70 protein-coding genes and 1 pseudogene (1 of these 71 running past the window's edge) are annotated in these 57,671 nt (G+C 32.9%); 8 read left to right on the top strand and 63 right to left on the bottom strand.

What is annotated here, in order from left to right:
- The 21 genes and pseudogenes from BHU33_RS06315 to BHU33_RS06420 all read right to left on the bottom strand — a co-directional run.
- Nucleotides 1-1,570 (bottom strand): terminase TerL endonuclease subunit (locus BHU33_RS06315; protein WP_103433999.1); only part of this gene is annotated, 1,570 nt, incomplete at its 3' end.
- Complete coding sequence (locus BHU33_RS06320) at nt 1,567-2,016, bottom strand: phage terminase small subunit P27 family (RefSeq protein WP_056997742.1); 450 nt, start codon at nt 2,014-2,016, stop codon at nt 1,567-1,569. The genes BHU33_RS06315 and BHU33_RS06320, both read right to left, overlap by 4 nt.
- A 192-nt stretch (nt 2,017-2,208) precedes the next feature.
- Entirely contained in the window at nt 2,209-2,712 is a 504-nt protein-coding gene (locus BHU33_RS06325; protein ID WP_054646908.1) for an HNH endonuclease, read from the bottom strand.
- Nucleotides 2,713-2,969: 257 nt separating this feature from the next.
- A complete protein-coding gene (locus BHU33_RS06330; RefSeq protein ID WP_318529189.1) occupies nt 2,970-3,734 on the bottom strand; it encodes a DNA-methyltransferase in 765 nt (254 codons plus the stop codon).
- A gap of 231 nt (nt 3,735-3,965) precedes the next feature.
- The gene (locus BHU33_RS06335) at nt 3,966-4,418 is read right to left on the bottom strand and encodes an ArpU family phage packaging/lysis transcriptional regulator (RefSeq protein WP_054646907.1); all 453 of its coding nucleotides are present in this window, start codon (nt 4,416-4,418) and stop codon (nt 3,966-3,968) included.
- A gap of 119 nt (nt 4,419-4,537) precedes the next feature.
- Nucleotides 4,538-4,723, bottom strand: a complete 186-nt coding sequence (locus tag BHU33_RS06340) for a hypothetical protein (RefSeq protein ID WP_054646906.1) — start codon at nt 4,721-4,723, stop codon at nt 4,538-4,540.
- A 209-nt stretch (nt 4,724-4,932) separates the two neighbouring features.
- Nucleotides 4,933-5,142: a hypothetical protein gene (locus tag BHU33_RS06345; protein WP_054646905.1), complete on the bottom strand. Its 210-nt coding sequence runs from the start codon at nt 5,140-5,142 to the stop codon at nt 4,933-4,935.
- Entirely contained in the window at nt 5,135-5,470 is a 336-nt protein-coding gene (locus BHU33_RS07780) for an HNH endonuclease (protein ID WP_078775217.1), read from the bottom strand. Before BHU33_RS07780 ends, BHU33_RS06345 begins: the two co-directional genes overlap by 8 nt.
- Before the next feature lie 29 nt (nt 5,471-5,499).
- A pseudogene (locus BHU33_RS06355) lies at nt 5,500-5,673 on the bottom strand (helix-turn-helix domain-containing protein); the annotation flags it as partial.
- Between the two features lie 353 nt (nt 5,674-6,026).
- Entirely contained in the window at nt 6,027-7,316 is a 1,290-nt protein-coding gene (locus BHU33_RS06360; RefSeq protein WP_054646903.1) for a type II restriction enzyme, read from the bottom strand.
- Nucleotides 7,317-7,330: 14 nt separating this feature from the next.
- On the bottom strand, nt 7,331-8,194 hold the full coding sequence (locus tag BHU33_RS06365) for a DNA adenine methylase (protein ID WP_180993591.1): 864 nt from the start codon (nt 8,192-8,194) through the stop codon (nt 7,331-7,333).
- Nucleotides 8,195-8,328: 134 nt separating this feature from the next.
- Nucleotides 8,329-8,700, bottom strand: coding sequence for a DUF1064 domain-containing protein (locus BHU33_RS06370; RefSeq protein ID WP_159442468.1), 372 nt, complete (start codon nt 8,698-8,700; stop codon nt 8,329-8,331).
- Nucleotides 8,663-9,295: a hypothetical protein gene (locus BHU33_RS06375; RefSeq protein WP_054646901.1), complete on the bottom strand. Its 633-nt coding sequence runs from the start codon at nt 9,293-9,295 to the stop codon at nt 8,663-8,665. Before BHU33_RS06375 ends, BHU33_RS06370 begins: the two co-directional genes overlap by 38 nt.
- Nucleotides 9,296-9,472: 177 nt before the next feature.
- On the bottom strand, nt 9,473-10,276 hold the full coding sequence (locus BHU33_RS06385) for an ATP-binding protein (protein WP_054646899.1): 804 nt from the start codon (nt 10,274-10,276) through the stop codon (nt 9,473-9,475).
- Nucleotides 10,257-10,979 (bottom strand): DnaD domain protein, encoded by a 723-nt coding sequence (locus BHU33_RS06390; RefSeq protein WP_054646898.1) that lies wholly within the window; start codon nt 10,977-10,979, stop codon nt 10,257-10,259. Before BHU33_RS06390 ends, BHU33_RS06385 begins: the two co-directional genes overlap by 20 nt.
- Before the next feature lie 11 nt (nt 10,980-10,990).
- Nucleotides 10,991-11,881, bottom strand: coding sequence for a PD-(D/E)XK nuclease-like domain-containing protein (locus BHU33_RS06395; RefSeq protein WP_054646897.1), 891 nt, complete (start codon nt 11,879-11,881; stop codon nt 10,991-10,993).
- Entirely contained in the window at nt 11,781-12,596 is an 816-nt protein-coding gene (gene bet / locus BHU33_RS06400; protein ID WP_078775219.1) for a phage recombination protein Bet, read from the bottom strand. The genes BHU33_RS06395 and bet overlap by 101 nt, the downstream gene beginning before the upstream one ends.
- Nucleotides 12,593-12,850 (bottom strand): hypothetical protein, encoded by a 258-nt coding sequence (locus BHU33_RS06405; RefSeq protein WP_054646896.1) that lies wholly within the window; start codon nt 12,848-12,850, stop codon nt 12,593-12,595. The genes bet and BHU33_RS06405 overlap by 4 nt, the downstream gene beginning before the upstream one ends.
- Nucleotides 12,831-13,016: a hypothetical protein gene (locus BHU33_RS06410; RefSeq protein ID WP_054646895.1), complete on the bottom strand. Its 186-nt coding sequence runs from the start codon at nt 13,014-13,016 to the stop codon at nt 12,831-12,833. Before BHU33_RS06410 ends, BHU33_RS06405 begins: the two co-directional genes overlap by 20 nt.
- 131 nt (nt 13,017-13,147) lie before the next feature.
- Nucleotides 13,148-13,330, bottom strand: coding sequence for a hypothetical protein (locus BHU33_RS06415; protein ID WP_054646894.1), 183 nt, complete (start codon nt 13,328-13,330; stop codon nt 13,148-13,150).
- A gap of 1 nt (nt 13,331) precedes the next feature.
- Nucleotides 13,332-13,631: a hypothetical protein gene (locus BHU33_RS06420; protein ID WP_054646893.1), complete on the bottom strand. Its 300-nt coding sequence runs from the start codon at nt 13,629-13,631 to the stop codon at nt 13,332-13,334.
- 51 nt (nt 13,632-13,682) lie between these two features.
- On the opposite strand from BHU33_RS06420, the gene BHU33_RS07545 reads away from it, so the two are divergent.
- Nucleotides 13,683-13,844 (top strand): hypothetical protein, encoded by a 162-nt coding sequence (locus BHU33_RS07545; protein WP_156405631.1) that lies wholly within the window; start codon nt 13,683-13,685, stop codon nt 13,842-13,844.
- Here the strand turns inward: BHU33_RS07545 and BHU33_RS07725 are convergent.
- Nucleotides 13,841-13,972 carry a hypothetical protein gene (locus BHU33_RS07725; RefSeq protein ID WP_263850567.1) on the bottom strand — a complete coding sequence of 44 codons (132 nt, stop codon included), beginning with the start codon at nt 13,970-13,972 and terminating at the stop codon, nt 13,841-13,843. The two genes, BHU33_RS07545 and BHU33_RS07725, sit on opposite strands and share 4 nt — an antisense overlap.
- A 161-nt stretch (nt 13,973-14,133) precedes the next feature.
- On the opposite strand from BHU33_RS07725, the gene BHU33_RS06425 reads away from it, so the two are divergent.
- Entirely contained in the window at nt 14,134-14,541 is a 408-nt protein-coding gene (locus tag BHU33_RS06425) for a hypothetical protein (protein ID WP_054646892.1), read from the top strand.
- Nucleotides 14,542-14,680: 139 nt separating this feature from the next.
- On the opposite strand, the gene BHU33_RS06430 is transcribed toward BHU33_RS06425, so the two are convergent.
- Nucleotides 14,681-14,932: a Rha family transcriptional regulator gene (locus tag BHU33_RS06430; RefSeq protein ID WP_054646891.1), complete on the bottom strand. Its 252-nt coding sequence runs from the start codon at nt 14,930-14,932 to the stop codon at nt 14,681-14,683.
- A gap of 1 nt (nt 14,933) precedes the next feature.
- On the bottom strand, nt 14,934-15,191 hold the full coding sequence (locus tag BHU33_RS06435; RefSeq protein ID WP_054646890.1) for a helix-turn-helix transcriptional regulator: 258 nt from the start codon (nt 15,189-15,191) through the stop codon (nt 14,934-14,936).
- A gap of 133 nt (nt 15,192-15,324) precedes the next feature.
- Here BHU33_RS06435 and BHU33_RS06440 point away from each other — a divergent pair, with 133 nt between their 5' ends.
- The 3 genes from BHU33_RS06440 (at nt 15,325) to BHU33_RS06450 (ending at nt 17,998) form a co-directional block, all read left to right on the top strand.
- A complete protein-coding gene (locus tag BHU33_RS06440; RefSeq protein WP_054646889.1) occupies nt 15,325-15,975 on the top strand; it encodes a LexA family protein in 651 nt (216 codons plus the stop codon).
- A gap of 124 nt (nt 15,976-16,099) precedes the next feature.
- Nucleotides 16,100-16,777 carry a hypothetical protein gene (locus tag BHU33_RS06445; protein ID WP_054646888.1) on the top strand — a complete coding sequence of 226 codons (678 nt, stop codon included), beginning with the start codon at nt 16,100-16,102 and terminating at the stop codon, nt 16,775-16,777.
- A 69-nt stretch (nt 16,778-16,846) separates the two neighbouring features.
- Nucleotides 16,847-17,998: a tyrosine-type recombinase/integrase gene (locus tag BHU33_RS06450; protein ID WP_054646887.1), complete on the top strand. Its 1,152-nt coding sequence runs from the start codon at nt 16,847-16,849 to the stop codon at nt 17,996-17,998.
- A gap of 54 nt (nt 17,999-18,052) precedes the next feature.
- Here BHU33_RS06450 and BHU33_RS06455 read toward each other — a convergent pair whose 3' ends face one another.
- From BHU33_RS06455 to BHU33_RS06505, 11 genes are all read right to left on the bottom strand, one after another.
- Nucleotides 18,053-19,615: a ComEC/Rec2 family competence protein gene (locus tag BHU33_RS06455; protein WP_082620758.1), complete on the bottom strand. Its 1,563-nt coding sequence runs from the start codon at nt 19,613-19,615 to the stop codon at nt 18,053-18,055.
- A gap of 134 nt (nt 19,616-19,749) precedes the next feature.
- On the bottom strand, nt 19,750-20,235 hold the full coding sequence (locus BHU33_RS06460; RefSeq protein WP_103422790.1) for a ComE operon protein 2: 486 nt from the start codon (nt 20,233-20,235) through the stop codon (nt 19,750-19,752).
- 57 nt (nt 20,236-20,292) lie between these two features.
- On the bottom strand, nt 20,293-20,970 hold the full coding sequence (locus tag BHU33_RS06465) for a helix-hairpin-helix domain-containing protein (RefSeq protein WP_056997744.1): 678 nt from the start codon (nt 20,968-20,970) through the stop codon (nt 20,293-20,295).
- Between the two features lie 67 nt (nt 20,971-21,037).
- Nucleotides 21,038-22,087, bottom strand: a complete 1,050-nt coding sequence (locus tag BHU33_RS06470) for a SepM family pheromone-processing serine protease (protein ID WP_056997745.1) — start codon at nt 22,085-22,087, stop codon at nt 21,038-21,040.
- The gene (gene coaD / locus BHU33_RS06475) at nt 22,080-22,562 is read right to left on the bottom strand and encodes a pantetheine-phosphate adenylyltransferase (RefSeq protein WP_054646667.1); all 483 of its coding nucleotides are present in this window, start codon (nt 22,560-22,562) and stop codon (nt 22,080-22,082) included. The genes BHU33_RS06470 and coaD overlap by 8 nt, the downstream gene beginning before the upstream one ends.
- A gap of 14 nt (nt 22,563-22,576) precedes the next feature.
- Nucleotides 22,577-23,128, bottom strand: coding sequence for a 16S rRNA (guanine(966)-N(2))-methyltransferase RsmD (gene rsmD / locus BHU33_RS06480; protein WP_054646668.1), 552 nt, complete (start codon nt 23,126-23,128; stop codon nt 22,577-22,579).
- Between the two features lie 7 nt (nt 23,129-23,135).
- A complete protein-coding gene (locus BHU33_RS06485) occupies nt 23,136-23,372 on the bottom strand; it encodes a YlbG family protein (RefSeq protein ID WP_225355265.1) in 237 nt (78 codons plus the stop codon).
- 30 nt (nt 23,373-23,402) lie between these two features.
- A complete protein-coding gene (locus BHU33_RS06490) occupies nt 23,403-24,584 on the bottom strand; it encodes an FtsW/RodA/SpoVE family cell cycle protein (RefSeq protein WP_054646669.1) in 1,182 nt (393 codons plus the stop codon).
- A 103-nt stretch (nt 24,585-24,687) separates the two neighbouring features.
- The gene (typA, locus tag BHU33_RS06495; RefSeq protein WP_054646670.1) at nt 24,688-26,526 is read right to left on the bottom strand and encodes a translational GTPase TypA; all 1,839 of its coding nucleotides are present in this window, start codon (nt 26,524-26,526) and stop codon (nt 24,688-24,690) included.
- 209 nt (nt 26,527-26,735) lie between these two features.
- Nucleotides 26,736-27,035, bottom strand: a complete 300-nt coding sequence (locus tag BHU33_RS06500; RefSeq protein WP_054646671.1) for a UPF0223 family protein — start codon at nt 27,033-27,035, stop codon at nt 26,736-26,738.
- A complete protein-coding gene (locus BHU33_RS06505; protein WP_225355264.1) occupies nt 27,019-27,906 on the bottom strand; it encodes a Rossmann-fold NAD(P)-binding domain-containing protein in 888 nt (295 codons plus the stop codon). The genes BHU33_RS06500 and BHU33_RS06505 overlap by 17 nt, the downstream gene beginning before the upstream one ends.
- Nucleotides 27,907-28,111: 205 nt before the next feature.
- Here BHU33_RS06505 and def point away from each other — a divergent pair, with 205 nt between their 5' ends.
- Nucleotides 28,112-28,672: a peptide deformylase gene (gene def / locus BHU33_RS06510; protein ID WP_054646672.1), complete on the top strand. Its 561-nt coding sequence runs from the start codon at nt 28,112-28,114 to the stop codon at nt 28,670-28,672.
- Nucleotides 28,673-28,706: 34 nt separating this feature from the next.
- Here the strand turns inward: def and BHU33_RS06515 are convergent, their stop codons facing one another.
- Complete coding sequence (locus BHU33_RS06515; protein WP_056997746.1) at nt 28,707-29,186, bottom strand: hypothetical protein; 480 nt, start codon at nt 29,184-29,186, stop codon at nt 28,707-28,709.
- A 172-nt stretch (nt 29,187-29,358) separates the two neighbouring features.
- Here BHU33_RS06515 and BHU33_RS06520 point away from each other — a divergent pair, with 172 nt between their 5' ends.
- Together BHU33_RS06520 and rnjA are read left to right on the top strand one after the other, a co-directional pair.
- Nucleotides 29,359-29,577, top strand: coding sequence for a DNA-directed RNA polymerase subunit epsilon (locus BHU33_RS06520; protein ID WP_054646674.1), 219 nt, complete (start codon nt 29,359-29,361; stop codon nt 29,575-29,577).
- Complete coding sequence (gene rnjA / locus BHU33_RS06525; protein WP_056997747.1) at nt 29,577-31,265, top strand: ribonuclease J1; 1,689 nt, start codon at nt 29,577-29,579, stop codon at nt 31,263-31,265. Before BHU33_RS06520 ends, rnjA begins: the two co-directional genes overlap by 1 nt.
- A gap of 94 nt (nt 31,266-31,359) precedes the next feature.
- Here the strand turns inward: rnjA and BHU33_RS06530 are convergent, their stop codons facing one another.
- The 27 genes from BHU33_RS06530 to mraZ all read right to left on the bottom strand — a co-directional run.
- Nucleotides 31,360-32,355 carry an aldo/keto reductase gene (locus BHU33_RS06530; protein ID WP_054646675.1) on the bottom strand — a complete coding sequence of 332 codons (996 nt, stop codon included), beginning with the start codon at nt 32,353-32,355 and terminating at the stop codon, nt 31,360-31,362.
- 14 nt (nt 32,356-32,369) lie between these two features.
- The gene (locus BHU33_RS06535) at nt 32,370-33,320 is read right to left on the bottom strand and encodes a ribose-phosphate diphosphokinase (protein ID WP_054646676.1); all 951 of its coding nucleotides are present in this window, start codon (nt 33,318-33,320) and stop codon (nt 32,370-32,372) included.
- A 48-nt stretch (nt 33,321-33,368) separates the two neighbouring features.
- Nucleotides 33,369-35,801, bottom strand: a complete 2,433-nt coding sequence (gene recD2, locus BHU33_RS06540; protein WP_054646677.1) for an SF1B family DNA helicase RecD2 — start codon at nt 35,799-35,801, stop codon at nt 33,369-33,371.
- Nucleotides 35,802-35,810: 9 nt separating this feature from the next.
- Nucleotides 35,811-36,497, bottom strand: coding sequence for a tetratricopeptide repeat protein (locus BHU33_RS06545; RefSeq protein WP_056997748.1), 687 nt, complete (start codon nt 36,495-36,497; stop codon nt 35,811-35,813).
- 8 nt (nt 36,498-36,505) lie between these two features.
- A complete protein-coding gene (locus tag BHU33_RS06550) occupies nt 36,506-37,162 on the bottom strand; it encodes a histidine phosphatase family protein (protein ID WP_056997749.1) in 657 nt (218 codons plus the stop codon).
- An 87-nt stretch (nt 37,163-37,249) separates the two neighbouring features.
- Nucleotides 37,250-38,374: a tRNA 2-thiouridine(34) synthase MnmA gene (mnmA, locus tag BHU33_RS06555; protein ID WP_054646679.1), complete on the bottom strand. Its 1,125-nt coding sequence runs from the start codon at nt 38,372-38,374 to the stop codon at nt 37,250-37,252.
- A gap of 118 nt (nt 38,375-38,492) precedes the next feature.
- Entirely contained in the window at nt 38,493-38,837 is a 345-nt protein-coding gene (locus tag BHU33_RS06560; RefSeq protein WP_054646680.1) for a hypothetical protein, read from the bottom strand.
- Nucleotides 38,837-39,997 carry a cysteine desulfurase family protein gene (locus BHU33_RS06565; RefSeq protein WP_054646681.1) on the bottom strand — a complete coding sequence of 387 codons (1,161 nt, stop codon included), beginning with the start codon at nt 39,995-39,997 and terminating at the stop codon, nt 38,837-38,839. The genes BHU33_RS06560 and BHU33_RS06565 overlap by 1 nt, the downstream gene beginning before the upstream one ends.
- A gap of 23 nt (nt 39,998-40,020) precedes the next feature.
- Nucleotides 40,021-40,710 (bottom strand): 5'-methylthioadenosine/adenosylhomocysteine nucleosidase, encoded by a 690-nt coding sequence (locus BHU33_RS06570; RefSeq protein WP_056997750.1) that lies wholly within the window; start codon nt 40,708-40,710, stop codon nt 40,021-40,023.
- Nucleotides 40,711-40,726: 16 nt separating this feature from the next.
- The gene (locus BHU33_RS06575) at nt 40,727-41,017 is read right to left on the bottom strand and encodes a hypothetical protein (protein WP_054646682.1); all 291 of its coding nucleotides are present in this window, start codon (nt 41,015-41,017) and stop codon (nt 40,727-40,729) included.
- Between the two features lie 9 nt (nt 41,018-41,026).
- Nucleotides 41,027-41,572 carry an NUDIX hydrolase gene (locus BHU33_RS06580; RefSeq protein WP_054646683.1) on the bottom strand — a complete coding sequence of 182 codons (546 nt, stop codon included), beginning with the start codon at nt 41,570-41,572 and terminating at the stop codon, nt 41,027-41,029.
- Nucleotides 41,573-41,610: 38 nt separating this feature from the next.
- Entirely contained in the window at nt 41,611-41,811 is a 201-nt protein-coding gene (locus tag BHU33_RS06585; protein ID WP_054646684.1) for a cold-shock protein, read from the bottom strand.
- 47 nt (nt 41,812-41,858) lie between these two features.
- Nucleotides 41,859-44,663: an isoleucine--tRNA ligase gene (gene ileS, locus BHU33_RS06590; RefSeq protein WP_054646685.1), complete on the bottom strand. Its 2,805-nt coding sequence runs from the start codon at nt 44,661-44,663 to the stop codon at nt 41,859-41,861.
- A 204-nt stretch (nt 44,664-44,867) separates the two neighbouring features.
- Nucleotides 44,868-45,533 carry a DivIVA domain-containing protein gene (locus tag BHU33_RS06595; protein WP_054646686.1) on the bottom strand — a complete coding sequence of 222 codons (666 nt, stop codon included), beginning with the start codon at nt 45,531-45,533 and terminating at the stop codon, nt 44,868-44,870.
- Nucleotides 45,534-45,545: 12 nt separating this feature from the next.
- Nucleotides 45,546-46,337, bottom strand: coding sequence for a YlmH family RNA-binding protein (locus BHU33_RS06600; RefSeq protein WP_054646687.1), 792 nt, complete (start codon nt 46,335-46,337; stop codon nt 45,546-45,548).
- On the bottom strand, nt 46,337-46,618 hold the full coding sequence (locus BHU33_RS06605; RefSeq protein ID WP_054646688.1) for a YggT family protein: 282 nt from the start codon (nt 46,616-46,618) through the stop codon (nt 46,337-46,339). The genes BHU33_RS06600 and BHU33_RS06605 overlap by 1 nt, the downstream gene beginning before the upstream one ends.
- A complete protein-coding gene (locus BHU33_RS06610) occupies nt 46,618-47,025 on the bottom strand; it encodes a cell division protein SepF (protein WP_078775199.1) in 408 nt (135 codons plus the stop codon). Before BHU33_RS06610 ends, BHU33_RS06605 begins: the two co-directional genes overlap by 1 nt.
- Before the next feature lie 14 nt (nt 47,026-47,039).
- Nucleotides 47,040-48,287 (bottom strand): cell division protein FtsZ, encoded by a 1,248-nt coding sequence (gene ftsZ / locus BHU33_RS06615; protein ID WP_054646689.1) that lies wholly within the window; start codon nt 48,285-48,287, stop codon nt 47,040-47,042.
- Nucleotides 48,288-48,305: 18 nt separating this feature from the next.
- The gene (gene ftsA, locus BHU33_RS06620; RefSeq protein ID WP_054646690.1) at nt 48,306-49,658 is read right to left on the bottom strand and encodes a cell division protein FtsA; all 1,353 of its coding nucleotides are present in this window, start codon (nt 49,656-49,658) and stop codon (nt 48,306-48,308) included.
- 100 nt (nt 49,659-49,758) lie between these two features.
- Nucleotides 49,759-50,562, bottom strand: coding sequence for a cell division protein FtsQ/DivIB (locus BHU33_RS06625; RefSeq protein WP_054646691.1), 804 nt, complete (start codon nt 50,560-50,562; stop codon nt 49,759-49,761).
- Between the two features lie 16 nt (nt 50,563-50,578).
- A complete protein-coding gene (gene murG, locus BHU33_RS06630) occupies nt 50,579-51,685 on the bottom strand; it encodes an undecaprenyldiphospho-muramoylpentapeptide beta-N-acetylglucosaminyltransferase (protein ID WP_054646692.1) in 1,107 nt (368 codons plus the stop codon).
- Between the two features lies 1 nt (nt 51,686).
- On the bottom strand, nt 51,687-53,063 hold the full coding sequence (murD, locus tag BHU33_RS06635) for a UDP-N-acetylmuramoyl-L-alanine--D-glutamate ligase (protein WP_056997751.1): 1,377 nt from the start codon (nt 53,061-53,063) through the stop codon (nt 51,687-51,689).
- 19 nt (nt 53,064-53,082) lie between these two features.
- Nucleotides 53,083-54,039, bottom strand: coding sequence for a phospho-N-acetylmuramoyl-pentapeptide-transferase (gene mraY / locus BHU33_RS06640; protein WP_054646693.1), 957 nt, complete (start codon nt 54,037-54,039; stop codon nt 53,083-53,085).
- Between the two features lie 26 nt (nt 54,040-54,065).
- The gene (locus BHU33_RS06645) at nt 54,066-56,216 is read right to left on the bottom strand and encodes a penicillin-binding transpeptidase domain-containing protein (protein WP_056997752.1); all 2,151 of its coding nucleotides are present in this window, start codon (nt 56,214-56,216) and stop codon (nt 54,066-54,068) included.
- Complete coding sequence (locus BHU33_RS06650) at nt 56,213-56,590, bottom strand: hypothetical protein (RefSeq protein WP_054646694.1); 378 nt, start codon at nt 56,588-56,590, stop codon at nt 56,213-56,215. Before BHU33_RS06650 ends, BHU33_RS06645 begins: the two co-directional genes overlap by 4 nt.
- A 12-nt stretch (nt 56,591-56,602) precedes the next feature.
- On the bottom strand, nt 56,603-57,547 hold the full coding sequence (rsmH, locus tag BHU33_RS06655) for a 16S rRNA (cytosine(1402)-N(4))-methyltransferase RsmH (RefSeq protein ID WP_054646695.1): 945 nt from the start codon (nt 57,545-57,547) through the stop codon (nt 56,603-56,605).
- Between the two features lie 19 nt (nt 57,548-57,566).
- A protein-coding gene (gene mraZ / locus BHU33_RS06660; RefSeq protein WP_054646696.1) for a division/cell wall cluster transcriptional repressor MraZ crosses the window boundary here: on the bottom strand, nt 57,567-57,671 show its 3' portion. Its footprint extends 321 nt past the window's final position; 105 of the gene's 426 nt are visible here — the last part of the coding sequence; its start codon lies off the right edge, out of view; its stop codon occupies nt 57,567-57,569.

Here is a 57,671-nt window from a genome sequence, read left to right on the forward strand (position 1 = left end):
TACTATTTACCAAAGCCGTACTAATGTAATTACCTTTAGCAGCATTATCAATCCCGAAAAACAGAACGTTTAATTGATGGTCGTCAATATAGGCGTTAATCCATTTGAAAATAGATTCATAATCAATAACTCCTGGTTCCGGTTCAACCTCACAAAATCCTTTTTTGGCCAACTCGCGATATGGCAAACCATCTGCACGCTCTTTGGCTTCAATTGATCCATTATCATGCCAGGGGATCCATGAGTATTGTTCGATATGAAATTTGTATTCTCCATTTTCTTGATAAGGATAAACAAAAGCAATTGCTGAATTATCTCCACCAATCGAGCCATCAAAACCTACATAAACTTCTCTACCAACAATATCAAAATCGTTAATAACCGCAGATTCAATATCATCAAGAGTGACATAGGAATTATCATTAGTCTGTAACCACTGATTCATAGATTTATTTTTAAAACTATTAATTGAAGCAGACACTAAACTAGAACTTCGCTCATTTTCAATGCTTTTTAAGAACTTTTCTCTTTGACCAGGTAAATTAACAAGTGGATTAGATTTAGCCCATGTATTTTCTTTATAAGTTTCGTCATCATTATCTTGAGACCAATTTAAAACTAAGTAATTAAAATAATCTGGGTCACGTTTATAGTCACGTTCAACTGATTCAAGAACAGCTAATTCGGTTTGATGAAATTCAACGTTGGGGTCTTCATAAGCTGTACTAATTCTAATGAACTGTGGGCTTTTAACCCCCATAGTCTGACCAGAAGTAATTGAGTTTAATTTCTTGTGGTCATTTGCCTTAGGACTCCCAAATTCATCTCCAATTGCAGTCGTAAAATGAAAACCATCATAAGTACCAGAATTAAAAGTAATTCTAACAATACGATTTCTTGTATTCTTGGCAATAATCATATCTGAACTAGTATTTAGACCTTTCAAATCAACACCAATGTCTTCATTGTATTGATAAAAAGGATTAGGTCTATTACGTAATTCTTCTGCTGTGAATAGTGTTGATAGTGTTTCTTTAACGTAACTCATTAATTGAGCACTTTGTTTGGCATCAATTGATGACACAAGAAATTGCAAGTTATTTCGTCCGATACTTTCTATTAGAAATGCATAACACAAAACAATAGACATTAAGTAAGTCTTACCGTTATGACGTGCAACTGAAATGATAGATTTTGAAAATCGCTTTTGACCATCATCAGCATTGCGCCAACCTATTAACATACTTAAGATAAACTTTTGCCAATCCATTAAATCAACTGGTTGTTTACTTTCAGCTTCAGGACACATCTCTGCAAATTTCAAAAGTTCAGCAACAGAGCTCACATTATATTCAAACGGAAGTTCTTTGGTTTTTTGCATTTGCAAATCACGTAAATGCCGGAAACAAGCAAGCTGAATATCATATCCAGTCAATATTTTTTGATCAAGTACATCAAACGCATAAACAGTTGCTGGATCAGAATATTTTTTCTTTATTTCACTGAAATCAATTGATTTGTAAGCACTAAAAACATCTTTGGTTTTTGATAAATCAATTTTTTCTATCATGATTTACCACCAAAAAAATCTTTTAAAGCTTCCATCCTATCTTTGTCTTCTTTTGCGTTTCCTTTTAATTTCATAAGTTCATCACGCGATTGAGGGGTTAACCCCAACTCGCTTCCAAGTTGTTTTAATTTAGCCGTAGATGAATCAATAATTTGCGTACTAGGATTTCGTTTGTAACCAACAAAGTCTTCTGAAATAACTTCTCCAGTAACAGGATTAACAACCGTTTTATAGGCAGCAGTGACTGCTCCTCGTTCTTGAACATGTTTATAAGCATTTCTCATCATTTCGTAATTAACACAAAATGCTTCTACCATTGTTCTGTCCATATTATTTACGTTGGGATCTTTTTTTATAAGTGGAACAATTCTTCGCCACATATAGCGAGCTGTGCTTTTTAAATAATCAGGTGGTGAATCAGGCAACGTCATCTTATTTTTTGGCAAATTCTCACTTCCTTTCGTTATGGGGTGGTTTTAAGGGGTAGTTTTCAGCAATTTTCAAAGAGATGGTTGCCTTCCCCTTGGGAATTACCATCTCAGAGACCCCCCTATAAAAAAATTTTAATTTTTGTGCTGGCCTACAAATCAGACTGTGTGCGTGCTCCCCTTGATTGAAAAAGAGGGGCGGGGGTGTTTTTATTTTGCGTTCATCAGTTTTACAATCTGTTCCACGTCTTTTATTTCCGGTTTTTCTTTTAATTGGTTCTTTTGACCTGTTCCATAAAATTTCTTTTCCCAGTCAGTTTTTTTCTTGTGACACTTTCTACATGTGACTGCTAAATTGTTTATATCGTCCTTTAGAGTATCATCGTATTCAATCGGTACAATGTGATCTACTGTTCTACTATTCGGTGTTGTGTGACCAATTGCTTGGCAGTATTGGCAAAGGTAATAGTCACGCTCTAACACTGCAGCTCTTAGCGATGCCCATTGTCTGCTTCGATAGAACTGATAACGTTGTTTAGAATCATTGTCTCGATTGCGTTTGACTTTGTTGTATCGTTGCAAGTATCGCTGTCGTGCTTTGCTTCGTTTAGATTGATACTCTGCTTCATACTGCTTATGTTCATTACAATAATGATTAGGATAAGGAACTAATCTATTACATAATTCATAGCGACATCTTCTAACCTTTGGCAATCAATTTACCTTCTTACTAGCTATGTTGTTAATAGCATTGTCTACGTTCTTAGTATCTCTGGTTAACTGTAAGCTAACTGTATCAGTTTCATCTGGTGTTAATACCATATACTGGTTTACTGTCTTCGTTAGCTTGTCTATCCAATTTGCTGCGACGATTGGCACGTTGCTCGCCTTTCTTCTTACGCTTATTTTCATTATCAATGAGATTAATTAAGTCATACTCTTGACGGCTAGAGTATGGTATTCCATCACGTTTATAAGTCACGTTTACTTTTAATCCTTTCTATACGTTCCTTTGCAATCTTGAAATAGTTCTCGTCCAGTTCCATACCAATGAAGTTGCGGTTAGTATTAACGCAGGCTACTCCTGTTGAGCCAGAACCCATAGTATTATCTAATACTGTTTCATTTTCACGAGTATACGTTCTAATTAAATATTCAAGCAATTCCAGAGGCTTTTGTGTTGGGTGCTCAGGCTTTGAAACACAATCAAACTTTAAAATGTCACTAGGATAGTTTGTGTATTTTTGAACCGTCACTTTCTTATGACTGGGTCGTTTGCCAGCCATTGTGCCAAATTGTGTATCACTATGTTTCTTAATTTTATTAATTTCAATTAATCCTTGAGGATAATAATTCATTTTCAAATCAGTATTTTTTGTATTGGCAGTAATACCTTTACTGAAAACACAGATTTCTTCATACGAAGTCATAGGTCGATTCTTTGCATTAACGAAGTTGCCTCTTCGATTCTTTTCCCATACCCATTTGTAACGGTAAATATCATTTTGCGAATTAATTAACTTATTTGTAAATTGCCCACTAGTAAACAAGACAATAGCACCTTTAGGCTTAATAATTCTTAAATATTGTCCCCATAATATTTCGGCTGGTAATATCTTGTCCCACTTATTGGCAGTGGTTCCGTATGGTAAATCGCATAGAATCATATCAATACTTTTATCTGGAATGCCTTTCATTAATTCAAGGCAATCACCTTGCAATAACTTTACGCTCACGTTCAAGGTCCTTTCTAGTACGTTCAGCAATGTATATCACCACTTAAATATATGTATAAAAAAAGCGCAGTAAGGAATTGAACCTTACCACGCTGTGTAGAAAAAGACTAAATCGATTGCTAGTTGGAGTTTTTTTGTTGTTTATTTAATATTATTTAATCTTTTCTACAATACCTATTATAGTTAAGCTAGCTCCATATTAATATCAAATCACTACCAAATCACTATCATCTAGTTTTTATAAACCAATGGATCTATCCATTTCCCATCTAAATCATGAAATGGTGGCAAAGTCTGGGCAAACACAAGCAATGCGTCATTTTTCATTCTATAGAATTGTGCTGGTGCTAAATTTAGTTCCATCATAATTGAAACGGCAGTTTGGCAATCCACAAGGTACGTATCACGGATAATAATTTGATAGTCTTTATTTTCCATCGCTTCAACTACATTTCTAATCAACTTACAATAGAACGCTGAATAGTTTCTGATTTCTAACTTCTCAACAACTTTGTCTTCTTGTCTATTACCAACTGGAGCTGATTTAGGCACATCAGAAATAATTGGACTTTTAATTGTTAGCTTTAGGCTTTGTTCTAAATTATGATAATCTTCATAATCTTTTAAGATTTCTTTTGCATTTTTAATCGTTGCATTTTGATCTAAAAATGGAAAATGTGACATGTAGAACCTCCAGTAATTGATAGCTACAAATGTTATAATATAGGCACTTGACTGCTTTATCAGACTACCAACTACTGGTGGTCTTTTTTTATGCACTGAATTAATGTATTTATTAGTTACTATCCATATTCAATCGTTGCTGGTGATTTAAAAATATCATTTAGCAAAACATCTAATCCTTCACGAGTTACTTCAATGTAATTTTCGTCACGGTTTTCTTTACAATTAATGAAATGACCTTCGTTGCCTTCTTTAGTATGAACGTAACTATCTTTTGGTAGTTTTAATCTAATCTTACCTGTCATATTAATATATTCCTTTCGCTTTTTACTTAAAATACGCACCGATCAAACCAATAATAATGATTAATAAGATTAACCACCAATGATTAATTAACAACGATAGCAAAAACAAAATCATCATAATTCCTACTACCCACGTTAGGCAGCTAGAGCCACAGCCACTCATAAAGAACCATATAACGCACAATAACAATATGAATAATATGAACATACTAATTCCCCAATCTCATACATGTTTTAGCAGCTAATTCTCTTTCAACAAGTTGCAGTCCGTCATCTGATTTGTGACACCAATCTTTGCCGATAAGGACTAACTTATCGTCTATTTCTAAAATTTTGTCTATTCCATACTTATGCTGTAAAGCAACCATGATTTCTTTACTTGCAATTTGTAAGCATGGAGTTTCTGTATAATTAATCATTCTGTTTCTCCAATTCTCCAACGTTAGTTAGTTTTAACTTCTTCAAACCATTAAAATCAAATTTCAGAAATCTCCATTTCATTTTACGAGAACTTCTAGATATTCCTTTGATGTTATTTCTTATTGCATTATCTGCATGTTTTAAAATGGCAACTTTAGTTTTACCAAATCCAATAACTGGTTTTGACTTGCTCCAGCTAACTCTTTTCTTATAAGTTCCATAATTAACATTGTATTTTGCAGTACACCATTCCAAATTATCAATAGTATTATTCGATTTGTTTTCATCTTTATGGTTAACCGAAGGTAAGTCATTGAGATTTGGTATAAATAGGTTTCAACAATTAGTCATACCTATTATCTGTTAACATTAAATTTCTTTCGATACCTTATAAAGGTCGTCCGTTTAATGCCTGTATTACGGGCAACATCGACATCACTCATGCCTGCCTGGTAAAGCTTAAAAGCATGTTGCAAGCGGGGATCGTCTTGGGTGTATTGGGGTTTGCGACCATGATATTTACCTTGCTGAAGTAGTTTATGTTCTAATTGTATTTGTGTAAGTTTTTGGTTGGCCCTTACTTAAATAAAAATATAAACTCTGTCATAGCTTTTGTCTTCTCGTGTACGGGGGAAGAACGGGTCGCTTTCAAATTGAGCAAAGGCACAATATAAATATCAATTGCCTAACGGCTGTATGATCAATCAAGAGTAACTTTTATTTTTAGTGTGAATTGTTCTAGTAACAGTAATTAAAAAACAAAAAAGTGTGACATAACCTTAAGTTACATCACACTTGGCGATTAGATATGCAGGGACCTTTCCAGTTCAGTTAACTCTTTAGAATTTTGCGAGTTAGGAAAGCAATGTATACAGCTCCTTATCTATTCTGCAGTAGCAGTGCTTAAAACCCAGTTAAGCCAGTTTTTCACAGTGCTACGTCGTCTTTTTGCAGTTGTACTACTGCGCACAGACATAGCATTGTCTAATAAGACATGATCGATATAATCATTATCAAATTCACCACCATTATGAAGAGTATTTACGAATATTAAATTAAAGCATTTGGTTGATAGGATTTGTTTAATAATAATTTTATTTCTATTGTCAGAGTTAGGTAAATCGGCAACGTATTTTCCTAGTTTTGTCAACTCAAATTTTCTTTCAACTTTGCTAGCAAATCCAAGATAACGAAGAGCGTTTCCATAATAATCACCTTGTCGTTCATTAAACTGGTAGTCACTACCTAATTCAAATTTATCTTTAGGAGTCCGTAAATGCTGCAGCATGTCCAAAATACGTGTAAGACTATCTGCTTGTGGAAATGTGATGGTATCTTTCAGATTAGGACTATCCTTACTGATTTGTTTAACATTTTCAAGAGTAATAGCCAAGCTTTGATCCACAATGAAATTTACTTGTTTAACACGTCGAATACTTGAATAGTTGTTCGGATCTGTGAATTCAAATACATGAAAAGCGTAGACATTGTCTGCATGTGTAAGATATACCGGTAGTACTTTTTTGTCTATATTAAGATTGGTATAGCCGCGAAAGGGATAATAAAGCTGTCTGATCATGAAATCTTGTGGAATTCTGTTTTTGGCTTCTATTACAAGTAAATTATTTAAATTTTCAAAGCCCGCATCGATTTCTACCTGGCTATTATGAACGCTAAACGAATAAGGACTTTTAGAATCTTTTAAATCTATTCGGTACTTTAATTCTCCCGATTTGAGACGACCTGTTATAGTGCTTATAGCAGACGGCTCACCGTCATTAGTCCCCATGATCATGTCTATCATACCAGTCATTTGGGCGATGTTTAAAGCAACAGCTTCTGATGTTACTGGGAAATGATCAAATGAATGTATCCATTCAGGCATTTTAACACTAATAGGTTTGACTTCTTCATATTCAAGCTTTTTGTATGCTTTAAATTTTCCGATTACATAGGTTCCACGACTATCAGGCAGTACAGACAAGCCATTCTCTCGAAAAACTTTAGGACGAGCATCTGACCAGTCAAATTTAGTCATCAGTCTTGGTTCACGGAATTCTTTAATTTGCTCTGCCTTTAGCTTACATACACCATTTTGGTCTATTTCATTCAAGATATCATATTTTGCAAATAAGTGATTCCAGGCAATGTCTAGTTTATTACTTTTATCCATTGACGTTCCCCTACCTAATTACCTGTTTTGTAATTCATGATCAATACTTCATCAACTCGGCCACGCCCAGCACTATTCGAATTTATGTTTCTTGTAGCTGTAACGGTCCTAGTTGTTTCTTGATATTCTTTATACAGATCTTCGATCAACTGTACCTTGGAATTAGAAAGCATAGCATTAACACCCCGTTTTGTAAGTTCATTGAACACATCACGCAAACGTTCCTGTTCTTCTCTTCCAAAACCATTCAAAGTGTAACCAACAAAACTTTGTTTATCTTCTGATATGGGAGCATAAGGGGGATCTAAGTATACAAAGTCCCCCTTCTTGGCACTTTTAATAGCATCATAGTAATCACCATTAAATATAGTAGCGCTTGATCTATTTAAATATAGTGAAACTGCATGTAAAACTTCCTCATTAACAATAGCAGGATTCTTGTAGCGACCATAAGGAACGTTAATCTGACCTTGAGAATTTACACGAAATAAGCCATTAAATCCGGTTTTATTAAGATAAATGAATCTTGCAGCACGTTCTGTATTAGAGCGTTTTTGTAGTTCACCAGTACGATCCCAAGCACGCATTTGGTAATAGTAGTCACTACTGTTATTAAGCTCATGCTTTTTGAGTAAATGGATTAAAGAATCGACGTCATCTCTTACTACTAAGTAGGTATTGATTAATTCATCATTAAAGTCGTTAATTATGGGGTGTGGACATTGTATATCTAAAAAAACAGCGCCCCCTCCCACGAATGGTTCGTAATAATTTTTAATTTTTGACGGCAAATAACGTTTTATCTCTGGTAATAATTGTCGCTTTCCCCCAGCCCATTTGACAAAGGGCTTAACTAAAGGATTCTTGTGTATTGTCATTATATAAGTTCTCCTTTAGATTCTAATTTTTAATTTAAATACTAATTAAAGATGCGACCAACTTCCAGTAGCATCATTTTTAAGCATTTGTTATTTTACGCCTGTTTCAGGGCTTCTAATCTATTCTGATTATCTCATGTAAACCGGTTCAATGCACATCGAATTTCTTTCGGTATCTTATAAATGAATTCAAATTGATTCATTCTCAAGCTGGCACCATCTGTAATCTTTTCAGGTTTAACATCTACAACTTTGAGTATTTTGCCGTTCTCGTCTCTTTTAACAAAATCTGGGGAGTAAACTCGATGGCGCTTATTACGTTTGTCTAGCTTAAATTTTGGCGTAATTTCGAAGCTCTCATGTACGCTGAAGTGTTTCCAATTATTTTTGACGTAGATTAAGTAATATTGAGCTTCTGCTTTGCTATCAAATTTAATGCCATCGATAATTTGCTTCTTAGCTCCATATTTATTCCCTTTTGATTTTCTCGATTTCTTTAATCTCAATATGTCCCCATCTCGTTTTACCGTTATATTTTTTCAAGTGATCTCCAATGGAGGAGTTACTCAACCCAATACAATCTTTAAGACGTGAATTCTTTAACTTAGCTTCTAGTTTACGAATGCCTTCTGCCTTACATATGAAGTTGCCATCTTTATCGAAAGCTGAGTATTCGTATTTTTCGTAAGTTTTAGGGATTGCAACCTCACGTTTTACTTCTTTGATTTTGATATATCCCCAATAAAATTTTCCGTGGTCTCTTTTTAATCCGCTGTTAATCATTGATAAACTAAAACGATAATTTTTAAAGTCTTTCACTTTTCTTAATTTAGTCATTAAGTATTGCTTATCAAAGCCTTCAGCAACTAACTTGTTATTCCAGTCGTACGCTTGATACAGATAAGCAGTTTTAAATCCTTTTTCATGTGTAATTAATTTTTCACCATTAAACTTTTGAATAGCTTTAAGAATTGGATTATTTTTAGGAACGTTGTTAATTGAAAAGTGGTTGTTGCCAAATTCGTCTTCAAAGGCATAATCATCTTCTAATTCATGCACAAGTTTCAGCATTTCGTGATTGTCTTTAATTTCAACAGTCATGACTATCACCTCCAACTAAACTTGGAGAACAAAGCTCCTTAAACTCTTCTAAATCTTTGGCCCGTTGAGTACATAATCGGCAAGTTTGCATGCCAATGTAGCCTTCCCCGTATTTAAACGGGATTAATTCTTGTCCTGATCCGTGGCAAACTGGACAGTTCTTATCAAATGTAATTTTCAAAATTGTTCACTCCTATAATCTTTTAGTTTTTTATCAAAAACGATTGACTTGTCTTTAGTTCCTTTACTAATTCGAGATACAATTTTAGGATTGTAAATCTCTTTCATTTCTTTGCCGCTTAAATTACTAGTAATTATTGTTCTGTTGCGACGATTTAAGATGTTAAACAGCAAACGTTGGTTCCAATCTGATGATTCGTTATTGTCGCCTTTGAAGCTGGACTCACTTCCCAAGTCATCTAAAACAACTAGATCAGCATTACCAATTTGCTCAATCATCGTTTCTTCTTTCCAAATTGTGGAAGTAGATTTGAAATTTCCTTTAATTTTGGAAACCAGCTCATTAAAATCGATAAACAAACACGATTGTTTTGGATTAGCATTCTCATTCACATATCTAAGTAATGAATAAGCTAAATGTGTCTTACCTGTTCCGGCTTTACCTGAGAGAACTGTGTTACCTTTGAAGTTCTTATCTAAATAAAGGTTTGCTATCTGTTTCATTCTGTTAAGCTGCTCGTTTTGAGCTGCATTCGTAACTTCAAAATTATCAAACGAGCATTCAAGAACATCTTCATCTGTTAAAACCGAATCAACATATAATCGGTTATAAGTTCTGCGATTTCTAAACTTCTCAATTTCTCTTTCGTTAGTATTCCTTCTGGCTTCTTCAACACAAGCTGGGCAAACTTTATCTTTGTGACCAGGAATGACACCTTTGATTAATCTAGTAGTTTGATGAATAGAGCAGAACTCTTCTAATTTCTTTGGAGTAGGCAAACTAGAAACCAAGTTCTTCATCTATCTCACCCCGCTTACTTTTGCGTTTGTTAGAACTACCGTAATTTCGTTTACCATTCTTGGTACTACTAGCCTTAGCTTGTTCAATCGTTTTAATGTTTGATTGATACCAACGCTTAAGAATTGAATTTACATAACTAAATGTTTGGGCGTTATTATCTGCTGCTATATCAATCGCGTAATTAATAACATCAAGTGGCATGTCTTCAGACCAGACTCGTAAATCATCGATATTTTTAGCATTTAACACTCCGATATTCTTTTGAAAATTGTTAGCAACAGCTTGAAGTGATTTTTCAGCGTCACCACCACCATAATCAGATAGTCTATTAAGTGATTTATTATCCTGCTCATTTTTGGGCATACCTATGCTTTTATTTGGGCATACCCTATGCTCATTTTTGGGTATAGGGGTATTTCCTAAAGTAATAAATCTTTTATCAACTTGTTTTGTACCATCTATATAAGTTAGTTCAACATTAAATAATCCTAACCGTGATAACTTTGTGATTGATCTAGAAACAGACTTAGGTGTCGAACTAATTTCACTAGCAATTCTTGCATTGCTCATAAAACATTTACGAGTAGTGTTTAACATCGTATAGATCACACCATAAATACATTTATCGGTTGAATTTAATTTTTTTGATTTCATAATCGATGAAGGTATTTGTGTGAAAAAATCTGGAAATATTTCATTCATTTTTATATCTCCTAAAAAATCTCAATATCGTCAATAGATTGAATTGAACCTAATGTCTTATGCATTCTGCAATAGTCACAATGACCGCAAGGAATTGGTTTAACCGTGCCTTTGATTACATCTCGAATGTGTTCTTGACATTCTTGTAATTCGTTAAGCTGCTCTTGCATATCTTCATCAGGAATAGAATAAATTGCTTTATCTGGTGTACTTTGTTTTGAAACGGCAATGATAAATGGTCTTGCATTAATTCCAAATGTTTGTTTAATTAACTCTTTATAGATTGCCATTTGAAGAATATAACCACGCTGTTGAGCAAAGTTTACAAACTTATGTTGTCCATCGTCCCAGTGTTTCTTATGAAAATCATCGACTGTTTTCAAATCAACAAAATAAGAATTTTTAGCATCTAAATTCAAACAATCAATTTTACCCATCCATTGAATTCCATTGATTTTGCCTGTTACAATTGCTTCTTTATTGCCTTTGTAAATATATGGAAATGATGGGTCATCTTTTAACGCTTTAATCATTTTGTCAGCATCAGTAAATTGCTTTTTCAAACCTTTTTCAGGTTTGCCATACTTGTATAATTTCTTTTTATTTACGTCTAGGAAGCTCTTGTGTGACTCTTCAGACTCGAAATAAGAATGTAGGTAATTTCCTACTAACAAAGGAGTTTCGTCCTGAAATGCGTTGTATTCTCCCTTTAACTGAGCAAGAGCTGCAGCTTCGCAACCAAGAAAATTCCAATACAGTGACTTACTCATAAAATGCTGATTAGCTTCAGCAGAATAATAATTACTCTGCTTTAGAATGAACTCCTGCTCCTGGTCCTTCTTTAAAGAGTTCTTCTTGTTCTGCTTCGCTGGTTGTTTCTTCACTTGAGTTGTCACTGTCATTAAAATCACCTTCCATTGTTTCTGAGTCTTGTTTATCGAAATATTCATCAGCTTTGTTTTGTGTTTCTTCAGGTACATCGAACGTTTGTTCTACAGATTCTTTTTTATCAATGGTTGTTTCTGTTGCTTGATTGTTAATATTTTTAGGAGCAAGCCCTTGTCCTTGTTCTTCGTCTGTATAAAGATTTCCTAGTTGTTCTGGGAAGGCTTCACGCAAAGCATTAACGATGGCGGTTTTTCTAATCATGTTCATTGGCATTTGCTTCCAAGTTGATTGACCTTTTCCAAATTCATCTAAACTGATTTCAACAGAAATCGGATAGTCACGGTCATCACGTTTTACTTCTGCCCAACCCCCGATTAAAATATCTTTTGGCAATTTAATCGCACCATCTAGTTTCTTTAACTCCTCGCCACGTTGCACAAGAATTCCAGCTTTGAATCCTTTGAAATGTGGGTCTGAATTGGCGCGTTTCATAAATGCTTCTTTAGACGTAATAATAGAAGCTGGTGCGCTTCCGTACTTAACTAGGTAAGCTTCATTCAAGAATGGATTTAATCCTTGGTACTTACAAAGTTGCATAAAACTAACTATTTCTTGATCAGATACATTTCCTTTACCACTCACTAAATAATTTCTAACCATGCTTGGACTTAATTTAACTTCTTGTCCGTTTGATTTATATTCGATTACTGCTGTTTGTTTAGTTGTCATTTTATGTTTACCCCTTTAGTTTCGTTTTCTTTTTTATACTTTGGGTTTTCGTCCCATCTACCAATCCAATCGCCACATTTGGGACAATACTCAATGTCTAATTCAGCTATTGGTTCTTTATCACTCTTGATATAAGAATTAGTTGTATCATCAAATATTTGAAGCCCTGCACCTAATTGAGAATTAGGAACAATGACTGCAGCTACGTTAAAGTCATACAATGGTTTGCCATTTTCACAATACTTGCACGCCATCTAGAACCCCTTTCTCACTCGGATCAGCTAATTCTTTAAACAATTCAGAAACAAGAGAGTTAAAAACCTTTAACCATCTATCATTCATTTTCTTATCATCAACAGTTTCTTTAATTCGTTGATTAACAATGATGATGTTGTGGGATAATGCGTTAATTTTTTTCATACTATCTCGCCTCCGATTGAATTAGTTTGCCTTTGCTGTTAGAATTAAAAGGAATTAAATTTACTAAAGCTAGTAATTCTGGACCTTTCACGCTTCCACGTGATCGGTCTTTTTTTATGATCTTAATTAATCTAATCATTTGGACCTCCAAAAAAATCTTTAAAGTAATATCTTGGGTTACTAATCATTTCTTCAATGTCATCTTTCAAAAATTTGAAGAAACTAACGATTGCATAAATTACATACTTCCCGTAAAACGCTGCAAAAATGAATATTGCAATATACATTACCCATGCTGGGATTTCTGCCATCATTTCAATCCATCCTTTCTCTTAATACTTTTTTTACTGTTGGATAAAACTCTTCCGGCCAATAATAGATTGACCTACCTTGCGCACCAGTTGACGTTTTCTTATGGTGCTCGATTGCTCTCATTGCTGGAGTCTTTGCAATATCTTGCCATTCATTAGCCGATTGTCGTGTTAAAACTCTAGCAAGCTTTGTATCAATTGTTACGTAATCAAGTTTTATATTTTCAGCAATTGGAGCAATCATTTCATAAGCAACTTTTTCAGCTGCTTGTTTATGAATTTCTACAAGTGAAACATCATTCACGAAATCACCTTCTTTCTGTTTGGTATAATCACTTCAAGGGAGGTGATTATATTGGATAATGAAAAATTAGCATTAGAATTAACAAAATCATGGTTTAACTTTATGGGATTAAACAATATTTCAGATTCAAGTATTCGTTTTCAAGTTAAACAAACAGATTTATACGCAACTTATCAACGGATCCTAAAACAAATTGAAGAAGATAAAAACTAATCTTTAATTTTGTTTCCAAAAACATCATATAAATCTTTTTTTGGGACCTTCATGCTACTTGCGATAGCGTGAAGGTCTTTTTCTATTTCCCAAAAACAATTTAGTAGCTCTCTAAAATATGAAATCATCTATCTCACCTCCTTTTTAATTAGCTATTAATTCATTTGATATAATCGTCACTAGAAAGGTGGTGATTAAAATAAAAGATTTAAGTTTATATCTATCGACATTTTCATTATTAATTAGTTGTATAACTCCTTTTTACTTATGGATTAAATCAAGAGTTAACTTGTTAATCAAAAATATAGGAACATATAGAATTACACCTAAAGATTTTTATATTTTAATTTCAATAACTAATAAATCTTCAAAACAAGTTGCAATAACAAATATAAATATTTTTCAAAAAGATAAATTGTTCGAATCTTATAGGAAATCTCATGCATTTGAAGGTCCGCTTTGGGATATTTCTCCTTATAGACCACCATTCAAACAAGTTCCGGAAATTATGACGACTAAGCTCCCATATAACTTACCTCCAAATGAAACAAAAGATTTTTTAATAGAATTTGTTGATCCCAAAGGATTTGATTATTTTGAAAATTTTGAATTAGAAATTAAAACACCTAATAAAATTATTCATAAAAAAATGTCACATAAATACTTAACAGGAAAGCAAATATCGAGATTAATATAGAAAATATCATCCAATATTTTTCAAAATTATTCATAACTTATCCTTTCATAAAAATTTTCCTCACTATTTAGTGGGGATTTTTTGTTCTAAAACTTTTCTATAAACATACTCATTAACTTCATATAAAACTTTGTTAATCTCATTGACGCTTAAAGATGAAACCGACAACAAGCAACGTAAAACCATCACGGTTCATGTAATACATCGGAAGTGTCTTGTTTTGCTTCGATAAATAAGTTCCTAATTTAAACATGTTTTGGAGAGCTGAATTTTCAGCCGTCAAATTTTCAATAGATTGAATTACATTCTTATGTCTTTTTCCAAATGTTTCAGCCACTTTAAGTGAACTTGTCACTGCTTGTTGGTCTTTCATAATTACCAAAGTTTCCATATTAACTCACCTTCTCTTTTTGTGTTGTATTTTTCTTAACACTTACTTCAAAAAAAATATCATCAATCTTTTTTCCAAAAAAATCAGCAATCTTTTCAGCTGTATTGGGCCCTGGGCATAGTTTTCCATTAATGACTGACGAATAATAAGCTGGAGCTATACCAATGCAGTTGGCAACATCTTTATTGTACTTGCCTTTTCGTCTAGCAGCCCTGATTAATTCTTGCGGGTTCTTAACTTTTAATTTTGTAGTTGTCATTTTTTATCTCCTTTCAACATAATTAATTATATATCATCGTTTAGAAATATGCAACACTTTTTAAATAAAAATATACATTTTTCTAAACATTTAATATATACTATATTTAATAAATTTAAAGGAAGTTCTCTAAATGACTGATATAAATAAGACTAACTTAGGAATATATATTAAAAATACGTTAGATGAAAGCGGTTGGTCATTAAGACAGGCAGCTTTGCAAATTGGAGTATCCCCTGCTTACCTTTCTAAATTAACTAACAAAAAGGCAGATTCTAATCCTAAGCCAGAAACTCTAGATAAAATAGCTAAAGGTTTAAGAATAAATAAGTTTATTCTATATAATCTAGCTGGTATTGAAACTCCTAAGCCTTCTAACATCGAGTATATAGGCTCAAGCTTTGTAAACGTTCCAGTGATTGGTGAAATAGCATGCGGTGAACCTATCATCGCTGAAGAAAATATTTCTGACTATGTTCCTATCCCCTCTGATGTGGTTAAGAATGGTACATTCTTTATCCTTAATTGTATTGGAGACAGCATGGAACCAACCATTAGTAATGGTTCTCAAGTGGTTGTTAGAGAGCAACCAGACGCCGAAAATGGTCAAATAGCAGCAGTCTTACTAGAAGATGAAAACACTGCTACTTTAAAACGAATTAAAAAAACAAAAACCAATGTAATTCTTATGCCAGATAACCCATCATATGACCCAATTGTTTTAAACGAAGATAGACCTGGGCGCATTTTAGGTATCGTAAAAATGGAAATGAAAAGATTTTAAAAAGCCGCATAAATTGCGTGGCTATTATTTTACTGTTGTATCTTAATGAATAATCAAATTTATTAAAGGAAAGTTAATTTACGTCCAAAACTGATCGACGTTAAAAGCTGATAGGAGAATTTTTATGAATAAAAATGAGAGTCCTGTATTTACAAAATGGTGGTATTGGGTTTCATTTATAATTTTGGCTATTTTATCTCTTCCAACTGGTATCGGAATTATTATTGTTGCAATAGTATTTATAATTTGGATGATATTAGATTTCAAAAAGAAACTTCCAAATGGAAAGACCAAAGAACAAATATGGAAAGAAAATCATAAAAATCATCAATCTTTAAAAAATGATAACAAGCAACCGACTCAAAAAGAACTTATAAAAAATCAATTAAAAAAAGATAATGCTAGAAAATTTAAAAATGTTTACTTTGATTTTAAAACAAAAAATCTTTTTAGAAATCATTTACTAGGAGAATTTGATAAAGAATATTTCGAAAATTTAATTAGTTACAAAGTTAATACTCAGGGTAAAAGTAAAGAAAAACACCATAGAGTTACAAGAGCAGTAGTTGGAACAGTGTTACTAGGTGGAGTTGGCGGTGCAGTTGGTGCTGTTACTGGTGGAAAAAAATATGACGTAATTACTAATTTGTCAGTAAATATAAATTTTCGTGGCGGTAAAACATGGATTGTTAAATTTATCAATAGTGAGACAAAAACTGACTCTTATTTTTACAAAAAAATGCTACAAGAATGCGATAAATTAGTAGCAGCATTACAAGAAATAGAAAAATTAAATAAATAATAAAGGTCTTAAATGGCTTTTTATTATTGATATTAAAGAACACACGTTTGAAAAAGGAGGTGAAAAACAATGAAATTAAAATACTCAAAAAAGCATCCACGTGTATTCTCATATAAGTTAAAATCAGGTACTTTGTGGGGTTACCGTATAACTTACTACGATTCATTTCATAAACGCAGAGAGTCCCAAAAACGTGGATTTAAAACAGAGATGGACGCTTATCGTGCTTCTTTAACTGAAGAAAGTCAGATAGCTGAAAATGAAACTGATCTAGTTAAAAATAAGAACGTAACGGTTAAACAGTTCGCAACCGCTTATATAAAGAGCCACGAAAATTTGTTGAAATCATCTACCGTAAGAAGTTACCACACAGCTTTTAATCAACACATTTTCAAACTAATTGGAAATGAGAAATTGACATCATTAAATAAAACAACCTACATGTCTAAGTTGATTAATCCGATGGTAGAACAAGGTTATTTGAGAAATACGATTCTCAATGTACATCATCGTATGATGACAATCATGAATGAAGCTGTCGATGATGGTATTTTAAAACGAAACAAATTATCACACGTTAAAATTCCAGATACTGGAAAACAAGAAAAACGAATCATGACAAAAAAAGAGTTAAAACAGTTCAATACTCAATTAGAGAAAGAACCAATTTTAACTCAAGTGATTATGTACACGTTGCAGCAAACTGGAATGCGAGAAGGTGAATTATGCGGGCTACAATGGCAAGATGTGGATTTAGAAAACTTGAAAGTTAATATTAAACGCACCCGAGATGATCTTGGGGCACGTGCACCCAAGACACCACAAAGCATAAGAGAAATAACTATTTCTAGAAGTTTAGCTAATTTATTGAAACAGTATAAAATTGAAATATCAAAAGCTTTTTTACAACATGGGGAACCATTTGAAAAATCAACTTATGTATTACAAAGCAAATACCTTAATCCGCTTGTAAATACTGGAATTTCTTTAAGATTAAGAAATACATTAAAGCGTGCTAAATTAGGATATTTAGTTGGTCATTTTACTGCACATACTTTCAGACATATGTATGCTAGTTATTTATTAAATTCTGGTGTGCCACTTTCAGAAGTTTCTGCTGCACTTGGTCATTCAAATCCACAAATGACACTTTCAATTTATACCGAACGTAATCCTGAGAAAAATGACAACTTAGCCGATAAATTCAACGAATTATGGTAGTTTTTATGGGATATTTAAAAAGTATCGGTGCTAAACACTGCTATATCAGTGACTTTATATAATATAACCAATATGATCGGCATCCTGATGACTCAAACAAATGTTATCAATGTGATTAATACCGATGCTCTTTAAATATCTTATAGATGTTTCGGGTGCTAAGTAAACTGTCTTTTGACCCTCTTTTGCAAAGAAATTAGGTTTGCCACCAGTATCAATCAAAGTTATGGAAGTATTAAATGGCTGTCTTATTAAAGTACTATCACCCTGTCCCACATCGAAAAAAGTTATTTCACCTGTTAGTGGAAAATGAATCATTAAAAAAGTCAATACAAACAAACTTATTAATAGTATTTTATTTTTTAAATTGGGATTTCCTAATATTAACAAACTTAAAATTACCATTCCAATTACGACTAACATGATAGGCTTCCCAAATGTTATTTCTCCCGGAAACTTAGAAACTACTATCATAATTTTATCAAAGATTAATAATCCGTTATTTACCAAATGAACAAATGGAAGATTAAATATCGCTAAAAAATAGCCTATTATTACAATGGGAAAAATAACTAACGAAAAGAACGGAATTATTAAAATATTAGCAAGTAAAGACAAAATATGCCATTCATAAAGATTAAAAAGAATAAAAGGAAGACCAACTACATTCATCATGATGGTTCTTTTAACGTTATTAAGATGATTAGCATAAATTAATGCAAACGATAGTATATAAGATAACTGACATCCAAACTGTAATAACAGCATGGGATTAATTAATAGATTAATCATTAATGCAAATGACCAGATATCTAAGCGCGTAAAGTAAAGGCCAAATTTTTTTACTCCTAATCTTCCTTCAACCATTAAAATAACTCGCAATAATCCAACCGATGCTCCTGCCACAATAAAATAGCCGGGTAAAACAAAAATAAGTAACCAATCAATAGATTCCCGTTTAATGTGTAATAAAGAAAGCATAAACATTACAAAATTAATTAAAAAATAAACATGCATTCCTGAAATACTAAATAAATGAATCAAACCAAGTTGCTGTACACCTAACATATTATCTTTAAAATCACTATTTTTAAATCCAAACAACAAACTTTGAACATACATTTTGAGTGTTTTTGGAAACTTACTTGTCCTTTGTAATCCCATATACCGAATTAAATGCATAATGTCACTAACAGTCCGCTTATAATCATACGAAACTTTATTAATTTGTCTGACTTTTATTTGACCATGAATTCCCTGATTGCCATAAAATAAGTTGGAATCAAACTGATTAAAATTAGGGGCTTTTTCAAGCTCAGATAAATCTCCTGTGACTTCTATTAATGACTTGGTTTTAATTGATTTTAATAACTGTTGCTCCTGCTTATTTTTAGAAAATCCAAAAAGAACAACTTTCTGATTAATTTTAGGTACATAGCCAATTGCATGAAATTTATTTTCGTTAATTTTTAATTCATCTGGCAATATTTCAATTTTAACCTGCTTAGATAACCCACAATTTTGGTTTAAATTAACCAACTTAGTCTTTTCATTATGTTGGTATAGCATAAATATTAGAATTGGAATTAACATTAGCAACAAATTAACTATTATCATTTTTTTAATCTGAAGTCGATAGATTCTAATTAACCAAACTAAGGTTAAGCTTATTCCCCACCAAAAATCAATTAGAATTGTAACGCTAACAAGACTCCAAAGAATAGCTGTGAAAATATAAAAATTTTTTTTAATTATTTATCGATAGATAAGTATTCATCGAATGGTAAATTATCAATTTGTTCTTGATCAATTTTAATTTTTTCAGCCTTAACATGCTGATTAAGTAATAACTTTTTGGCGTATTCGTTGTTATGATACTCACGTAAATATTTAATATTTTTAATTCCAGCTTGTAATAACATTTTAGTACATTGCAAACAAGGAAAATCAGTAACATATAATTCAGCATCATCAGTAGATTCACCAAATTTAGCACATTGTAAGATTGCATTCATTTCAGCATGAATAGTTCTCTCACAATGCCCATTCACTAAATAACAACCAACATCTGTACAATGAACGTCTCCTGAAACAGACCCATTATATCCGCAGGCAATTACTCGTTTATTTCTTACAAGTACGGCCCCAACTGATAAGCGTTCACAAGTACTTCTTGTGGCAGTTAAAATTGCTTGTAACATAAAATATTGATCCCATGGAATTCTTTTATTTTTCATAATTATCCCCTTACCTATACTTTTCATAAGTATAGCAATAATTATTTAGATTTACAGTTAAACCGCCAATGATGGTCGTAAATTAGCAACTGTTTTTTCACCAAATCCAGGAACATTTTTCAAATCATCAACACTTTTAAAGGGGCCATTTTGATTTCGGTAATCAATAATTTTATCTGCCTTTTTATCGCCAACTCCATTAATAGTTTGTAACTTAGTTTTGTCGCTGTCATTTAAATTAACTTTATTTCCAACAGCAGACCCTTTGCTATCAGATGCGGGACTTTCAGAGCTAGGTTGTTTATTATCACTAATTGAATCACTTTTAGGAAGACCAACTATTTCACCGTGCAAAGGCACATAAATAATTTCTTGATCTGTGACTTTTTTAGCTAAATTAATATGGTTCATATCTGCCGCTTCTGTAAATCCTCCAGCAAAATTTACAGCATCAGATCCACGCATATTATTACTCATTTGATATACTCCCGGATTTTTCACTGCTCCTTTTACATCCACAAAAATTTGTTCATTACTATGACTCTTTACCTTAGTTCCATTTTTAGATAAAGATGTTGGTTGGGTATCTGTTGCCTTAACTGAATGCGAATTATCCATCTTTTGAATAAAGATTAAATAACCAACTAATAATAAAATACACAATACCAATCCGATAACAATTTTAAATTTATATTCATCAAATATTTCTTGTAATTTTTCCACATACTTATCCATCTTAATCCCCTTTCTAAACTTAAATACGCAAAAAGACATCAAACTTTAATTAGTTTGATGTCTTTTGTTAATTTTTATTTAGATAATTTAAGGCATCATCAAATGATGAAACTGGAATAACTTTTAAATGTGGAGCATATTTTTTAGCAGTTGCTTTTGCTACTTGATAATTAGTCTTATGATCAGGTTCCAACATAAGATTTTCTTTAGTTGGTTTAACATAAGGACAAAAGAAAACTTGAGCTCCACTGTTATTAGCAGCAATAATCTTTTTGTCAACTCCACCAATTTCACCAACAGAACCATTAGTAGCAATGGTCCCCGTTCCTGCAATTTTCTTAAATGAATATTGATGTTCTTGTAATTGACTATAAACTTGCAATGCAAACATTAATCCACCAGATGGTCCCCCAATATCTCCGGGAGTAATAGAAGCTTTAGGATTAGTTTTAATTGTCATGTCGTCAATCATAGTAATCCCAATTCCATTAAATCCAGGAACAATTTCTCTTTTTTGACCTTTAACAAACTTATTTTTACCATTTCGTTTAAAGTGAATTTCAAGTTTAGCATTTTTTGGTAAATGTTTAATGTATTTAACATACTCAGTGCTTTGCTTCATCCGTTTACCATTAATTGACTCGATTAAATCAGCTGGTTGTAATTTATTTTTAAAATCTGAATGTGGCAATACATTCAAAATGTATACTCCATGATAAGTTCGTTTTACTGATTTTTTAGCTTTATGATATCCAACGTAAATTGCATTATTAATTGCACTGTTCATATAAACATTTTGAACATTATTAAACTGTTCGTTATTTTGCCCGCCAGTAACATCATCTGCTTTTTCAATTGATATATGCGGATCAAATTTAGCTTGTAAATACGAAATCGGTCTTGCCTGAGAAAGTGAAACAGCAGTTATCATAAAATGACTCTTTTTAAGTGGTTTTTTACCATCAATTTTAACCATTGGCTGGATATTAATTGCTTCTCCTGGAGATTCAACTAATGATTTTAGCGGCCAAAAAAGAAACCATAATAAAAATAAGATAAATATTATGAATGAAATTAAAAATTTATGTTTTTTAATTTTTTGGATAAATTTATTCACTCTTTTTTTTCTCCTTTAAAGCTTTTTCAACTGGCTCTGGAACGAATTTAGAAACATCTCCACCAAAACGATTAATTTCTTTTACCATTGAAGAAGAAATTAGTTCGTAATCCCGATTAGCGAACAATAATATTGTCTCAATATCCTTATCTATCAAACTATTAAGATTAGCATTTTCTTGTTCATAAATGAAATCCCTAGAATCTCTCGTACCGCGGATAACAATATTGGTATCCTGTTCTTTCACAAAATTAGCTGTTAAACCACTATAAGACTTAACTGTTACATTTTTTAGTTCAGAAATACATTGATTAATTAACTCAACACGTTCTTTTACAGTAAATAAGCTTTTCTTTTCAGGATTAACTCCAATTGCAATCGTAACATTATCAAAAATAACGCTAGCCCGCTTAATAATATTTAAGTGACCATTAGTTAAAGGGTCAAAACTTCCTGGATAAACTGCATTTTTCATTTCATATCTTCCCCTTAAATTTTTTGATATATCGTAATAATCGTTAATCCGTAACTCTTTTTCCGCATTAGACGGTATCCATCCACTTCGCCAATCTCAGTTTGATTATCAGTTTCACAAATCACTAATCCATCAACATTTAATAAGTCATAATTGTTAATTTCACTTAGTTGCTTAATCATTTGCTGCTTAGCATATGGTGGATCTAAAAATATGTAATCAAACTTCTCGTTTTGATCAGTTAATTTTTTAATTGCTCGTTCGGCATCTATTTTCCAAATCATAAAATCAGAATTTTCATTATTGGAAATTTGAACATTTCTTTTGATAGTTTTATAAGCAGCATACTGATGGTCAACCAAAACGGCACGTTTCATCCCACGTGAAACCGCCTCAATTGCAACTGCTCCTGATCCTGCAAATAAGTCAAGAAAATTTCCTCCATCAAAATAAGGTCCAATCATGTTAAATAATGACTCCCTAACTTTGTCAGTAGTTGGACGAGTTCTATTACCGGGAACAGGTTGAATTTTTCTACCGCCATATTTTCCAGAGATTATCCGCATGACTATTTTATCCTTCCTCTTCTACATTTTGATTTAATTCACTAAAATCAACTGCCAAAGTTGGAGTTTGAGAAATTTCGACTTTCTTTACAAAATGCTGCTTTTTTATTTCTTTAATTGTTTCAGTTAGTTTTTTACTGTCAACAAATAAAATCACATAATGCATTTTAGTTGAAATAAAGCGAATATCACCATATTTTTGTAATGTTTTGGCCTGTTTAATAGCAAAATAGAAACTATTAATTCCGTTCGATTTTCAAATTGTGACAAAAAATCACCTCGAGTGTTTTAATTTATGTTGATTTTTAATTTTTTCAATTCGACTAATATTTAGGACCATTCCTAAACAAAGACTTAAAGTTAGCAGACTAGAACCACCATAACTAATAAACGGCAACGCAACTCCAGTTAATGGGACGATACCGACAGCACCACCAGCATTAAATAACGTTTGAATAACAAAGTATGCTGCTGTTCCATAACAAATTGAGCTGTAATAAATATTAGTAGTTTTAAATCCAATATCTATGATTCTGACAATCATCACAAATAACAGTCCTAAAACAACTATTACTCCGATAAGACCTAATTCTTCTGAAATAATTGGAAGAATAAAGTCAGTATTCGGTTCAGCTAAATAACCCATTTTTTGAATGCTATTACCCAATCCGCGGCCAAAAATACCACCATTACTAATGGCATAATAGGAATTTATTAATTGCTGACCTGAGCTTTGCGCATGTAAAAATGGATTGTTGAACGATACAAATCGTTGTAACTGATAACTATGACTATTAGCAGCCCAATTTGCAATTGGATTAATAAATAACCATAGCAATAGGCAAGGTCCAGCAAAACATAGAATTGCCCAAGCAAATACTGATTTTGTACTTTTGCTAGCAGCAGCAAACATAGCAATTATAATAAATAAATTAATGGCAAATCCACCGGTATCTGGTTGTATTAAAATTAATGTCAACATAACAGTAGGAATAAAAAATGGAAGAACATTACTGATTGACGCTTTAAATAATCCGTTACTTACAATTTTTTGCTGTCGTTTCCAAAATAAATAGGCAAAATAAGTAATAAAAAAGAACTTACACAATTCAGCTGGCTGCAAACTAACTCCACCAAATGAAATCCAACCAGCAGCACCATTGATCGTAGCACCTTTGAATTTTAAATAACAAAGCAACGAAACCATAATCAAAGTAAAACAAACAATAAATTTTCGGCTTCTTAATAATTTAAAATTAATTCTAAACATAACCAAAAGAGAAATTACACTAATCACTACAAAGATTAACTGCTTAATCATGTATGATTTAGCCATTCCACCGCGCATTAATCCAATCCCAGCACTAGAAGAATATACCATTACTATTCCAATCCCACACAACAAAATATAAGGAAAGAATAAAAACCAATCAATCTCACTAAAAAACTTTCTCATAACCAATCTCCAATGAAACAATAATTTATCCTAATATAACTATTGTACTAGTATTATAAGCTAAAAAAAAGACTACTCATAATGAGTAGTCTCAATCCAATAATTAATTATTGTGTTTTTGTTTTTTAGCAGACTTTTCACGTTCGTTAGTATTTAAAATACGTTTTCTCAAACGAACATGATCAGGTGTTACTTCACAAAGCTCATCACTATTTAAGAATTCAAGTGACTCTTCAAGAGTAAGATGAACAGGTGCTTTAACTTTAGCAATATCTTCTGATCCAGCAGCACGAACGTTAGTTTGATTACGTCCTCGAGTAATATTAACTGAAATATCGTTATCTCGAGAATTTTCTCCAACAATCATACCTTCGTATACTTCGGTAGCAGGATCAGTAAAAATCTTACCACGATCTTGAACAGCCATAATTGCATAAGTTGTAACTTTACCGGTATTAATAGATACTAATGTACCATTACGACGGCCAGGATCCCAATTTTTAACAACTGGAGCATATTTTTCAAAACTATGGTTCATAATCCCATAACCGTGAGTAAGTGAAAGGAATTGAGTTGAATAACCAATCAATCCTCGTGAAGGAACTAAGAAACTCATCCGAGTTTGCCCATTTCCAACACTTTCCATGTTCTGCATTTCACCTTTACGTTGTGATAAAGTGTCAATAATTGATCCAGAATATTCTTCTGGAGTATCAATTTGAACTGATTCAAAAGGTTCACATTTAACCCCGTCAATAGTTTTATAAATAACTTCAGGACGAGAAACTTGTAATTCAAATCCTTCACGACGAAGGGTTTCAATTAAAATTGACAAATGAAGTTCACCACGTCCAGATACTAACCAGGCACCTGGGTCATCAGTTTCTTCAACTCGAAGGGATACATCTGTATGAAGTTCTTTTTCAAGACGATCAATTAATTGACGAGCAGTAACAAATTTCCCATCTTTACCAACAAATGGAGAAGTATTAGTACCAAAAGTCATTCTCATAGTTGGTTCGTCAATTCTAAGAATTGGTAGTGGCTCTAATTTGTCAGGAGAAACCACTGTTTCACCAACATTAATATCTTCCATACCAGAAACAGCAATTAAATCACCGGCTTTTGCTTCGTTAATCTCAACTTTGTTCAAGCCGACAAATCCCATGATCTTAGTAACACGGAAGTTTTGCTTTGAACCATCAAGCTTCATAACTACAACGCTGTCTCCGACTTTGATTTTGCCACGGAAAACACGACCAATCCCGATTCGACCAACAAAGTCATCATAATCCAACATGGCAACTTGAAATTGAAGTGGCATGTCTGAATTATCAATAGGAGCAGGAATATTCCCTAAGATAGCATCAAAAACTGGTTTCATGGTATGTTCTTGTGCTTCTAATTCTGGTTTATCACTTGAAGTACCATTCATAGCTGAAGCATAAACAACTGGGAATTCAAGTTGACTTTCATCAGCACCTAATTCAATAAATAAATCAAGTACTTCATCAACAACTTCTTCAGGACGAGCACCTGGTTTATCAACTTTGTTAATAACAACAATTGGAGTCAAATGTTGCTCCAAAGCCTTTTTCAAAACAAATCGTGTTTGTGGCATAGTACCTTCAGCAGCATCAACTACTAAAAGTACTCCATCTACCATTCGCATAATTCGTTCAACTTCTCCACCAAAATCAGCATGTCCTGGTGTATCTAAAATATTAATCTGTTTACCATCATATTTAACGGCAGTATTTTTAGAAAGAATAGTAATTCCACGTTCACGTTCAATCGGATTGGAATCAAGTGCACGATCTTGAATTTTATCATGACCATCTAAAGTATCAGATTGTTTTAATAATTCATTAACCAATGTCGTCTTACCATGATCGACATGGGCAATAATTGCAATGTTTCTAATATCATCTCTTGTTTTCAAAAATGTTTCCTCCTCAAAAAGCAGTTAAAAAAGTGAGCAGTTAAAGTTTGATAGCAATGCAATAGATAAAAAGCCGTGATTATCTCACAGCTCCTTAAGTTGCTTATTGTTAATCTAAAAATTAACTTGCATCCTTTTAAATTCGCTATTAACACTATTTACAATAATATCACATTGAAGTAATTTACGTCAATACTACTAATACCAGTCTAATCGTTTTGTTTAATATTTTTAATTTTAGGATTTTCTTTCGCTTTTTTTAACGTATGGTAAATATCAAATCCAGAATTTCTTTCAAATTCACGTCGCAAATTATTTTGTTCCGTTCGGGAAGGATTAATTTCTTGAAAACGTCTAAAACTGTTTAATAACTTCTGACGATTAACTCCATTGGGTAAATCATAAGCTCTTTCGATGTTACGAAAAAATTCTGTTACATCCGTTAATTCTTCTGTCGACCAGTCTTCAACAATTGGATATGAATAAGTCTCATTAGTCTTTCTTACCATGTGCCTTGCCTTCTTTTATATTTTCAATAATATCGGTCGCCCATTTTAAATCATCATCAACTTCTTTAGTCTCATCATCAGAAAGCTGTAAATTAATGGATTGAATAATCCCATTGTGATTAATTAATTTTGGTGAAAGATTTAAACTAAATTTATCATTTTCTTTATTTAAACTTACAACTGAACAGATTAATGATTCACTTTTTGAAAGATAGTTTAATAATTTAATAATTGCTTTTGCCTGAATCATTAAATTTGTAACAATTTGTGGATCAGAAATCATCTCTTGAACATCTGTAATTAATTTCGAATCAAAATTATTATTTTCGCTAGCAATATATGATAATAAAGTGGCTGGTCCGATATAGACTCTACTCCATGCTACTAAATTATTAGTACTTAATCCTAATGTATTTACATTGATATCTTCATCGCTAACTTTAAATTCTGTTACTAATTTTTCTCGTAGTATCATTTCTTGAGGTAATGTACCAAGACCCATAATATTATTAACGTCAAAACCAGAAAAATATGCAGCAAAATAAACAAAAACTTCATCGTGAGGAGCATCAAGAATTATTTTTCCTTTAAAGCCACGCGAAATTACATCATTAATGGTATCTCTAAATTTATCAAGCTCATCAGAAATATCCTCTGCAATTCTAGCAGGATCGGTAACTTTAGGATTGTAAAAATCAGTATTAGGTAGATAAATCATAACATCAAATTCATCTAGCTTAGATTCAGAATTAATTTCTTTAATGTCTAGATTTTGACACATTTCACTCGCCAAAAAGTCACTGGAAAAATTCTCTTCGTCATCAACTAATACTGACAACGATAAATCACTCATTATTAAAGAATGGAGCATGGCAGAAACACGTTTAGTATCTCCTTTAACTAATATCTTAGATTTAAAAATGGTAATCCCCCTTGTCTTTTAGACTGTCTTTATATAATCTAACATTATAAATCATCAAAAGTAAAATTTTCATTAAATTTTCACTAGTCTTACAATAATTACGTAATTGCAATATAATTGATTAGTAATTATTGAAACGAATGGAGGTAATCTTTTGTATCTAATGAAAGATATTACGAGAGATGGAAACCCTGTTTTGAGAAAACAAGCTGAAACAGTGAAGTTTCCACTCAGTAAAGAAGATCGTGAGCTGGGTCAAAATATGATGAAATATCTAGAAGTCAGTCAAGATCCAGAACAATGTAAAAAATATCATTTGCGAGCAGGCGTTGGTTTGGCTGCACCACAAGTTGGTGTTTCTAAATTAATGGCAGCTGTGTTAACTCCACCAGAAGAAGATGGAAAAGAATCACCATTTAAAGCCATTATGGTTAATCCAGTAATTGTTTCTAATTCTGTTCAACCTGCTGCTTTAACTGTTGGTGAAGGGTGTTTGTCTGTCGATAAAGATATCCCAGGATATGTACCACGTTCAGATCGTGTAACCATCAAATATCAAGATTTAGATGGTAACGAACATAAAGTAAGACTGAAACACTACCCTGCCATTATAGTTCAGCATGAAATCGATCATCTACATGGAACTTTATTTTATGATCATATTGATACAGAAAATCCATTTAGCCAAGCTGAAAATGAAATTTTTATAGATTAATTCAAAATAACAGTGCATTAGATTTAATGCACTGTTATTTTTCATCCATTTTTTTTATATCTTTAACGTATTCATATGTAGCACGGTTTCGTTCATCAGCCACATCAAATACTAAAATATGATTATTGAGCCAACAATCAGTTAAAATCAATTTAACATTCCCATTTTCATCAATAAAGTCATCCTGTATGGCTTGTTGCCGTAATTTATTATCAATAGTGGTCCGAGTAAATTTTAAATCATAATCATTTTTTACATGACATCGATATTCAAAGACCATTACCCCTCTTCCCCAAACACTAGTTAAGACAGATGAATTAATAAACCGATCAATTACTAAAACGCTTTTTTCATCTTTTAACTCAGAAATAATTTGAAAGACTTCGTTATCAACCTGCTTTTTTACTGCAATTTGATATTTACGATCAGGAATAGTTACTAAGAAATGATGCAAAACATTGTAAATAATAATTGCCATCACAAATCCAATTGTTAATTCAATAAAAATTTGCATATTTATCTCCAATTTAATATTTTTTAGTCTATATTATCACGTTCCATAAATAGTTGGTAAGTTAACGAAGATATACTTATACATTTTATTATGGTAAAATGTTACACAATAGTTGGTAAATTCCAACAGTTAGTTCGACACTTAAAAGTTTTTAGAAAAAGGAGTAATCATTTTGATTTTTAAAGTTTTGTACCAAGAAAAACCACAAGAAAATCCCAAACGGGAATCAACTAAATCTTTATATTTAGATACTGAAACCGAGGCTAAAGTTAGAGATTTAATTGACGAAAACACCGATTATACAATCGAATACATTCAGCCTCTTGAAGGTAAACATTTAGAGTTTGAAGAAAATGAACCGGATTTTAAAATTACGGAGTTTAATAAATAATGAATAAACTAAACGTCAAAAATAATGAAACTGCAATCTACGGCGTTGGTGGACTAGGCGAAATTGGAAAAAACACATATGGAGTTCAGTTCCAAGATGAAATTGTTTTAATTGATGCTGGGATCAAGTTCCCAGAAGATGGACAACTAGGAATTGATTATGTTATTCCTGATTATCAATATTTAGTTAAAAATCAAGATAAAATCAAAGCTTTAGTTATCACCCATGGTCATGAAGATCATATCGGTGGGATTCCATTTATTTTACAGGCAATTAACGTGCCTGTATATGCTGGACCATTAGCGCTCGCTTTAATTAAAGGAAAACTTGAAGAACACGGTATGTTAAAACAAGCCGAACTTCATGAAATCAATGAAAAATCAGTTTTAAAGTTTAAAAAAACTAGCGTTTCTTTCTTTAGAACTACTCATTCGATTCCTGATGCCCTTGGAGTAGCTGTTCATACCCCAGACGGTGTGATTGTTGAAACTGGAGATTATAAATTTGATTTAACTCCCGTTACAAACACCCCACCAGATTTACAAGCCATGGCAAAACTTGGAGAAGAAGGCGTATTATGCCTAATGGGTGATAGTACGAATGCTGAAAAACCAGTTTGGACCAAATCAGAAAATTATGTTAGAAAATCCGCTAGAAAAATATTCGATAAAGAACATGGGAGAATTATTTTTGCAACATTTGCTTCAAACCTATCACGTGTAATGACAGCAATTGATTCTGCTTATAAACATGGTAGAAAAATAGCTGTATTTGGACGTAGTATGGAAGCAGCTGTAGTTAATGGTAGAGAATTAGGCTATATTAAAGTTCCTGACAGTGCCTTTGTAGATGCCGCTCAGTTAAAATCACTTCCTGCCGATAAAGCTATGATTTTATGTACCGGTTCGCAAGGAGAACAAATGGCAGCTCTTTCTAGAATTGCTAATGGAACTCATCGACAAATTGCAATTGAACCTGGCGATACAGTAGTTCTTTCAAGTAATCCGATTCCTGGGAATGTACTTAGCGTTAACCGAATTATTAATGAACTTGAAGAAGCTGGAGCTACAGTCATCAAAGGGTATGAAAGTCATATTCATACTTCTGGACATGGTGGCCAAGAAGAAGAAAAATTAATGATTCGATTAATGGAGCCTAAGTTTTTTGTTCCTATTCATGGTGAATATCGGATGCAAAAAATTCATATTGGCTTAGCGGAAGAATGTGGCATTCCTGCTGATCACTGTTTTATTCTTGAAAATGGTGAGGTATTAGCTCTTACAAAGGATACTGCTAGAATTGCAGGTAATTTTGCTGCTGGGGATGTTTTCATTGATGGTAATGGAATTGATAGCGTTAATGAAAATGTAATTAAAGATCGTCAAATGCTTTCTGAAGAAGGTCTAGTGGTTGTAGTAGCAACAATCAATCTAAAGGACAAAGAAATCCAATCTGGCCCTGACTTATTGTCTCGCGGTTTTGTTTATATGAGAGAATCAGGAGAATTGCTTGATCAAGGAAGAAAATTAGTTTTCAAAACTATTCGTCGTACTATGAACAATAAAGACGCTTCTGAAAAAACCATCAAAAAGGCAATTGCTGATGAACTTTCAAATTTTCTTTATGAAAAAACTGAACGTAACCCATTGATTTTACCAATGTTAATTATGAATGACACTGAAAAGTAAAATATTAAAACAGGAGAATTAAAAATGATTCTCCTGTTTTTTTAATAAGTTATTAAAAAAATCACTTAAATTAAAAAATTTAAGTGATTTTTTACTATTTTTCTTTAACAATTTTATCGATTTCTTCTAATTCGTCCGGCGTAAATTCTAAATTATCAAGAGCCTTTAAATTATCATCTAAATGAGCTACTTTTGAGGCTCCAGTAACCACACTAACCACAGTTGGATCATGTAATAACCATGCTAACGACATTTGTGCCAAAGTTTGATTACGATTTTTAGCTAGATCATTTAATTTATTTAATTTAGCAATGGCCTTTTCTTCACCATTTTCTAAAATAAAATTATTCGTCCAGTGCAAATGAATGTCGCTTGGAATACCATTTAAATATTTGCTAGTTAATAGACCTTCTGCTAATGGACCATAAGCAATAAAACCATCATCATTTTCAGCCAAAGTTTTTAAAGTCCCATCGTTTTGAGGTTCACGATTCAACATATTATATGAACTTTGATTTACAACGAATGGAGTATGCATTTCTTTAAATAATTCAATCATTCGTGCAGTTTGTTCCCCATTGTAATTGGAAATCCCAATATACAATGCTTTTCCAGCTCGAACGAGTCCATCTAAAGCTTCTGCCGTTTCTTCCAAACGAGTATTAGGATCAAAACGATGAGTATAATAAATATCAACATAATCCAAACCCATTCTTTGTAAACTTTGATCTAAAGCAGCAACTAAAGTTTTCTTAGAAGAAAAGTTACCATATACACCTGGCCACATATGAAATCCAGCTTTAGTCGTAATAATTAATTCATCACGATAAGGTTTTAAATCACGTTGGTAAACTTGACCAAACATTCTTTCAGCAGCACCAGAACCTGGACCATAATTATTAGCTAAATCAAAACTAAAAATTCCACGATCAAAAGCTGCTAACATAATTTTTTCACTATCTTCAAAATTGGCAGTATCACCAAAGCTATGCCATGTTCCAAATGAAAGAGCTGGTAATTGCAAACCAGTATTTCCAGCTCTTCTAACTTTCATATTATCATAACGCTTGTCATTAGCCTTAAAAACCATTATTGTTCCCCCAATTAGAATAAAACATGAGTAGATTTATTTTCCTGTATTAATTTTAACGCTTCTCCAATTAAATTGCCGACTGAAATAACTGAAATCTTTTTCATTTGATACTTTTTTGGAATTACAATTGAATCAGTTACAATCACTTGTTCAATATTATCATCTGATAAGTTATCTTTCACAGCTTCTGAAAAAACTGGATGAGTTGCAGCGACATATATTTTATTAGCACCTGCTTTTTTTAACGCAGCGGCAGAAACTTTCATCTTACGTCCTGTCACAATCATATCATCAACGATGATAGCATTTTTACCTTTTACATCACCAATCACTGAATCTGGAACGTGATCACTATCGTCAGGCTGACGATTATCAACAATTGCAATTGGTAAATCTAATCGATCAGCAACATTTCTTGCTCTTCCAACTCCATTATGATCAGGTGCAACCACTACTGCATCCTGATTCAAATGATGTTCATAAAGATAATCGCTAACTAATTTATCAGACTGAAGATGATCAACTGGAATATCAAAAAAACCTTGAATTTGGGCAGCATGTAAGTCAAAAGCAATCACTCGATCAACCGAACTATTTTGTAAAAAAGAGGCAATTAACTTAGCAGTGATTGGCTCACGTGATTTTGCCTTACGATCAGAACGCGAATATCCATAATAAGGAATAACTACATTAATAGCATGCGAACTCGTTCTTCGAACTGCGTCAATCATAATCAATAGTTCCATTAAATTGTCATTAACCGGATCTGATAATGATTGAATAATATAAACATCATCACCACGGATACTTTCATCAATCGAAATCTTGATTTCCCCATCGCTAAAATGATTAATTGTAGCATTGCCTAATGGCATTCCACTAACTTCTGAAATCTTTTTAGCTAACGGTTTGTTAGAATTTAACGCAAATATTATTGGTTTGTGTGCTGTTTTACTAGGCATTAGTTTCCCCTTATGACTGCTTTATTTATATTACTAATTATAATCAATTTAACTCAATTTTTCATCAACAAAATCTGTAGGTGTAATTCCATCCATTCCAATCATAGGATCTATTGAATGATTAACAATAGCTGTTTCTGTCAAAATATAATCTGTTGACGCAGAATTATTTGATTTTAAACTTTCTTTTTCATCATTAGTACTTCCGTCAATTTTAAAAACCTGTTGTAATCTTTCATTTAAGGTTGTTTTACGATTACTTGATTCGTGGCCAATACATTCCTGAAAAGAATTAACATCTCCCACCATTATTAACTTTTTGGAAGCTCTAGTAACTGCCGTATACAATAAATTTCTTTCTAACATCCGTCGATACTGCGGAACAATGGGTAAAATTACCATTTCAAATTCGCTTCCCTGTGCTTTATGAATTGATGTACAGTAAGCCAGCGTAATTTGATTCCAATCATTTCGACTATAAGTTACCTCAGTTTGATCAAACGCAATAATTAATTTATCCAAATAATGTTTATTATCACGATTAATTTCAATTCCAACAATCTTACCTACGTCACCATTAAATACATTACTATCAGGATCATTAACTAACTGAAGTACTTTATCGCCAATTCGATATTTAGTATCACGAAATTTAACTTCTTTTTGACTAGCATCTTGCCTGGGATTTAAAATATTTTGTACATCAAAATTTAATTTATCAATTCCAGCTTCCCCACGGTACATTGGAGCAAGTACTTGAATATCAGTAGCCGAAAATCCTTTGTCTTTTGCTTTAGAGACAATTTGATCAATTAACCCAACAACTTGTTTAGTATTACATTGAATAAAGCTTCGATCCTGTTCTTTTTGAAGTAAATTTGTTGGCATTATTCCATTTTTAATGTCGTGAGCAAGTTCAATAATAGTTGAACCATTTCCTTGACGATGAATTTGATTTAATTCCATTTTAGGAATAGTTTTTGATCTAATTAAATCAAAAAAAACTTGTCCCGGACCAACCGATGGTAGCTGATCTTTATCTCCAACCAAAATAACTTTCATTCCTCTTGGAATTGCCTTCATCAGCTTTGTGAATAATTCAGTATCTACCATTGACATTTCATCAATAATTAACAAATCACCATCAATTGCATTTCCATCTTCATCATCTGTACCATTTAAACCTAACAACCTGTGAATAGTGCTAGCAGGAATGCCAGTTGATTCACTCATTTTTTTAGCAGCTCGTCCAGTTGGAGCAGCTAGTAATACAGGATAAGTATCTTCTTTATATTTATTAATATCTAAAGAAAGATTATTGGCTTTAGCATAAGTTTGAACTATTCCATTAATAATGGTAGTCTTCCCCGTTCCAGGCCCACCAGTTAAAATGAAAATCTGATTTTTTAATGCACTATTAATCGCATTAAGTTGAGAATCATCGTATTTAATACCAATTTTTTTCTCAACTTTATGGATAATTTTAAAATAATCATCTAGCTGCTTACTACTTTGGGCGGTAAAGATTCTATGCGCATTTTCAGAAATTTTCCATTCATCATCATAGAGACTTCTAAGATAAATTTTACCTTCGTCTACTTCAACTTTTTTATCCTTAACCAATTCTTTGAGTTCTTGAGCTAGTTTTTCATTATCAATTTGTTGCTGATAATCTGTATCTAAAACACTAAAACTATCATTAATTAATTCTTGAGAATTGGAATAGGTATTACCATTTTTAATCGATAAGTTAGTAAGGGTTGTCAATAGCCCAGCTCGAAGCCTTGCTGGGGAATTATACTCAATCCCAATTTTTGCAGCAATTTGATCAGCACGTTTAAAACTAATATTTTTGATGTCTTCAACTAATTGATATGGGTTATTTTGAATTACTTCCAATGATTTTTCCCGATATTTTTTGAAAATCGCTGCTGATAAAGAACTTCCAAAACCATAGCTATTTAAGCCAACAATTACTTGTTCGGCTCCATTATTCTTTTTCAATGAGTCAATAATTGTATCACGTTGTTTGGGTTTTAAACCAACTTTATTAAGAACCATTGGATCAGCAATTATTTTTTCAATCAAATTGGTTCCTAATTCATCAGCTACTTTTTTTGCAGTTTTTTGTCCAATCCCCGGAAAATCAGCCCCAGAAAGATATTTAACCAATCCTTCTTTAGAGCTTTGGTTAGTTCGCTCATAGTTTTCTGCTTGAAACTGTTTCCCGTATTTTGGATGATCAACTAATTTACCTACAAAACGATAACTAGTATCATCCGCAATATCAGCAAAGTTACCAGTTACCACAATTTCTTCTTCATCCCAGTTAAAATTTGTTTTTTCAACTTTTACAAGTAAAACTTTATAAAAACTGTCTGCACCTTCAAAAAAAGTCGTGATTACTTTTCCAGTTAAAGATGGTTTAGTTTGGTTATTATTAACTTGCTCGTCATCAAAAAGACTAATCGAATTAGACAAAATAATCTCCTACTTTTTCTTGTTTCTCAGTTGAATAACTTTTTCAATATCAGCAATTTGTCCTTGTTTTTGATCAAAATTTTTTTTATCATATTTTTCAGCTTTATCAAAATATAATTTAAAATCTTCTCCTAAAACCATTGCAATTAATCCACGATCAAAATTAGCCTTACCATCATTTGGATTTACTGCTAAAACTTTGTCATAAAAATCAGCTGCTTGTTCAAAATTACCCAATGCCATTAAACATTGTCCAATCATAATATTAATTTTTACATCTTGTTTAGCTACTTCTTGAGCCGTCAACAAAAATGCAAGTGCTTTTTTATAATTTTTTTGAGCCATATAACTTTGGGCCATCATAATATAAGCATCTGATTTTAAATTTTCATCAGTTACCTTTTGAAACTCTTGAATAGCTTGTTCATATTTGCCAGCAGAATAATATACGTTTCCTAACCCATAAGTAAGCATATTTTTTGCTTTAACACTTCGATTAGCAAATAATCCCATTGCTTTCATTAACAATTCCTCAGCTTGAGTATAACTATGTAACTCAACTAAAAATACACTTAAATCATAATATGTCCGATAGTCATTAGGATGATCATCAATATCTTTAACAAGTTTGTGAAGGGTTGCTTCAGCTTGTTTTTGTTTTTCCTTTTGATCAATTTCTTTTTTATTTTCTGTCATTTTTCCTCCTAAATTATATCTGATTTTTCAACCTTATGATTTAAATAACTGGTATCATTCCATTTTATTAAGTTAAAAGTCTGTCCATGATTATTTGTTTCTAACACCGTAGTTCCAGTATTTGCAAGTCCGCCCCGTTTTCGCAAATCTTTTAATGGAATACCTAATAACGAATTAATTAGTGCATTTAAAGCAGCTCCATGGCTTACAAATAAAATATTATCATCTTCAGAAAAATTATTGGTTACCTCGTTAATTTTACTGCTCATTCTTTTAATCAAATGTTGAAAGGTTTCACCTTCAATTTCAGTTGGATCATATTGGTCGGGATGGTTTCTAAAATTATCAAATTCTCGAGGATATTTCCTTTTTACGTCATCAAAAAGCATTCCTTCCATCTTGCCAAGATGGAATTCTTCTAATCGATTATCTAACGAAATTGGAACGTTTTGATTTAAATCTTTTTGAATAGTAAAAGCTGTTTCACGTGCCCTTTTAATCGGGCTAGCATACACATGAGAAAAATCAACATTCTGTAAACTTTTAGCCACTAACTTCATTTCAGCGTAACTCTCTGGCAATAATGGGGAGTCACCGCCTGCTCCTTGATAGCGACTTTCAAGGTTCCATTGCGTTTTACCGTGTCTCACAAAGTATAGTCTCATTTTATTCACCTATTTTTTAATCTATTGTTATTATGCCAGTTTCCTAATCTTTAATCAAAAAAGCTCGACTAAAAAGTCGGGCTTTTTCTATACATATTGTAATTTTTTTTCATCTTTGTAAGCTGCATCAATCGTTGCTACACCAAGACATTCTTGGCCATCATAAAAAACAACTGCTTGACCAGGTGTAACAGCTCGTGCCGGTTCATCAAAATCAACTCGTACATGGCTATTATCATCAGAAATATGGATTGTTACACCAACATCTTTTTGCCGATATCTAAATTTAGCAGTGCAATGAAAATCATTTCCACGAGAATTACCGTCAACCCAAGACAAATCAGAAGCCGTTAAATAATCTGCATACAGATAAGGATTTTCATAACCCTTTCCAACATAGAGAATATTTTCAGAAAGATCTTTACCGATTACGAACCAAGGTCGATTATCTTTTCCATCTCCACCGATTCCAAGGCCTCTACGTTGGCCAATTGTATAATACATTAATCCATTATGATTACCTTTAACTTCTCCATCAAGTGTCATCATTTTACCCGGTTTGGCAGGCAAGTATTGACTCAAAAACTTGTCAAAATTGCCAGGACCAATAAAACAAACACCCATTGAATCCTTTTTGTCAGCTACATACAGGTCAGCGTCATGAGCAATTTGTCTAACTTCTGGCTTAGTCATCCCACCAACTGGAAACATAACTCGATCTATTTGTTCTGCTGAAAGTTGACTCAAAAAATATGTTTGATCTTTATTTAAATCAGTTGAACGCAATAAGTGATTTTTACCATTATCATCACGTTTTAATTGTGCATAATGACCCATAGCAATATAATCTGCACCTAAATCCATAGCATAATCTAAAAATGCTTTATATTTAATCTCAGTATTACAAATTACATCAGGATTAGGCGTTCTTCCACGACGATATTCATCTAAAAAGTAAGTAAATACTCTATCCCAGTATTCCTTTTCAAAATTAACCGAATAATAAGGAATACCAATTTGATTAGCGACGTGTGCTACATCTTTATAGTCTTCAGTTGCAGTACAAACGCCATTATCATCAGTATCATCCCAATTTTTCATAAAAACACCAATAACATCATATCCTTGTTTTTTTAAAAGATATGCTGCCACTGACGAATCAACACCACCACTCATGCCAACTACCACACGAGTTTTACTGTTATCTTCCATTTGATCACCATCATTCTTATAGATTCAGAAATCCACGATTTGAAGGTCGTAATTCCAGTATTAATAATAATACGCTATTATGTCAATAGTTGGCAAGCAAAAGAAACACCCGGCATTTTTAATCTCTTAGTAAAACTTTACGCAACATTAAAGTATGCATTAAAAAATCAAATTGTTCTTTTTCATTAGAAAACTTATCACTTGAAAAAATATCAACTATTTTTAATCCACTACCATCAACAATCGCCATTTTAAAATTTTCTAAATCTTGGTTAATAGTTATTTTAATTTTAATTGCATTTTTTAAGTATGGAGAACTTGCATTCAAAGCATGTTGATATTCAAAATTACCGTTTCTTGTTGTTTCAAAATTTAAATCCTTGAGCGTAAATAATTTAATTTCAGGATTTAAACGATATTGATGCACATCGCCCTTTAATTTAATTTTAGTAGCAAAAGCCATTATTTAGCCTTTCTCGCTTTAATTCGATTTACTATTTTAGTAGTTTCATCAACAAAATAATCAATGTCAGCTTTAGTTGTATAACGACCAAAGCTAACTCGAATTGATTCTTCAATTCGTGGATTATCTTTTCCAAACATTGCAATTAAAACATGGGAAGGTTCCAAACTTCCAGCTGTACAGGCAGACCCACCAGAAACTGCAATGCCTGCTAAATCAAGATTATTCTGCATAATGTAAGTTGAAATGCCTTTAATCCAAAGATTTAAAACATGGGGTGAAATATTCTTATCATTTGACCCATTTACTTCAAAATCAATCTGATTAGAATTTAACCCATTAATAATTTGATTCTTAAATCCTTGAAATCTTTTTTTTCTAGCTAACTTTTCTGGTTCAGTTAAACTTGCCACTGCTGTCGCAAAACCGGCAATTCCAGGAATATTTTCTGTTCCAGCACGTCGCTTATCTTCTTGATCACCGCCCATAATATAACTAGGAATTTTAATCTCGTTTGAACGATACAAAAATCCCATCATTTTGGGTCCATTGATTTTATGTGCCGAGGTAGACAATAAATCAATATGATCACGTTTAACATCAATATCTGCTAGCCCATATGCTTGGACTGCATCGGTATGGAACCATGCTTGATGCTTCTTTAAAATAGTGCCAATTTCATGAATTGGCATGACGCTTCCAACCTCGTTATTAACTGTCATGATGGATACTAAAATAGTTTCATCATCCAAAGCAGCTTTAAAATCATTCAAAGAGATATTGCCCTCTTTATCAACTGGCAAATAAGTAACTCTAAAACCTTTTTTTTCTAAATAATGCATAGGTTTTAAAATTGCTTCGTGTTCAATAGCAGTTGTAATAATGTGGTTACCCAAACTTTTTCTGGCTTCGGCAGTTTTGATTACCGCTGTATTATCACTTTCACTTCCGCCACTAGTAAAAACAATTTCATTATCTTCAGCATTGATACTATTGGCAATCGTATGACGACCATCTTCTAAAATCTGCTTTGCTTGTCTGCCTAGTCCATATAAAGTTGAAGCATTACCATAGACATTTTTATATTTATCATTTAATTCAGCAAGAACTTCATCTGAAATAGGAGTAGTTGCTGCATTATCCAAATATATTTCACTCATTGGCTACATCCTTTTTCATTAAATTATTCAGCTAATAAATTTAATAGCATCGTTGCAGATTGTTTGCCAGCTTCTACAATAAATTCACTAAAACTTTGATTAGCATCTTCATCACCTACATCAGACATTGCCCTTACAACTACATAAGGAACCTCGAATTGATGAGCAACTTGTCCGACAGCAGCACCTTCCATTTCACCAGCTAAGGCATCAGGAAAATGCTGTAAAATTTTATTAATCATGTCTTTCCCAGCAATAAATTGATCACCTGTAACAATTAAACCATAATGAACATTCATATCATTCTCTTTTGAAGCTTCGCCAATTTTTTGACCCCACATTTTTGAAGCTTTAAAACGTGCTGGTTGACCAGGAAGTTGTCCATAAACTTCGCCATCGGCTGTACAGTCAACGTCATGATAAGCTGTTTCAGTGGAAATAACAATATCACCCACCTTTAAATCTTTCCCAATCCCAGCAGCTGATCCTGAATGAATTAACACATCAACCTTAAAATTAGTTAATAGTAATGCAGCCGTAATCCCTGCTTCAACTTTACCAATTCCAGATTTAACTAAAATAACAGATTTATGATTAATTTGTCCCTTATAAAAAGTTACTTTTCCAACTGCAATCTGTTCTTCATTCTCAAGAGCATTTTTTAATTCTTTAATTTCTTCGTCCATCGCGCAAATAATTCCATAAGTTTCCATTTTTAATCTCCATTTTTTAATCAATAAATCTCATTATGCAAAGAACCAATACTAATAAAATTGCTAAAACCAAGATAAGTAGATTCAATCTTCTTCCTAATCGCTTCTGTTTATATTCAACTGTGTCACGTTCTGCTCTGTTTTGAACCATTTCAGAGTCAGGAGTCCGCGATGGTTTAACATATTCATCAGTTTCTGAATGAGGTTTTTTCTTTTCCTTATCTAGCAAACCAAATCGACTTTTACGAGCTTGACGTTTAAATTGTCCACGTGTCATTTTATTTTGGCTATTATTATCATAATCCACTTTTATAACCTACTTTGTCATTAATTCCCAATATTGAATTGCCATAATTGTTTTATCATCCTCAATATTTCCATCAGCAATCATTTTTTTAGCTTGTTCAAGTGTATATTCGCCAATTTCTAAATATTCACCCTGATCTCTAGGTAGTTCTTTAGATACTCTTTTTAATCCTGTTACTAAATAAAGATACATATACTCATCTGTAAAACCACAAGATGTGTAAAAAGAATACAATTCTTTAATATTTTCTGCACGATATCTAATTTCTTCATTTAACTCTCGTTGCACCGCATGAACTTTGTTTCCTTGATCACGAGGATCTAATTTTCCAGCTGGAATTTCGATCATAGCCTTCTTGGCTGGTTCACGCCATTGTTTTTCCAAAATCATTTTATGATCTTGAGTGATTGCTAACATAGCAACCGCTTGTGCATGATGGACAACATCACGATTGGCTGTATCACCATTTGGCAATCGCACTGTTTCTTGATCAACTTTAATAATCTCTCCATCATATTTCAATTGATGAGAAATTTCTGTTTCTTTTAAATCCATTAGCCGCATCCCCTTATCCAATAATGAATATACTAAAACTATCGTGCTAATTCAATTTTAGCAGCTTGAAAATTATGGGGACCTTTAGCTTTAACAAACTTAACTTTATCTCCTGGCTTGATTTCTTTAGGAGTTCCAGAAATTATCCCTGTAATATGCATAAAAATATCGTTGCCTTCAGGATCTTTAATATATCCAAATCCATGTTCTGTATCGTAACTTTTAATGGTACCTTCCATAATATCCTCCTAATAAAAAATCGAGATCAAAATCTCGATTTTTTAGTTTATTTTTCTTCAAATCCTTCAGTTGCAGTCTCTGGAAAATCAGTTTGTACAATTTGAGCACAACGAGCACAAAATTCTGGATAATCAGGGTTGCTGCCAACATCGGTTTTAATCATACGACAACGTTCACATGTTTTACCATCAGCATGTTCAACTTCAATTGCTAATTTATCACCAAAAGTTGAAACATTATCATCAGCAGCTTCGATTGGTTTGATTTCTAATTGAGAAACCATCAAAATTTGTGCTACATCAACATCCAATTTATTTAATAAACCTTTCAATTCTTGATCTACGTACAAAATCAATTTGGCTTCAGAAGGTTTTCCAATTACTTTGTCATCTCGAGCGTCTTCCATAGCTTTCAAGATATCTTTTCTAAGTTTCAAGAAGTTATTCCATTCTGATTCGATTTCTGCTTCATTATCAAAATGTTCAGCAGATGGCATTTCTGCTAATTGAACAAACTCTTCTGGTTCTTTTAAAAATTCCCAAATTTCTTCAGTGGTATGAGGAATAATTGGTGTCATTAATTTAGTTAAGTCAACTAAAGCTTGGTATAAAACTGTTTGCATTGAGCGACGACGTTTACTATTTTTAGGATCTATATACAAAATATCCTTAGCAAAATCTAAATAAAAAGCAGAAAGATTTACCGTAATAAACTGCATTAGTTTTTTATTAATTGACATAAAGTCATAATTATCATAATCACTTTTTACGTCTGCAATCAACTTGTTCAATTGAACTAACATAAATTGATCGACAGAATTCATCTCACTATAACTAACTGAATCTTGTTCTGGATTAAAATCACTTGTATTAGCTAACATGTAACGAATTGTATTACGAATCTTTTTGTATGAATCCCCAACGGTCTTAAAGTTCCCCATTAAAACTCGAACATCAGCTGAAGTATCAACACTTGTAACCCACAAACGAATAATATCTGCACCCATTTGTTTAATTACATCCGCTGGAGCAATTGTGTTACCAAGTGATTTACTCATTTTATGTCCCTTACCATCTAAAGTAAAACCTTGTGACAATAATGTTTTGTATGGTGAGATTCCATCATATGCAACACTGGTGATTAAACTAGAGTTAAACCAGCCCCGATATTGATCGGAACCTTCTAAATATAAGTCTGCTGGATATGTTAGTTCAGGACGTTCAGCTAATACACCTTGATGAGATGAACCTGAATCAAACCAAACATCCATGATATCATTTTCTTTAGTAAATTTGCCATTTGGTGAATGTTCACTAGTAAATCCATCTGGTAATAGATCTTTAGCATCTCTTTCGAACCAGATATCTGATCCATATTTACCAAACAAATCAGCAACGTGATTGACAGTCTCTTTAGTGATAATTGGTTCCCCGTCTTCACCATAAAATATTGGAAGTGGAACTCCCCAAACTCGTTGTCGAGAAATAACCCAGTCGCCACGATCTCTAATCATATTATACAACCGTTGTTGACCCCAATCAGGCTTGAAATCAACTGTTTTAATAGCATCTAAAATTTGATCTCTGATTTTATCAACCAAAGCAAACCATTGTGGCGTTGCACGATAAATAACTGGTTTTTTGGTTCTCCAATCAAATGGATAACTATGTTCATATGGCATGTAATATACTAATTGACCTTGTTCTTTTAACTTATCAAGCGCAACTTGATTAGCATCTTCGTAAAAGACTCCTTCAAAATCAGGACCCGCTTCTTTAGTTAAATATCCTTTATTATCAACTGGTGCAAAAATTGGCAATCCATATTGTTTACCAATATTATAATCATCTTCCCCATATCCAGGGGCAGTATGAACTAGTCCAGTACCCGCATCATTAGTAACAAAGTCGCCTTCCATGGTAACTAATTTTTTGTTTTTATCAAAAGGATGTTCTGCTAAAACGTTATCTAAATCTTTACCTTTAATGGTTTTTAAAACGCGAACATCTTTCCAGCTAAACATTTCAGCATCTTTATCTAATAACTCTGTACCAATAACATACTTTTTGGAATCATCATCATGCTGCACAACAGCATAATCAAAATCAGGAGCAACAGTAATTCCTTCTGATGCTGGAATCGTCCATGGCGTAGTGGTCCAAACTAACATGTAAGTATCTTCATCATCAAGAACGCCTTTTCCATCGATAACTTTTTCGGCAAAAAATGCTGATGGTGATTCTACATCATGATATTCAATTTCTGCTTCTGCTAAAGCAGATTCAGATGACCATGACCAAATGATCGGCTTCAAACCTTTATAAATAAGACCCTTTTCGGCCATTCTACCAAAAACTCGTGCTTCGGCAGCTTCATATTCAGGCATTAAAGTAAGATATGGATTATCCCAATCACCTTGCAACCCTAAACGTTTGAATTCTGTTCTTTGCCGATCAACTTGTTTCAAAGCATAATCATGACATAGCTTCCTGAATTCATTAGTTGACATTTTTTTTCGATCATAACCGGCTTTTTTAAGTTGTTGTTCAATTGGAAGACCATGTGTATCCCATCCCGGAACAAATGGTGCTCGAAAACCATTCATTGATTTATAACGAACAATAAAGTCTTTTGTGATTTTATTCATGGCATGACCCATGTGAATATCGCCATTTGCATATGGAGGGCCATCATGAAGCACAAATGATGGTTTACCTTCGTTTAATTTTTGTCGTTGTTGATAAAGTTGATTACCTTCCCAAAGTTTTTCCCGTTCTAATTCTTTAACCGGAAGATTTCCTCTCATCTTAAATTTAGTTTTACCTAAATTTAAAGTGTCTTTAATCCGCATCTTATTTTCCCCCTTTAAAATACAAAAAGACTCCGTCAGCAAGGGACGAAGTCTTCGTGGTACCACCCAAATTCAGAATCAAATTGATTCTCTCATTTAAAATCATTTAAAAAAATGACGAAGTGATCTATCAATCATAAGTGACAACTGAGCTCACACTATCCTCAATTCGCTAAAGTTTTTATAATTGACTTACTGTCTTCATCAAAGTGATCGAATTTCACCATTTGGAAAAATCAATACAGTTGGATGCTCAAACTTTCCATGAGAAGCGTTAGCTGAAATCTCATTATCATCAAAGTCTACACTGTCATTCTCCTGTTTGTCAAGACCAGATACAATTTCTTTGATATCATCAAAGTTTTCGAAATCCGCACCATCTAATAATTGAGCCCACTCGGAATTGTTGGCAAAATCCAATTGACTTTGTAACATTCCAATCATTTTTTCTCTAAACGTTTTAATATTAGCACGAAAATCATTCGTTGATATTGCCAAAGCAGCTGCTTTTTTAGAACCATCAACAATTACTCGATCAGCCTCACGAGTTGCATTATTTACTAATTGATTAGCTTTATTTTGAGCCGCAGCAAATGTTTGTTCGGCATCTTCGTCAGCCTGCTTTTTAACTCGATCAGCAGCTTCTTGTGCAACTAGAATTGATTGATTAAGAGAACCTTTTAAATCATCATAGTAAGATAATTCTTCTTTGGTTTTTTTTAAAGAATTAGTCAATTCCTGATTATTGTCTTTTAGAATTTGGTAGTCTTTAGTAATTTGATCAAGAAAATCATTTACTTCATCAATATTATAGCCTCTCATCTTAGTTGAGAACTTTTTATTATGAATATCTTCTGCAGAAAGCACCATGGTAATCCTCCATCATTTGTTTTTTATAACATCAAACTCTACTTTTAATTTACCCTTTTTTGAAAGACCGTTGTTCTTATTAAACCTAACTCTACCAAATCCACGAATCGAAATTAAATCGTGAACAGCCAAAATATAGTCAGGTTTATCATATGTAAACCAATTAAGACGAACTTTGTCATGTATAATTAATTCTTTAGCAATACTTCGCGAAATATTAAATATACTTGCCACCACAACATCAAGTCTCAAAGAGGGAAGCGTAACATTAACAGTTTTTGCATCATTATTTACCTGCAAAACATTATCAGGCAAATCCTCAGTCAGGTTTACTTTGGTTCTGCCAATATGATTAACATTATTAACTAAAAAATCAACCATATTTGCTTCTACAAAAAACTGCCATTGTTCCTTATCAGTAATAATATCACCAATTACATTTCTTTCAATACCGCTTCCCATTAAAGTTCCAAGAATTTGACTGTGTTTTAAGGTTGCAAACTTAATTGGGTAGCTAATCGAAATGATTGAAACTTCAAAATCTTTTCGCTGGGGTTCAAAATAGAGTGGATAAATAATTGCACGCTGCATTTCTGCATTTTTATAACCACCCCAACTTGAAATCTTTAAATCATCATAACGATTAACTAAAATTTCTAGTAAATATAATTCTTGATTGTTGACAAAACCCGTCAAAATTGGACGGTACTCAGAAAGAGCTTGATTAATCAAATCACTAGATTGATGCATAAAAGGCAATTCATCTTTACGAAAATGTTGTTGAATATTTTTATCTAATGTCATTATTGAACCAAGCTAATTAAAAAATTAGAAATTCCAATTACTCCGTATTGAATAAACCACAATACTAAAATTGCTAACATTGGTCCAAATCCCAGCATGCCAATATGAGCAAAATTAAAATAAGCTAAAAATGGTTCAACAATTCTAGTTAATAATTGTCCTAATTTTGAATTAGCTGCTCCAGGGAGCCAACTTAATAAAGCATAGATGACAATTAAAAACATATAAATTTCAATTGCATAATATAAGATTGTTGAAATTCCACTAATAATTGTGACCATTAATCTTTACTTTCCGGACGATCATAAAGCTGTTGCTTGACATCGCCATCAATCGCATAATTTTTAGGGGTACAGAGATAAACTTTATCATCAATTTGTTGAATGTTTCCGTCAATTGCAAAAACGGTTCCACTAATAAAATCTACAATTCTTCTAATCGTAGTAGCATTAACATTCTCCATTTTCATTAAAACCGCATTTCCGCTCATTAATTTATTACCAATATTTTTTGCATCCGCAAAAATACGAGGTTCAACAATATTAATTTTACTATCTGGAATCCTTTTATCACTCATAGCAAGGACCTTTCGTGGATTAGCATTTTTGACATCATTTTTCTGGTCAAAAACATTATTATCGGCATCTTCATTAAACCCAAAAAGATTATTTAAAATACCTTTAGCCATAATACACCTCTTATCTAATTATCATTACGATATTTGAAGTTGAAAGGAGGAGTATCGTCATCACGTTCGTCGCTGCCATTATCATCATTGACAGAACTGAATGGTTCAAATTCCTTTTTTTCAACATTTTCAAATCTACGATCATCTGTATCAGCATTAAATGCTTGCTTGTTTTCATTAGTTTTTGAATCATTACCAAAATTATTATTAGGATGAGGATTAACAGAATGCGTGGGTTTAACCACTTGATCAGCTGTCTTAGTAGTTGCTGTTCTTAAATTTTTAACATCACTGATTGGGTCAAGATCATCTTCAATCCCGGTTGAAATTACAGATACTCGAATCTCATCACCCATATTTTCATCAATTGAAGTTCCAAAGATAATGTTAGTATCATCAGAAGTTGCGTCTCGAATAATATTAGCAGCATCTTGAGCTTCAAAGATTCCTAAATCCGTTCCTCCAGTGATATTTAATAAGACTTGTTTAGCTCCATCAATTGAAACTTCAAGTAATGGTGAATTAATCGCCTTTTTAGTTGCTTCCGCAGCACGATTTTCACCATTTGCAGATCCAACTCCCATTAAAGCAGTACCTTTATCCTTCATAATGGTAGTAACGTCAGCAAAATCAAGGTTGACGTATCCTGGTCGCGTAATTAGATCTGAGATTCCTTGAACACCTTGGCGTAAAACATTATCAGCATCATGTAAAGCCCCTAAAAAGGTTGTCTTTTTGTCTGCCATTTCTAGCACTTGGTTATTAGAAATAACTACCATTGTGTCCACATTTTGCTTCAAAGCAGAAAGTCCTTCAATAGCATTGTGGGAACGTGCAGGCCCTTCAAAAGTAAAGGGACGTGTTACAACAGCAACTGTTAAAGCTCCAGATTGTTTAGCAATCTTTGCAATAATTGGTGCAGCACCATTCCCAGTTCCACCACCCATTCCTGCAGTTACAAATACCATGTCGGCACCCTTAAGAGCATTGGTAAGGTCTTCTTGACTCTCTTCAGCGGCTTTAGCTCCAACTTCTGGATTTGAACCAGCTCCAAGGCCCTTAGTTAATTTTGGTCCTAAATTAATTTTAGTTTCAGCTTTTGACGCATTTAGGGCTTGAACATCAGTGTTAGCGGCAATAAATTCAACCCCTTCAACTCCATCTTCTATCATCCGGTTAACGGCGTTTCCACCACCACCGCCAACACCTATTACTTTGATATTAGCGCCTTGACTGGCGTTTTGATCAATTGAATAATCCATAATTTTTAGCCTCCGTGTTTATTCAAAGAAATTTTTTAGAGAAAATCCTGAGGACTTTTTCTTATGTTTTTTCTTTTCTTCCTTTGCTTTTCTTCGAGGGAACAAGAAAGCACCATCATCTTCATCACTATCATGTTCGTCAGAGATATTTTCGTTTGTACTTTCATTATAATCATTGTAACTAACTGAGTTATCATCAGGAAATTGGTCTTCGCTAAATGAAGAACGAACCACCCGCTTAATATCACTCAATTCACTTTCATAATTGACTAGCGAAAGTGCCAACGAAAAAGAAGGATGTCTTAATCCCATCTGATCTGGAATGAAAAATCTAACATTAACTCCAAATGTATTGGCAGCAAGTTCCGCAATTCCCTGCATTGAAGCAACTCCACCAGTCAAAACCATTCCGCCCGGCATATCTAAAGCATTAGCCTCTGTGAGCTTATCTTTTAATCTGCCAAATATTTGATCAAGACGAGCTTCAATAATTTCAGACAACAATTTTTCACTAATTTTTACAGGTTGGCTTTGTCCAACCACATTTACGGAAAATTCATTTTCAGCAGAAGCCTGACTTACATCAGCAAATCCATATTCGCGCTTGATGTTCTCAGCTTCTTTAAGCGACGTATTTAAAACTGAAGAAATGTCTTTCGTAATGTATTTTCCACCTTCATGGTCAACATCAACATACTTCAATTCATAGTTATGAATAACTGCAACTGTTGACTGTCCGCCACCCAAGTCTAAAATAATTGTTCCAAAATCTTGTTCTGGATCATTTAATACAGTTTTACCTTCAGCTTCGGCATTTACAACCATCATGTCAATATCAAAACCAGCTTTATTAACTGCTTTTCTTACATTATGAATGATAGTTTTAGGCCCAGTAATAATTCGGCCTTTCATTTCAAGACGCGAGCCTACCATTCCTCTAGGATCAGGAATTCCATCAAATCCATCAATTTTAAACTCTTCTGGAACTAAATCAATTACTTCTCGCTCTTGCGGAATATTACTCGAAATTGCTGAATCAGCAACCGCAACAACATCTTGATCATCAATTTCACGAGAACTATCATCAATGTTAGTCATTCCTGAACACCGATCAATACTAATCATATCTGCTGGCAAGCCAACAACAACACTTGAAATCTTTACACCTGATTTTGTTTCTGCTTGTGAAATTGTTTTTTTAATTGCGTTAGCGGCTTTATCAATATCGACAATAATACCGCGACTGACGCCTTCAGACTTTTCATTACCGACTCCGATAACATTTATTTGCCCATCTATTTTTTGAGCAACAATTACTTTTATTGAAGTAGTCCCAATATCCAAACCAATATAAATATCTGAATCATTCATCGTTTTGGAACCTCCCGATTACCATTTTAAAATGGTTTTTATTATGCTACTTTAATACCTAAAGTCTACCATATATTTTATGCATTTAAAAAGGCCACCATCACTTAATTGGAGTGGAATAAGCCCCAAGTTCCATATTAATTAGACTTTTTCGTTTTAAGGTAGTTTTAATATTAGAATAATATGCCATTTTTCTAGCAATATATTTATCTTTAACTGTTACTTGATTACCATCTCGCAATTTTAACTTAACCCTTTGGGAATCTCCAGCAACAGGAATATTCTCAATGCTGATAATATTCGTTTGAATTGTTTTAGGTAACCTATCATATTGTTGTAATACCGTTTTAATTTGCTGCCTATTATTAAATCCTTTTAAAAAAAATGTCTTATTATTATTTTTTATTTTAACAGCATGATTATCAATTGCTCCCGATCGATAAACCGGATAATCATTTTTGCCCTTATTAATATATGCCTTAGTTTGATAAAAGTTAACTCTTACTAATAAATGATTAATTTGTTTTAAATTAATTTTAACACTTTCAATTTTAGGATCTGAATTTTTAATTAAGTGCTCAACAGTATCTTTATTTTTTCTAACCAATAATAATGAATCCCCAACTCTAAATGGTAATCGTTGTTGGATTTTATTTTGATCTTGACTAGCATCAACTCTAATCGATCGAATTTTACTATATGGAGATATTAAGAAACCAGAAATCCCTGTAATTAATAACATTACCAACAATAAAGGAACAACCATTTTTAAAGTTTTCTTACGTCGATTACGCTGAATGGCCTTATTTTTTCGTCCCACGCGCAATCGACTATACTTTTTCTGCTTTTTATTTTCATAATCATAAATATCTGATCTAGTGTTACTCTGTTTTTTTGATTTCATTTAATCACCTAAACAGTTAGTTTTTATGCTCATTAATCGCAGTTTTACAAACACTTAATAATTTATCAGTTGCGTCAACAACGCCCATTTTTTTAGCATTTTCAGCCATCTCTTGACGCAGTTGCTCATTATGCATTAAGGTATCAACTTTTTTCGTTAATGATTGTTCATTTAAATCAGATTCCGTTTCAATAATTGCCGCATGATTTTTGACTAAGCTCATAGCATTTTTAGTTTGATGATCAGCAGTTACATAAGGACTTGGGATTAAAATCGAAGGAATCCCCAATGCAGTAATTTCAGCCAAACTCGTCGCACCAGCACGTCCAACAATCAATGAAACTCGCGGTAAAACTTCAGGCATATTTGCTATGTATGGCAAAATTTTAACATTGCTGTTAATCTTTACATCTTTTAAATTTTTCATCACATCATCATATCTGCTTTTGCCAGTTACAAATACAACTTGATAATTCTTCTGGTTGAATATTGGAATTGCCTTTGCAGTGACACTATTAATTTTTAAAGCTCCCTGACTTCCACCAAAAATCAACACTGTTGGTTCATCGCTTTTCAAACCAATTTGATTCCAATTAAAATCACTTTTAATCTTAGCCACTTGCTGTGCTCTAGGATTCCCAGTAAATACCACTTTGTTTTCTGGGAATTGAGCTTTAGCATCTTCAAATGCAATTCCAATTTTATCCACGTAACGACTTAAAAATTTATTAGTCCAGCCAACCACGCTATTTTGTTCATGAATTACTGTAGGAATTCCCATCTTAGCAGCGGCATATAAGACAGCTCCTGAAACATAACCACCTGTTCCCACTACTACATCTGGATTAAACTGTTTAATAATCTTTTTGGCATGTTTAACGCTTTTTAGAAACAAATAAACCGTTTCAAAATTGTACAAAGAAAATAATTTTCGTTTAAATCCTTGTATTTTCAATGCTTCAAATTTTATACCTTTTTCCGGAACAATGTTTTTTTCCAAACCACGTTCAGAACCAACATATAGTACCTCTGAGGCAGGATCTTGTGCTTTTAATGCCTCAACTAATGAAAGAGCTGGATAAATATGTCCACCAGTCCCTCCTCCAGAAACAATCATTTTCATCTTACTTTTCCTCCTGTTTCCCAGTTAATTTCTCTACATTTTTGATAAATCGTTCACCACGATCACGGTAACTGGGGAATTGATCCCAGCTTGCATTGGCTGGAGAAAGTAAAATAATATCACCAGGTTTACTCATCTCATAAGCTGCTGGAACAGCTTCATCAATACTTTCTACCACTTCAATTTTTTTAATGCCCGCCTTTTCAGCACTTTTTTTTAAGATTGGAGCAGTTTCTCCAAATAATACAATCCCTGACACATGCTTTTTAAATTCGGGCTCTAATTTTTCAAATGTATAACCGCGATCTAGTCCTCCCGCCAATAAAACTACCGGTTTTTTAAATCCAGCAAGTGCCATTTGGGTAGCTTCTATATCAGTCGCTTTAGAATCATTGTAAAATTCGCGTCCATTAGCAGTTAGTACAAATTGATTTCGGTGGCGAACACCGCCAAAATCTTTTAAAATCGTAACAATTTTTTTATCTGATACGCCAGATAATTTAGCTACTGCAATTGCTGCTAAAGCATTTTCGACATTTTGTTCTCCGGGAATACGTATATCTTTTGCATCCATAATATAATCATCCCGAAAATATAGTTTGCCATCTTTTTGATATGCTCCATCTTCATAATTATCTTGAGCAGAAAATGGAACTACCTGAGCCCGACTTTTTTGGCTTAACGTTCGCCACTCTTTTTTATCAAAATTCATTACTAAAAAGTCATCATTGGTTTGATTTTTAGTGATTTGCATTTTAGCATTTACATAATTTTCTCTCGTTTTGTGGTAATCAAGATGATTAGAATAAATATTAGTAATAACCGCAATGTGTGGGTGTAACTTAGTAGTTCCCAGCAACATAAAGCTTGATAACTCCAGTACAATTTCATCATTTTTGTTAGCTTTTTCAGCAATCTTTGTAGCTGGAATTCCAATATTTCCAGCACGATAGGCTGTTCCATGATTGTTACCAGCTGCAAGCATTTCAGCAATCATAGTCGTAGTCGTAGTCTTACCATTACTTCCCGTTACACCCACGATTGGGGCTTCAGATATTTCAGTTGCAAGTTCAACTTCGCAAATAATTGGTAGCTTCTTCTGTTCGGCTGCTTTTACCAAAGGAACATCATAGGCAATCCCAGGATTTTTAACCATCAAATCAGCATTATCCAATAAAGAAAGGGGTGATCCTCCTGCTATTACCTTAATTCCTTCGTTAATTAATTCATTGTAATCATCAATTTCAGATGCTTTTTTTGCGTCAGTTAAAGTTACATTTGCTCCAAGTTTTACTAACAATCGAGCGGCATTTGTGCCACTCATTCCTGCACCAAAAACTAATACATTTTTATTTTTATAAGTATCAATACTCTTCATGACAGAATCTCCCAAATCATTAAATCATCACCATTACTCCAGTTATTGCAGTGATCAAACCAACTGTCCAAAATACAATATCAATTTTCCACTCACTCCAACCACTCATTTCAAATGAGTGATGAATTGGTGTCATTTTGAAAATTCTTTTACCTGTCAGTTTAAAAGAACCAACTTGTAACATAACACTTAAAGTTTCAATAACAAAAATCAATCCAATCCATAACAATGAAAATTCATGATGAAGTAAAATTGAAACAGCTGCTAGTGAGCCTCCAAGTGCTAGAGACCCCATGTCTCCCATAAAAATCTTTGCAGGCTTATGATTAAAACATAAAAATGCCAACAAGGCTCCTACAACTGCCATACAAAAAATCTGAATCTCATACTGATGTTGATAAAATGCTACTACTGCATAAGCTGCAAATGCAATAATACTTAAACCACTAACCAGTCCATCTAAACCATCAGTTAAGTTAACTGCATTAGAAAAACCAGTTAGCCAAAAAACAATAAAAAGAACATAAAAAATACCGAGATGAACATCTCCAAAATTAAAGAAACAAATTGCCATTGGAAAACCATGTGCCTCATAAACCCAAGCAAAAACCAACGCCCCAAAAACTTGCAAAGCAAATTTTTGCCAAGCCTTGAAGCCTTCATTTTGGCGTTTAAATAATTTAATACTATCGTCCCACATCCCAATCAAACCATAAAACAACAGAACAAATAATAAAATTATAAGGGTTGATTTTAATTGATTAACCAATAACCCATATGCCAAACAAGTCAAAATAATTGCAACGATAAAAGTTAATCCCCCCATTGTTGGGGTTCCACTTTTACTTTCATGCCAACTTGGGCCCTCGTCACGTATCATTTGCCCCTCTTTTTTTGCTCTAAAATACTTAATTAATATCGGGGTGAATAAGAACGTAATCACAAATCCACCAATCAATGGAAACATCCAGTTCATCGTTTTCAATCCTTTCAATCTAAAATTTATTTATTTAGTTCAATATTTAAAGTACTATGTTCATCAAATTCCTGAGCTGGTTTGATACTTTGATCAGTCACTTTACCATTACCATTAAAGTTAACTTTCACATCTAATAAAGAAGTTAAGTCCTGCACATCTTCTTTACTCCAACCGTTCATATCTGGCATAGTCATTTTTCCGTCAGTTACCAAGATAGCCCGACTAGCCAAATCTTTAGGAGCATCTGCGCCAGGAGTTTGCTTTATTACAGTTTGCCCATTTCCAACCGTTACATTTTGAATCTTTTTCTGATTTAACTCATCCTGTGCATCTTTCAAATTTTTACCAACTACATTTGGTATCTTAACTTGATTTACTTTGTTAGTCGTTTTAGACAATGCTTTTTTCATTACTACATTGAAAATTTGAGCCAAAACTTTAGTTGGCGAATCAGAACCTAAATGTGGTTGCTTCATAGTCACGTACATAATATATCTTGGATTCTTTGCGGGAACCATTCCTGCTACAGAATAGAGATAACTGTCAGTTCCATTTTCATATTGACCATTATCACCAGTAACCTGGGCTGTCCCAGTTTTAGCTGCTACTCGATAACCTTTAATCTTAAAATCTTGACCAATTCCATAACTTTTATAAACAAAATCTTCCATATGTTTTCTAACAGCATCAGCGGTAGAAGATTTAATTGGTTGACCAACAATTTTCTTGGGGTAATTTTTAACAACTTTTTTATTTTTTGAATCAGTAACATTAGAAATAAATCTAGGCTGAATCATTTGTCCATGATTAGCAATTGCTGAAAATCCTTGCAACGTTTGTAATCCAGTCACTTGAATTCCTTGTCCAAAAGCTGTATCAGCTTGTTCAATTGGACGTTGGAATTGCATACTTCCCGGAGTTTGTCTGTCGATTATCGAAGTATTATTTTTTAATAATTGAAAACGATTGATATAATCATGCCAGGTTTCAGCTCCCATATTTTGTTCCAAATGAGCCATTGCAACATTACTAGAAAGAGCAAATCCCTTATTAAAAGTAATATCTCCCCAACCATTCCGATCCCAATCAGGAACTGTCTGATTTCCAATTTTATAAATTCCTGAATGATATTTATCTGAACCATTATAATGACCACTGTCAATGGAAGCAGCCATCGTAAATATTTTCATTGTTGAACCAGGTTCATAAGTATCTTGAGTCAAAGTATCACGCCATACTCCACCTAAACCTTCTCCGGTCTCAGGATTAAAGGTAGGACGTTGGGCAGCAGCAACAATTTTCCCAGTTTTAACGTCCATCATCATTGCATTTAAAACTTTGGGATGAACTTTAGCATCAACTTTATTCATTTGATTCTCAAGTAATAGTTCCAATCCCGGATCAATTGTTGTATGCACGTTATTACCATCAATAGCCTTTTTAACTCGATTTTCCTCAGATGGTAATTGATACCCAAAATTATCGTGTTGTGTATCTTTAAATCCATTTTTACCAGTTAAAAACTTATTGAAAGATTTTTCAATTCCCATTTCACCCACTAGATTAGTCTGTTTGGTTTTTTGATTCATTTCCGAAACTGCTAATCCTACAATGTGTGAGGCAAAAACTCCATTGGGATACAAACGGGCTTGTTGTGGAATAAATTTAATTCCGGTCAAATGTTGAGCTTGAATTTTTTGTTTTGTAGAAAGGGAAATATTATTCCCAGCATTCCCAAATTCAACTTGAAAAGTTTTTCGTTTTGGAGTCAGGATTTTTTCTGCTTTGTCTTTAGAGATTGAAAGATTATCAGAAAGTACCTGTGCTGTTTTTTGAGGATTTTGTACGTATTCTGGCTTTCCTTTTTCATTTTTCTGACTTTTATCAAGAACTGCATATATAGAATATGTATTGGTATCTTCAGCTAACGGATGTCCTTTAGAGTCAAAAATGGAGCCTCGATGGGCTTTCAAAATACTATTATGACTATATAATTTTTTGGTCCGTTCTACTAAATTAACATTATTAGCTGTTTTAAAAATTGCTTTAAACGAAAAAGATCCGATAATCGCAAGAAATACAAAGCTAACAAGAATTAATAAAATTCTACCAAAATTCCTCCTAGTTCTTGTAGCTTTTCTTTGATCATCCAGCTGATTTTTTTTATTTTTCATCGTGTAACGTCCCTTACATTAGTATCTGAAAGAGAAAGTTTGTCTTTCTTAACTATCCGATTAATAGCATTGTTTTCAATTCCATCTAGTTCTTGAGTCAAACTCTGATTTTGATTTCTAAATTTACTACTTTGAGTCGATAGAGTTTGAAGAGAACGTTCAGACGCATTCAAAGAATTCTTAATAGTTATAATTGATATCATCGTTGCCACAACTAAAACAACCCCAACTACCATTAAAAGTTTCTCAAAACCAGATAAATGTAATGATTTTTGTGCTTCAATTTGTTCATCATGTCTAATTGAACGTTGATAAGTCTTTCTAGAATATGTATTTGTTGAAGATTGCTTTCTTGCTAACCCGTCTTGTGCCAAAACATCCACCTCTTATTTTATTTTTTCGATAATTCTTAATTTTGCACTATGTGATCGACGATTTTTTGTTTGTTCTTCTTCACTGGGTAAAATGGGCTTCTTTTGAATCATTTTAAAATGAGGTTGCATTTCATCAGGAATTACAGGAATATTAGGTGGTAAATTTTCAATAGTTGTTTTTTCTTTAAACATTCGTTTCACTAAACGATCTTCTAAGGATTGAAAAGTAATTACACTAATACGACCATTCACATTTAATAATTCAAGTGCTTGCTCCAATGACTTTTCTAATGCGCCCAATTCATCATTAACTGCAATTCGAATTGCTTGAAAAACTTTTTTTGCAGGATTGCCACCGTGACGACGAGCTGCTGCCGGAATAGCTTCTTTAACTATGTCGGCTAATTGGGTAGTTGTATTAATCGGCTGTTTAACACGAATTTTCTCAATGCTTCTTGCAATTGGCTTAGCAAATTTTTCTTCACCATAACGAAAGAAAATTCTAATTAACTGTTCGTAGGACCAATTATTTACTATCTCCCAAGCATCTAACGATTGTCTTTGATCCATTCGCATATCAAGACGTGCATCTTTTTGATAACTAAAACCACGATCAGCTACATCAAATTGTGGTGACGAAACTCCTAAATCGTAAACAATCCCATCAACTCCATGAACTCCATAATCATTTAAATCAGTTTTCAAATTACGAAAATTATCATGAATAAAAGTTAATTCATTATTGGCAAGATATTTTTGTAAATGTTGTTGATTATAATCAATAGCCGTTTCATCCTGATCAAAAGCATATAGATGACCTTCGTTTAGTTCAGAAAGAATTAATGTGCTATGTCCTCCACCGCCTAAGGTACAATCAACATAAGTACCATTGGCTTTCACATTCAGACCCGCTACTGCTTCTTTTAATAAAACAGTCTCATGCTTAAATTCAGTCATCTATATTTTTTCCTTTCAATCAAAAGTCTAATAAATTTTCTGCAATATCATTAAAATCATCTTGAGCTTGATCATTGTAATCATCCCATTTTTTTGCATCCCAAATCTCAAATCGCTTCGAAAC

This window comes from Fructilactobacillus lindneri DSM 20690 = JCM 11027 (genome assembly GCF_002907375.1).
In the GTDB taxonomy this organism is placed as follows: domain Bacteria; phylum Bacillota; class Bacilli; order Lactobacillales; family Lactobacillaceae; genus Fructilactobacillus; species Fructilactobacillus lindneri.

Bases quoted from the DNA above. Each gene is read 5' to 3' on its own strand.
- bet (WP_078775219.1), bottom strand. From the start codon at position 12,596: ATGACAACTAAACAAACAGCAGTAATCGAATATAAATCAAACGGACAA.
- BHU33_RS06625 (WP_054646691.1), bottom strand. From the start codon at position 50,562: ATGAAATCAAAAAAACAGAGTAACACTAGATCAGATATTTATGATTAT.
- BHU33_RS06500 (WP_054646671.1), bottom strand. From the start codon at position 27,035: ATGGTAAGAAAGACTAATGAGACTTATTCATATCCAATTGTTGAAGAC.
- BHU33_RS06535 (WP_054646676.1), bottom strand. From the start codon at position 33,320: ATGCCTAGTAAAACAGCACACAAACCAATAATATTTGCGTTAAATTCT.
- rnjA (WP_056997747.1), top strand. From the start codon at position 29,577: ATGAATAAACTAAACGTCAAAAATAATGAAACTGCAATCTACGGCGTT.
- BHU33_RS06365 (WP_180993591.1), bottom strand. From the start codon at position 8,194: ATGACAATACACAAGAATCCTTTAGTTAAGCCCTTTGTCAAATGGGCT.
- BHU33_RS06340 (WP_054646906.1), bottom strand. From the start codon at position 4,723: ATGACAGGTAAGATTAGATTAAAACTACCAAAAGATAGTTACGTTCAT.
- BHU33_RS06385 (WP_054646899.1), bottom strand. From the start codon at position 10,276: ATGAAGAACTTGGTTTCTAGTTTGCCTACTCCAAAGAAATTAGAAGAG.
- BHU33_RS07725 (WP_263850567.1), bottom strand. From the start codon at position 13,972: ATGATTTCATATTTTAGAGAGCTACTAAATTGTTTTTGGGAAATAGAA.
- BHU33_RS06410 (WP_054646895.1), bottom strand. From the start codon at position 13,016: ATGAAAAAAATTAACGCATTATCCCACAACATCATCATTGTTAATCAA.
- BHU33_RS06600 (WP_054646687.1), bottom strand. From the start codon at position 46,337: ATGACATTAGATAAAAATATTCAACAACATTTTCGTAAAGATGAATTG.
- BHU33_RS06430 (WP_054646891.1), bottom strand. From the start codon at position 14,932: ATGGAAACTTTGGTAATTATGAAAGACCAACAAGCAGTGACAAGTTCA.
- BHU33_RS06405 (WP_054646896.1), bottom strand. From the start codon at position 12,850: ATGGCGTGCAAGTATTGTGAAAATGGCAAACCATTGTATGACTTTAAC.
- BHU33_RS06505 (WP_225355264.1), bottom strand. From the start codon at position 27,906: ATGCTCCATTCTTTAATAATGAGTGATTTATCGTTGTCAGTATTAGTT.
- BHU33_RS06550 (WP_056997749.1), bottom strand. From the start codon at position 37,162: ATGAGACTATACTTTGTGAGACACGGTAAAACGCAATGGAACCTTGAA.
- BHU33_RS06395 (WP_054646897.1), bottom strand. From the start codon at position 11,881: ATGACAGTGACAACTCAAGTGAAGAAACAACCAGCGAAGCAGAACAAG.
- ftsA (WP_054646690.1), bottom strand. From the start codon at position 49,658: ATGAATGATTCAGATATTTATATTGGTTTGGATATTGGGACTACTTCA.
- BHU33_RS06565 (WP_054646681.1), bottom strand. From the start codon at position 39,997: ATGAGTGAAATATATTTGGATAATGCAGCAACTACTCCTATTTCAGAT.
- BHU33_RS06360 (WP_054646903.1), bottom strand. From the start codon at position 7,316: ATGGATAAAAGTAATAAACTAGACATTGCCTGGAATCACTTATTTGCA.
- BHU33_RS06595 (WP_054646686.1), bottom strand. From the start codon at position 45,533: ATGGTGCTTTCTGCAGAAGATATTCATAATAAAAAGTTCTCAACTAAG.
- rsmH (WP_054646695.1), bottom strand. From the start codon at position 57,547: ATGACTGAATTTAAGCATGAGACTGTTTTATTAAAAGAAGCAGTAGCG.
- BHU33_RS06390 (WP_054646898.1), bottom strand. From the start codon at position 10,979: ATGAATGAAATATTTCCAGATTTTTTCACACAAATACCTTCATCGATT.
- BHU33_RS06435 (WP_054646890.1), bottom strand. From the start codon at position 15,191: ATGACAACTACAAAATTAAAAGTTAAGAACCCGCAAGAATTAATCAGG.
- BHU33_RS06530 (WP_054646675.1), bottom strand. From the start codon at position 32,355: ATGGTTTTTAAGGCTAATGACAAGCGTTATGATAATATGAAAGTTAGA.
- BHU33_RS06515 (WP_056997746.1), bottom strand. From the start codon at position 29,186: ATGCAAATTTTTATTGAATTAACAATTGGATTTGTGATGGCAATTATT.
- BHU33_RS06345 (WP_054646905.1), bottom strand. From the start codon at position 5,142: ATGATTAATTATACAGAAACTCCATGCTTACAAATTGCAAGTAAAGAA.
- ileS (WP_054646685.1), bottom strand. From the start codon at position 44,663: ATGCGGATTAAAGACACTTTAAATTTAGGTAAAACTAAATTTAAGATG.
- coaD (WP_054646667.1), bottom strand. From the start codon at position 22,562: ATGAAAAATGCAGTTTATCCAGGAAGTTTTGACCCTTTAACTAATGGT.
- BHU33_RS06335 (WP_054646907.1), bottom strand. From the start codon at position 4,418: ATGTCACATTTTCCATTTTTAGATCAAAATGCAACGATTAAAAATGCA.
- BHU33_RS06585 (WP_054646684.1), bottom strand. From the start codon at position 41,811: ATGGAAGGTACCATTAAAAGTTACGATACAGAACATGGATTTGGATAT.
- mraY (WP_054646693.1), bottom strand. From the start codon at position 54,039: ATGAACTGGATGTTTCCATTGATTGGTGGATTTGTGATTACGTTCTTA.
- rsmD (WP_054646668.1), bottom strand. From the start codon at position 23,128: ATGCGGATAATCTCTGGAAAATATGGCGGTAGAAAAATTCAACCTGTT.
- BHU33_RS06440 (WP_054646889.1), top strand. From the start codon at position 15,325: ATGACTGATATAAATAAGACTAACTTAGGAATATATATTAAAAATACG.
- BHU33_RS06415 (WP_054646894.1), bottom strand. From the start codon at position 13,330: ATGATGGCAGAAATCCCAGCATGGGTAATGTATATTGCAATATTCATT.
- BHU33_RS06455 (WP_082620758.1), bottom strand. From the start codon at position 19,615: ATGATAATAGTTAATTTGTTGCTAATGTTAATTCCAATTCTAATATTT.
- BHU33_RS06570 (WP_056997750.1), bottom strand. From the start codon at position 40,710: ATGGAAACTTATGGAATTATTTGCGCGATGGACGAAGAAATTAAAGAA.
- mnmA (WP_054646679.1), bottom strand. From the start codon at position 38,374: ATGGAAGATAACAGTAAAACTCGTGTGGTAGTTGGCATGAGTGGTGGT.
- murD (WP_056997751.1), bottom strand. From the start codon at position 53,063: ATGAAGAGTATTGATACTTATAAAAATAAAAATGTATTAGTTTTTGGT.
- ftsZ (WP_054646689.1), bottom strand. From the start codon at position 48,287: ATGGATTATTCAATTGATCAAAACGCCAGTCAAGGCGCTAATATCAAA.
- BHU33_RS06450 (WP_054646887.1), top strand. From the start codon at position 16,847: ATGAAATTAAAATACTCAAAAAAGCATCCACGTGTATTCTCATATAAG.
- BHU33_RS06490 (WP_054646669.1), bottom strand. From the start codon at position 24,584: ATGAGAAAGTTTTTTAGTGAGATTGATTGGTTTTTATTCTTTCCTTAT.
- BHU33_RS06445 (WP_054646888.1), top strand. From the start codon at position 16,100: ATGAATAAAAATGAGAGTCCTGTATTTACAAAATGGTGGTATTGGGTT.
- BHU33_RS06580 (WP_054646683.1), bottom strand. From the start codon at position 41,572: ATGGATTTAAAAGAAACAGAAATTTCTCATCAATTGAAATATGATGGA.
- BHU33_RS06465 (WP_056997744.1), bottom strand. From the start codon at position 20,970: ATGGATAAGTATGTGGAAAAATTACAAGAAATATTTGATGAATATAAA.
- murG (WP_054646692.1), bottom strand. From the start codon at position 51,685: ATGAAAATGATTGTTTCTGGAGGAGGGACTGGTGGACATATTTATCCA.
- BHU33_RS06610 (WP_078775199.1), bottom strand. From the start codon at position 47,025: ATGGCTAAAGGTATTTTAAATAATCTTTTTGGGTTTAATGAAGATGCC.
- BHU33_RS06605 (WP_054646688.1), bottom strand. From the start codon at position 46,618: ATGGTCACAATTATTAGTGGAATTTCAACAATCTTATATTATGCAATT.
- BHU33_RS06645 (WP_056997752.1), bottom strand. From the start codon at position 56,216: ATGAAAAATAAAAAAAATCAGCTGGATGATCAAAGAAAAGCTACAAGA.
- BHU33_RS06460 (WP_103422790.1), bottom strand. From the start codon at position 20,235: ATGAAAAATAAAAGAATTCCATGGGATCAATATTTTATGTTACAAGCA.
- BHU33_RS06545 (WP_056997748.1), bottom strand. From the start codon at position 36,497: ATGACAGAAAATAAAAAAGAAATTGATCAAAAGGAAAAACAAAAACAA.
- BHU33_RS06375 (WP_054646901.1), bottom strand. From the start codon at position 9,295: ATGACTGTTGAAATTAAAGACAATCACGAAATGCTGAAACTTGTGCAT.
- BHU33_RS06560 (WP_054646680.1), bottom strand. From the start codon at position 38,837: ATGGCTTTTGCTACTAAAATTAAATTAAAGGGCGATGTGCATCAATAT.